The following is a 57671-nucleotide window of genomic DNA, read 5'->3' as shown; positions in this document are numbered from 1 at the left end:
GAAAAAGTTAAATTTGTCTATTTAATTTAAAGAAAAATATTCTAGATAGGTTGTATATTTTGAAAAAATGATGAGATTATATTTATTTATTTTATGGAGAGTTTGTATTAGGCATATGAGTCTAACAATAATACAAGCTTTGAATAAGATAATAAAAAGGAGTTGATTAGTAATGGGTTATATTGTAGATATTTCGAAATGGAATGGAAATATTAATTGGGATATTGCAGCGTCTCAGCTAGATTTAGTTATTGCTAGAGTTCAAGATGGTTCGAATACGGTCGATTTTATGTATCAAGGTTATGTGAAAGAAATGAAGAAACGTAGTATCCCATTTGGGAATTATGCATTTTGCCGTTTTATATCTATTTCAGATGCAAAAAAAGAAGCGCAAGATTTTTGGAATCGTGGCGATAAAAACGCTAAATTTTGGGTGGCAGATGTAGAAGTTCAAACAATGGTAGATATGCAAGGCGGGACTCAAGCATTTATTGATGAATTACGCCGATTAGGTGCAAAAAAAATTGGTTTATATGTAGGACATCACACGTATGTATCATTTGGAGCTCGTAATATTGATGCTGATTTTATTTGGATTCCTCGTTATGGAGGGAATAAACCAGCATATCCTTGTGATATTTGGCAATATACTGATTCAGGAAATGTTCCTGGTATTGGAAAATGTGATTTGAATCAATTAATTGGGAATAAAAATCTTTCTTGGTTTATAGGTTCAAATCAAACAAATCAATCTAGTATTGGAGATAGTAAGCAACAAAATGGAATTGGTATTGCAGTTTCAAAATATGATGATGGATACGGCATTAATTTATATGAAAATCCTGCGAATCCGCAGTTTACAGGAAGACTTACGAAAAAAATCCCATATTTAATCTATAAAGGTTATTGGGGAGGTGGCGAAAAAGATATGATTTGTTTAGGTGGTGAACAACAGTGGGCTAAGTTAGAACATTTTAATGTACAATGGTTTTATGCATATTCAAAGTACACACCTGGATATGAAATTAGAACGTACGATGGGCCAAACGGGAATGATACAGGTGCGGTCGATGGGAAGGTCCCTTATCGTATTTGGAATCGTCAAGATGGATATATAGATATAGGTGGGAACAAATGGATCAAAGAAGAACATGTGCAGATTAAATGATGTTAAAAAGTCGGCTTTATGCCGGCTTTTTTATTTAATAAAGCTTGTCTCTGGCATGAAGAGAAATACTTGCGGAAAACACATTAATTTCACAATAGCGCTGTATAGTTCCTAATATACATTTATCAAAGTGAGGTATTTGAATTGAAAAAGAAAAAGCTATTTATGGGAACTATTATTGCATGTGTGGCGCTAACATTGTCTGCGTGTGGTTCCTCAGAAAATGTTGCAACATCAAAAGTAGGAAACGTGACAGAGAAAGAGTTAAGTAAAGAATTAAGGCAAACATATGGAAAAAGTACTTTATCTCAAATGATGTTAAATAAGGCATTGCTAGATAAATATAAAGTTTCAGATGAAGAAGCTAAAAAACAAGTAGAAGCAGCGAAGGAACAAATGGGTGACAAGTTTAAAGTGGCTTTAGAGCAAGTAGGATTAAAGAATGAAGATGAATTAAAAGAGAGAATGAAGCCAGAAATTGCACTTGAGAAAGCGATTAGAGCGACTGTCACAGATAAAGATGTGAAAGATAAACATAAACCTGAAATGAAGGTAAGTCACATTTTAGTGAAAGATGAAAAAACTGCGAAAGAAGTAAAAGAGAAAATAAATAATGGTGAAGATTTTACTGCTTTAGCGAAACAGTATTCGGAAGATACTGGTTCAAAGGAACAGGGCGGAGAAATAGCTGGTTTTGCTCCTGGTCAAACTGTGAAAGAGTTTGAGGAAGCTGCGTATAAATTAGATGCAGGACAAGTAAGTGAGCCAATAAAAACATCTTATGGTTATCATATAATAAAAGTGACGGATAAAAAAGAATTGAAACCATTTGATGAAGTAAAAGATACGATTCGAAAAGATTTAGAACAACAAAGACTGCAAGATGCGACAGGTAAATGGAAACAACAAGTAATCAATGATCTATTGAAAGAAGCAGATATTAAAGTAACAGATAAAGAGTTTAAAGATACATTTAAATTCTTAGATGAGAAATAAGGTTTAGAAGAAAAACAGAGATTTAGCATAATGCTATATTTCTGTTTTTTTATTTTCAATAGAAAAGGGAACTCATATAGAGTTCCCTTTTCGCGTTAGTGTGTGAGTTATAAATAGATAGTAAGACAATACAATATTACATTTAAATATTAAGAATTACAATAGGAAAATTTGGATGTAGATAAAAGGAATAAGCAATTAAATTCGCAAAATGTTGAAATGATAATGTTTTAGTTAATTAATTTTGTTAAATATAAACTAAATATATTTTCTTGGAGAGTGAATTGAGGACATAATTTAAAGAATAGTACATATCATATTTATTGGAGTATAAATTAACTTTATAGGAAGTGACATGTTGAACATTTAGTACAAAAGGATGTTCTTAATGATGATAAGAATTATTTATCCCGCTATTTGTGGGCAGTAAGACTCCCACCTCAAAATTCGGCGAATGCGAGGGAATTAGGTGGGACATCAACTGCTCGTAAAAGCCCGATTGGTGAAGGCTAATAATCAGTGGGTGATGGACAAAACCCCCACTGATTAAAGTTTCACTTTATTAAAATAGGATGAATATTTTTATATTTACTAGATTATTAAATTAATTTGGGGGAGAATATATGAAAGTTATTTTTAAGAGAGAAGGCGGTGGGAAAATTTTTGAATCATCTAATGAAAATGTAAGCGTTCTATTAGCTGTATTAAAAGAAACAAAAGGGATAAAGATTGGGATGGTTGAGTATGAAGTATTAGAATATAAACTGGAATATTATCGGAATCCGAAAAAAACAGAAACAGAGAGAGAATTACATATTATAATGCAACCCAAGCATATTCAATAAAGAAAGTGAAAAATTAATGAGTGTGAATCTTACTGCCTGCAAATAGCAGGATAAATGGTAGTAATTGTCGATATGTATGAAACTTATGAGGGATGAATTGTTTTACATCATAAGTTTCTAAAGCTTTGTGAGTTCGTTCATAATAAAAGTGTATGCTTTTGTTGAAGGATGGTTAATGAGATATAGCTGAAATTTGTATTCCAGAAAGAACGTTAGTTAGGATAGAAAAGTAAAATTAGAAATATAATTAGTTCAATAAAAGCGACTTCACATTAGGTGGAGTCGCTTTTATTGTTGCTACACGTATTCTATGATGCGATAGGAAGTGCAAAGAAATTTGATTAATAAAAGGGAGTAATAAATGAGTATGAATAAACTTCATATATTAAAGTTGCATTTTGTTTGAAAAATTTACATGTTGCACTTCCGGAAGAACGTTAGTTCGTGTATAATTAGAACGAATGTTCTTTTGGAGTGGAGATTTCTACAAATTCATAAATAGTTTTGAATTGGAAAGCTACGCTACATATAAATAAGAGATGGATAAAGTGTATTTAGAAGTGAAATTTCTATTCTTATGAATGGATAGATGTAGAAAATTGAGGAGTAAAGAAAATGAATTATGTAAAGGTACAGGAAAAAGGAAGAGAGTGGGTTCCGTTTACAGTAATGTCGGAGCAATTATTAAGTATGAAAAAAATTATTGGAGAGAAATTAAAAGTCCAAAGACCGCTAATAACAAATGAAGCGAAAGACAGCATTTCAGACAAATTATTAACTTCATTATTGTCTGAAGAAGAGATGTTAGTGACATATTTTGAAGAAGGATACGTACTTACGAGTTATATGACAGTGGTTCATATAAATCCAATTCAACAAATTGTAAAATGTACAGATGCATTTTATAAAACATATATATTTTCTGCAATGGACATAATTGATGTAACCTAAAAGAAGCTGAATTTTGAAGTTTAGCTTCTTTAATTTATCCAGCTATTTGCGGACAATTAGATTTACACCTCAAAATTCGGCTGTGAGTCAGGCTATCTGTAAAAACCTAATTTTTTGAAGAGGTGAAGAACTAAATGAAAAAGCAGCTAGATGCAAGCTAGCTGCTTAGTCCCAGGGAAAGGGAGAAAAAGATTGGCACTCAAAAAATCGACGATAGCTGTGTATCAGCCTGAGTATAGTATAGACAAATTTTAAAATGTTATACAAAAATGATTACAGAGCTGTTTAGGCCGTACCAACTTGGTTTTGATCTGCTAGATCAGAATCAAATGTATTAGTCGCGCTAACCCCACTAAAAGTGTTCACTACGAAACCAACGTTAGATGCGCCAGAGCCGTTATAAGCTTTCGTATTCTCTTTTGGGGAAACATTGTAGAAATCACCTAAGTTGAAAGATCCGTTACTATTTTGTACAACTAAATTCCCAACAACTGAGGGCATAATTTTCACCTACTTTATAAGTAATTGTTTGCATTACTATATGAAGGTACAGTCTAATTGGTTCATTTGACAAATATTCCGGAATAGAAAAATGTTTGAAGCTTTGTTTAATCAATCGAGCAAAAAGTATGTTAAAATTAATGAAGAGCTGAATTTTAAAAAGAACAAATTTGAATAATTAATATATACGGAATTAAAGGAAGCAAAATGTAATGGATAATGTTATAAAAACAGTGGATTTAACAGATGCAGAATCAAGTAAACTTGTTGCTTTTATTTATAGTAATGATGTCACATTGATCGAAAAAGCATTTTGTCCTAATGAAATAAAATTACATTTTAATGAAATAGCAATTTTATCGGCAATTAAAACCGCATATATTACGAAAGTATCTATAAGGAAAGAACTTGAAGCAATTTTTCACGATACAGGCGTTTTATTAGTAAAGCAAAATGTTGAAAGGAATAGTATTCAATCTATAACAATGCATTTTGAGCAATTTAAAAAGTTGCAAAATGAGATTGAGAATTTAAATAAAAGTATGTTATAAGACTAGGTGGAAATTTATTGATAGAGGTGGGCTCTGTTAAGTTGAAAAAGTGGATTGAAAAGTATTTGGATAAATCGAACCGTAAACATAAATATACTTTCATTAAGGTGTAACCTATATTTATCGATGTGAGAAATGTAGGGAATAGAAGATACAATTTAAAAATAATAGCGATACAAACAAAAAGAGTAACTATGATGGTTACTCTTTTTGTTTGTAATATATAATATTAAAAATACTTCTAAAGTATGAAATGAATTGATACTTAAGTGAGAAGTTGAATAAGAATAAAAAGAGTAATATTAATGGAAAGGAGGAGATGAAGTTGGAGCGAAACGACATTGGGAAACTTGTAATTATTACTGGAGTAACGCAAGGGTTAGGACGTGCAATGGTTGATAGGTTTCATGAATTGGGGTGGAACATAGTAGGGTGTGGACGCTCAAAAAATAAAATTGAAGAGCTTAATAAATATTACGGTGCTTCACATGATTTTCAAATAATTGATGTTTCAAATCATCACCAAGTTAGTAAATGGGCAAGTCGTATTCTTAATAAGTATAGGGCTCCGGATATGTTAATAAATAATGCATCGATTGTTAATCAAAATGCACCTCTATGGAAAGTTACTGCACAAGAATTTGAAAGTGTAATGAGTGTAAATGTGAACGGGGTAGTAAATGTCATTAGGGCGTTCGTCCCGGCGATGATAGCTAGGAAAGAAGGAATTATTATTAACATGAGCTCTAGTTGGGGAAGAGAAGGCGAGGCTGAACTTGCGCCATATTGTGCCTCGAAGTTTGCTGTTGAAGGTATCACGCAGTCAATGGCAATGGAACTACCAAATGGTATGGCAGTAGTTGCTTTAGATCCAGGTGGCAGTATTAGCACTCCAATGCTTGACTTATGTGCACCTCAATATGTAAAAGAATCTCCTACACCTGAAATGTGGTCACATAAAGCAATTCATTATATATTAAATATATCAATAGATAAAAACGGCGAGTCATTGACATGTCCGGCATACATTCATTGAGAAACTCCTTGTCAAAAAGAGCGCCTGAAAGGTGCTCTTTTGTATTATTAGTACATTATGTGATGCACAAAATTACATATGAAAAATAGAATAATGAATTAAAGGTGATATTTGTTTGTTTTGAATGTACTAGAAAATTTGAATATAGGTGATGGGAAATGAACCTACGCGATTTAGAATTGACAGGTGCCTGGTTTCAAGTAGGAGGAAATCTTATTGCAGCAATTGGAACAACTAGAGGGTTTGCAGGGGAAGAAAAGATTGAGTCGGATCTTGTTATTGTAGGGAGTTCATTACAAGCTCTCGGATATATATTACAAATTATAGCAACTAATGATGCGAAAGATGAAGATAAATGTGAGAAGCAAGAGGTAACTATAGATAATAAAAATAAAGCGCTAGCGAAAACGGGGATTGAGTTATTAGCTTTAGGTAATATTTCAAATGTAATAGGAACGTATTTTAATCTCAATGAACAAATGAAAGAAAATGATTTCCTTATAATTACTGGAAATAGTTTGCAATCAATTGGCGCTTTTTTAGGAGTAGAAGTAGCATTGAATGAGATAAATGGAATACAGTGGATTATCGTATTAGGGAATTCAATGCAAAGTTTAGGTGCGGGATTACAAGCATATGAAGGTATTAAAAATATATCAAAAGAAGAAAAGGGAAAAGAAGACAGTAATATAGATAAAGAAGATCAACGTATACTAGGGCTAATAGGTATTTGGATACAGGCAATAGGTACTGTAATTTCAGCAATTGGATTAACCGAAATAGTAGAGGAACAACGATTGGAATCTAAGAAAAGGTGATGAAATACTCATTTCAATGAAGTTTGGAGTATTTCAATTTTAGAAGTAGGACAAGATGGATGTGTTAATTGTTTTTGTAGGCTTTTTCATATAGGCGTAGAATATACATATAAACGAACAGGTGAAAATAGCTTGTTAACGTTAGTGAGAGGTTCCTCATTTAGTTATACTATTATATGTGATTTTTGTAATGATGAGTTCTTATATACGCTTTTAGAAATAACATGATTTCATAGGTTTGATAGTGTAGGAGATGGATGGGGAAGAATCGGAAAATAAACATTAAGGAGTTTTTCAGACATGATGTACTTATTAGCAATTCTACTTCCGCCGGTAGCTGTTTTATTTTGCGGAAAGCCGTTTCAAGCGATTATTAATTTCATTTTAACCTTAATTTTTTGGGTTCCAGGAGCGATACACGCAGTTCTTGTCGTACATGATAAAAAAGCCGACAGGCGACTTAAAAAACAAGTTCAGGCGTATGATGAAATTAATAAAAGAAATAGAAGGTAAATTGCGATTGGCATACAAAAAAGAAAGGGGATTTGATTCGCCTTTCTTTTTTGTATGCCAATCAAGTTTAAATTTTAGTATAGCGGTAAGAATTTTTAATATAAGTATTATGATAATAACTTTTAGAGTGTGCGTTTAATAAACCGGTGTAAATGCTTTCTGGCACATTAAAGAAATCATACATACCATTCATTAGTTGAATACGTAAAATCATAGAAAAAGGATTATAGCCAACAGCAACTAATTTTTTTGAAATAACGGGAGATAGCTTCATCATTACGCAACTCCTTATTTTTCATTTTAGATGGTTTCTTGTAGAGAAGGGGATTGTCGTGTTGAAATCCTAATAATTAAAGGAGTATTATACTTATATGCAATATATTAAATGTTTGTTATACGTAATTATAAGGAAGTTCACACGAAGTACATATCGTTGTGCTATTTTTATTTCACCTTTGATTTATAAATAAGAAAATATTGACCATTTGAAAAAAAGGTATATTATTTATACGAGGTATTAAAAATCCACTTCTTACATTCTATGCTTTAAGGGGCAGTATTATTAGAAAAAATAGAAGTGAAAATAGTTTGTATAAGAAGTATTCTAAAATGTATAATCTGTGAATTGGGAAAATATTGAATGCTCCAGGTCAATATACTTTCTTGATTAAATGTATTTGGGAAAGTGACCTCAATATTTTCAAGTAAATCAACGGGAGAATTGAAAGGCAGGAGAAAGTAACATGTCAGAAAATTATYGTTCTCGAGAGGAGCGACGACAAGTTCAAAAGAAAAAACAGCCAGCTTCTAAAAAAACAAAACCAAAAGGTAAAACATCGTTTTTTCGTAAATTTTTAATCAGTTGTTTACTACTTGGTATTGTAGGTTTAGTGGCAGGGGTTGCTACCTTTTTCGTAATGATTAAGGATGCACCAAAACTTGAGAAAGCAAAACTTGTTAATCCGTTATCCTCAAAAATTTATGATAAAGACGGGAATTTGGTATATGAATATGGGAAAGAAAAGCGGACGAATGTTACGTATGATCAAATCCCAAAATTAGTAGAAAATGCATTTTTAGCAACAGAAGATTCGCGTTTTTATGAGCATAGCGGAGTAGATTTTAAAGGTACTGCTCGTGCAGTTTTAGTTAGTCTTAAGGGAGATTATGGCTCTCAAGGTGGTAGTACGATAACGCAGCAAGTTATTAAAAACTACTTCTTATCGATGGAAAAAACGTCAAAACGTAAGGTTCAGGAAATATATTTAGCGTATAAGCTAGAACAACAATATTCAAAACATGAAATATTAGAGATGTATTTAAATAAAATTAATTTAGGAAACCGTTCATATGGAATCGCAACAGCAGCACAAAACTACTACGGTAAAGAATTGAAAGATTTAACATTACCAGAAGTTGCGATGCTAGCTGGCTTACCAAAAGCACCGAATAACTATGACCCAACGAAAAAAGAAAATGTTCAAAGGGCAACAGAAAGAAGAAATACTGTACTAAACTTAATGAATAGACATGGTTATATTACAAAGGCAGAAATGGAAGAAGCATCGAAAGTACCAGTGGATAAAAATATTAAGAGTGCAGCTGAACTACAAGCGATGCCATATACTGCATTTATGGATGCAGTAGTGAAAGAAGTAGAAAAGGAAATACCAGATGTTAATATTGGATCTGATGGTTTAGAAATTTATACAACATTGGATCCAAAAGCACAGAAATTAGCTGATAATATTTTGAATACAAATATTATTAATTATCCAAATGATAAATTCCAAGGTGCTTTCACATTTATGGATACGAAAACTGGAGAAGTTCGCGCTATAGGTAGTGGGCGCGGTGAAAATAAAGCAGTATTTAAAGGGCATAATATGGCGATTGAATTAGATCGTGCAGCTGGTTCAACGATGAAACCAATTTTTGATTACGCTCCTGCAATTGAATATTTAAAATGGGCTACTTATCATCAAATTGATGACTCTCCATTTAAGTATTCAACTGGCCAAGAAGTTAGAAATGCAGATAGAAGTCATTTAGGGCCAATCTCAATGCGTGAAGCACTAACAAAGTCACGTAATATCCCAGCTATTAAAACAGCTAAAGAGGTAGGTATTAGTAAATCGAAAGAGTTCTCTGAGAAATTAGGTATTACATTTAATGTAGCACCGACAGAATCAACAGCGATCGGTACAAATGAAGCGTCACCAACTGAAATTGCAGGTGCTTATGCGGCATTTGGGAATGACGGTAAGTATACGAAGCCGCATTTTGTTAAGAAAGTAGTTTATCCAGACGGCAAGTCACAAAGTTTTGGACAAAAACCAAAATCAGTTATGGCGGATTCTACAGCATATATGATTACTGATATGCTTCGTTCTGTAGTTACATCAGGTACTGGTACATCGGCAAATGTGGCCTCTTTAGATGTAGCTGGTAAAACAGGTACAACTAACTATTCTTCAAAACAACTAGCACAATATGGAATTCCAGAAAGTGCAACTCGTGATAGTTGGTTTGCAGGATATACACCGCAATATACGATGGCAGTATGGACTGGATATACGAAAGATGGTAAAGACGAGTATATTAGTAGTAAAAATACGAAAATTGCACAGTTGATCTTTAAAGAAATGATGAGCGAGATGGCTACAGATAAATCACGCTTTAAAATGCCAAGTAGTGTTATTCAAGAAGGTAGTGAATTGCGTATAAAAGGTGAAAAACGTGATTCATCTCCAAATACTAGCGTACCGGATACAACGGAACAACCAAAACAAGATCAACAGCAAAAAACTGAAGAAGAGAAAAATCAAGAGGAATTAAAGAAACAGGAAGAACTTAAGAAACAAGAAGAGCAAAAGAAACAAGATGAACTTAAGAAGCAAGAAGAGCAAAAGAAACAAGATGAATTAAATAAGCAAAATGAACAAAACAATGGAAATGGTCAAGGAACTCCAAATCCACCAACTAATGGAGGTGGCCAAGGAACTCCAAATCCACCAACCACTGGAGGTGGCCAAGGAACTCCAAATCCACCAACCACTGGAGGTGGTCAAGGAACTCCAAATCCGCCAACCACTGGAGGTGACCAAGGAACTCCAAATCCACCAACCACTGGAGGTGGCCAAGGAACTCCAAATCCACCAACCACTGGAGGTGGCCAAGAAACTCCAACCCCACCAACTACGGGCGGGAACACAGGAGAGGCTCCTTCCAATAATGGACAATAAATAATGCATTTTAAAAGCACCGAAGGTACCGGGAAAAACGGTTTCTTTGGTGCTTTTTGTATTATAAAGAGTAATATTATTTTTAAATATTAAAAGTACCATAGAAATTTTGAAAGTAAATTGATGGGAAATGATAAAAAATTTGAGTTGGCGGTATTGGATAACTAGGGCCATAAAAAGTAGTACTACTCGGGTGTGTACCATGATGCCAAAATGAAGGGGTGACTTGGTCAGTCGATTGATATTGTTGCCAAGCGGCAGGAAGTTCGATACCAACATCAGAACTAGCTGTATGAACGGTAGGAACATGTATTGAGGGAGCTGCTGGGACAACGGCGGTTATTCTTGGGGATACCCACATGAAAACGATCACTCCTAAGTTTCAATGATAAAGTAGTATATTCTTTTAATGCTTATAAAGGTACACATAGATAGGATTTTCGGTTAAAACATACGTACAAAGTCGTAAGACCAATGTGAATTGATGGTGGACCATTTATTACGAAAAGATACGCCTATTAGCGGAGGGAAAAGGAATATGAAACATATACAATGGATGTGTTAATCGTAATATTTTACGTGTTTATGGAGGGATTTTAATGGAACGATTATGGACGAAATCATTTATTCAAATGACTATCGCGATGTTATTTTTATTTACAGGGTTTTATTTGCTTGTTCCAACGCTCCCGCTCTTTATTAAAGAGATTGGTGGAAATGAATCACAAGTTGGGCTGATGATGGGAATGTTTACGATAGCCGCAGTTGTAATACGACCGATTATTGGAGGTATGTTAGATCAATATGGTAGAAGATCTTTTATTATTTTCGGACTCATCTTTTTTGGAATAACGATGTATTCGTATAATTTAGCATCAACTATTGTCCTTTTAGCTGTTTTACGCGTTATTCACGGAGTGACGTGGGCTGTTTCTACAACAGCAGTTGGAACAGCGATAACTGATATTATTCCAGATTCACGTCGTGGTGAAGGGATGGGCTGGTATGGCATGGCGATGACAATCGCGATGGCAATTGGCCCGATGATTGGATTATGGGTTGTACAAAATTATTCATTTCATGGTCTATTCTTGTTAGCAACTCTTTTATCCTTTATGGCAGTCGTATTATCGTTAATAACGAAAATGCCATTCACGCCACAAAAAGAAAAAGGGAAAATTCAGCTGTTTGAAAAATCCGTTTTATCAATAACGGTTGTTGTTTTCTTTTTATCATTTGCATATGGAGGAATAACAACATTTTTACCGTTATTCGCGTCATCAATTGATGTGAATCCTGGGACATTCTTTCTTGTATATGCAATTGCTTTAACAATTGTACGACTTATTTCAGGAAAACTATTAGATAAGTATGGAGAAGTTTTTATCATACTTCCGGCACTATGTATTACTATTTTAGCGATAGTTGTACTAACGATTTCAAATGGTTTGATAGGTGTAATGATTGCAGCGGCATTATATGGTGTTGGATTCGGTTCAGCACAGCCCGCTTTACAAGCAGCGATGCTGACAATTGTTGATCCTAGTAAAAGAGGAGTTGCTAACGCTTCATTCTTTACCGCTTTTGATTTAGGGATTGGATTAGGTGCGATTTTACTTGGAGTTGTTTCACAAATGTTTGGTTACCGTATTTTATTCGCAGGTAGTGCAATTTCAGGATTAATAGCTTTAATTATATTTGTCATTTTTGTAAAACAACGATTAGGCAAAAAAGATTTTGTGTATAAAGCATGATGAATCTATTTGATGTATTGTAAGGTACGGAGGAAATAGCTCAATTCAGCCCGGATATTCTTTAGGGATTGTTTCTGAGAAACCAGTTCGGGAAATAGTGCCAGTTGAGAAAGACGGTAGTTTATTTTTATAGATTTTGATGATCTTTCGTACTTTCAAAACTATGAATTAGTTGTAAGCTATCGTAAAGAAACGGAAGAAATTTAATTTAATTATGTAAAATAATAATTTTATTAAAAATAAATAAATTTTATATGAGAATTATATTTATGGGAATATGAAATAAATATTATAAAAAACCGAGCTGTGCATGAGTGCAGCTCGGTTTTTTATGTTTGTTGAAGAAAAAGGGATTAAAGGTATATTTAGTGGGATTATATGGATAATTGTTATATTTCGTTTTAAAAAATTGTAAAAGGATGTCTGTCCTTTCTTTATAAAAGATGAAAGTTATTTTTGAAAAATTGTATTATTACATCGGTAAAAGTATAGGAAACTTATCATTGTAAAATAAATTGAAATCTTCTAAAAACTCTGATACATTGAAATAGAAATGTAGTTTCATATTATTGTAAAGGCTTACAGTTATGTGCACGAAGATCTATTAGGATTGGAGGAAATAATGATGAAAGCTGAAGAAAAATTTTCCCCGGGATTAGATGGTGTAGTAGCAGCGGAAACGAAAATTTCGTTTCTTGACACAGTAAAAGGTGAAATTGTAATTCAAGGGTATGATTTAATCGAACTCTCAAAAGCAAAAGAGTATTTAGACATTGTGCACCTTTTATTAGAAGAACGTTTACCGAATGAGGATGAGAAAGCAACAATTGAAAAGAAATTAAAAGAAGAATATGCAGTGCCAGAAGGTGTATTCAATGTTCTAAAGGCATTGCCTAAGGAAACGCATCCTATGGATGGGCTACGTACAGGCGTGTCTGCATTAGCTGGTTACGATAGTGATATCGAAAACCGCTCGTTAGAAGTGAATAAAAGTCGAGGATACAAGCTTTTAAGTAAAGTGCCAAATATTGTAGCGAATAGCTACCATATTTTAAATAATGAGGAACCAATTGAGCCTCTTCAAGAATTGTCATATAGTGCGAATTTCTTCTATATGTTAACTGGAAAGAAACCAACTGAACTTGAAGAGAAAATCTTTGATCGTTCCCTTGTTTTATATAGTGAACATGAAATGCCAAACTCTACATTTACAGCACGCGTTATTGCATCAACGCAATCCGACTTATACGGCGCTTTAACAGGAGCAGTTGCATCCTTAAAAGGAAGTCTTCATGGCGGTGCGAATGAAGCGGTTATGTACATGCTTTTAGAAGCTGGTAATGTTGAGAAATTTGAAGAGTTATTACAGAAGAAACTATATAACAAAGAAAAAATTATGGGCTTTGGACACCGTGTTTATATGAAAAAGATGGATCCAAGAGCACTTATGATGAAGGAAGCATTAAAGCAGTTATGTGATGTGAAAGGCGATTATACACTATATGAAATGTGTGAAGCTGGAGAAAAAATTATGGAGAAGGAAAAAGGAATTTATCCGAATCTTGATTATTATGCTGCTCCAGTATATTGGATGCTTGGTATTCCAATTCAACTTTACACACCAATCTTCTTTAGTTCTAGAACAGTAGGGCTATGTGCACACGTAATTGAGCAACATGCGAACAATCGTTTGTTCCGTCCACGTGTAAATTATATTGGCGAGCGACATGCATTTAGTAAATAAAAACAACTGGGGAGTTGTTAGCACCGCCCGCCAGATGGGTGTTTGACCGACACCCATCATTAATAATAACGAATTTTCGACAGAAAGGGAAGAATAGCATGATTAAAACAAATGAAATTAAACAAAAAGATGCATTATTAGAAGAAATTACGGACTATGTATTAAATAAAGAGGTTACAAGTGCAGAGGCATTCAGTACGGCTCGCTACGTATTAGTTGATACACTTGGATGTGGAATTTTAGCACTACAATACCCAGAGTGTACGAAATTATTAGGACCAGTTGTACCAGGAACAATCGTGCCAAATGGTACACGTGTACCAGGAACATCTTATGTGCTAGATCCAGTAAAAGGTGCATTTAATATCGGATGTATGATCCGTTGGTTAGACTATAACGATACTTGGCTTGCAGCAGAGTGGGGACATCCATCTGATAACTTAGGCGGAATTTTAGCAGTTGCAGATTATATTAGCCGCGTTCGTATTTCAGAAGGAAAAGAACCATTAAAAGTACGTGAAGTACTAGAAATGATGATTAAAGCACATGAAATTCAAGGTGTACTTGCTTTAGAAAACAGCTTAAACCGTGTTGGTCTTGACCATGTATTATACGTAAAAGTAGCAACAACTGCAGTAGTTGCGAAAATGCTTGGCGGAACGCGTGAAGAAATCTTTAATGCATTATCACATGCTTGGATTGATAATTCTAGTCTTCGTACATATCGTCATGCTCCAAATACTGGCTCACGTAAATCATGGGCAGCAGGAGATGCGACGAGCCGCGGTGTTCATCTTGCAATGACTGCTCTAAAAGGTGAAATGGGTTACCCAACAGCATTATCTGCGCCAGGATGGGGATTCCAAGATGTATTATTTAATAAACAGGAATTAAAATTAGCAAGACCGCTAGAATCTTATGTAATGGAAAATGTATTATTCAAAGTGTCATTCCCAGCAGAATTCCATGCACAAACAGCTGCAGAATGTGCTGTGAAATTACATCCGGAACTTAAAGAAAGATTAGATGAAATTGATCGTATTACAATTACAACTCATGAGTCAGCAATTCGTATTATCGATAAAGAAGGTCCATTAAATAACCCAGCTGATCGCGATCATTGCTTACAATACATTACTGCAATAGGTTTATTAAAAGGAGATATCGTTGCGGATGATTATGAGGATGTAGTAGCGAATGATCCACGTGTAGATGAATTACGTAATAAGATGGTTGTTGTTGAAAACAAACAGTACAGTTTAGATTACCTTGACCCGAACAAGCGCTCAATCGCCAACGCTGTTCAAGTTCATTTTAAAGATGGTACTGTAACAGAAAATGTGGAATGTGAATACCCACTTGGCCACCGTTTCCGTAGAGACGAAGCAATTCCAAAAGTTGTTCGGAAATTCACTGCAAATATGGCAGGTCATTATTCTAGTAAGCAACAAGAAAAAATCCATGAAGCTTGTCTAAATGAAGAAAAACTAGAAAATATGAATGTAAACGAATTTGTAGATCTATTCTTAATTTAATAATAGGGGGAATTTATAATGGCTTGGGTTGTGAATAAACAGTCAACACAAGAGGAGCTTGCGAATCGCTTCCGAGCTTTAGTAGAAGCAAATGAAATTTTGCAAATTCCAGGTGCTCATGATGCAATGGCGGCTCTTGTTGCGAAAAATACAGGTTTTTCAGCTCTATACTTATCGGGAGCTGCTTACACTGCAAGTAAAGGTCTACCAGATTTAGGTATCGTGACATCTACTGAAGTAGCTGAAAGAGCAAGAGATCTAATTAGAGCTACAGATTTACCAGTTCTTGTTGATATTGATACAGGATTTGGTGGAGTACTAAACGTAGCGAGAACAGCTGTAGAAATGGTAGAAGCGAAAGTAGCGGCTGTTCAAATTGAAGATCAACAATTACCAAAGAAATGTGGACATTTAAACGGTAAGAAACTTGTTACTACAGAAGAATTAGTTCAAAAAATTAAAGCGATTAAAGAAGTTGCGCCAAGTTTATATATTGTAGCACGCACAGATGCTCGCGGCGTGGAAGGATTAGATGCAGCGATTGAAAGAGCGAATGCATATGTAAAAGCAGGGGCAGATGCAATATTCCCAGAAGCGCTTCAATCGGAAGAAGAATTCCGTTTATTTACTAGCAAAGTGAATGCACCTTTACTAGCAAATATGACTGAGTTCGGAAAAACACCATATTATAGTGCAGAGGAATTTGCGAATATGGGCTTCCAAATGGTAATTTATCCTGTAACTTCACTTCGTGTTGCTGCAAAAGCATATGAGAATGTGTTTACGCTAATTAAGGAAACAGGTTCTCAAAAAGATGCACTTTCTAATATGCAAACGAGAAGTGAATTATATGAAACAATTTCATATCATGACTTTGAAGAGTTAGATACTGGAATTGCAAAAACAGTATTATCTGAAGATCAATAGGTAGAAGGATTTAGGCGATGAAAATACATCTTTGGCAAAACGAACTGCTTGATGTGAAAAATCATCGCCTTCTGTTTTCAATAATAAGATATTCCACTCATCGTAGACGAGCATATGCAAAGAGCAACGAAGGCCGAAATGATAGGGGGATTCAGATGGAGAAAACGAAGTTACCATGGGATGAATTTTTTTCACTCAATAAAGATGTGAATAATACTTTCTTTACACCAGAAGATTTTTCAGGGGATGAAGATTTAATTGCAAAAACGACAGAACAATTCGTTAAACAAGAAATTGTCCCGCAAATTGAGAATATTGAACAACATAACTATAAAGTTTCTCGTCAATTATTTGAGAAAGCTGGGGAACTTGGATTATTAGGCATTGAGGTACCAGAAGATTATGGCGGATTCGAGTTAGGAAAGGCTGTCTCAGGTCTTGTAGCAGAGAAAATGGGTTACGCTGGTGCATTTAGCGTTTCTTTTAATATACATGCCGGTGTAGGTACATTGCCTTACATATATTATGGAACGAAAGAACAGAAAGAAAAATATTTACCGAAAATCGCATCGGGAGAATGGATTGGGGCTTATGCTTTAACTGAGCCAAATGCTGGTTCTGATGCATTAAGTGCAAAAACGAGTGCAGTATTGAATGAAGAGGGTACTGCTTGGAAGTTGAATGGTGAGAAGCAGTGGATTACAAATGCTCATATGGCAGATGTATACGTTGTTTTTGCGAAGACAAATAAAGGAATGACAGCGTTTATTGTCGAAAGAACATGTGAAGGTGTATCAATAGGATTAGAAGAAAAGAAGATGGGGATTAAAGGTTCTTCAACAGCGACGCTTATTTTAGAAGATGTTGTCATCCCCGCTGAAAATATTTTAGGGGAAGTTGGGAAAGGGCATCACGTAGCTCTTAATATCCTTAACTTCGCTAGACTAAAACTTGCTTTTGGAAATATTGGAACAGCAAAACAAGCAATCGGTTTATCAGTTCAATATGGAAAAGAGCGAAAACAGTTCCAAACGGAATTAGTAGATTTTACGATGATTCAAGAGAAAATTGCCAATATGATTATTTCTACATATGGAGCAGAAAGTGCAGCTTACCGTACAGCGGGTGTAATTGATGAAGCAATTCATGAGAGTGATGAAGATCTTATGAAAAAAATGTCCCAATTTGCAATTGAATGTGCACTGAATAAAGTAAACGCTTCTGAAACGCTTGCCTATATCGTAGATGAAGCTGTACAAATTCATGGTGGTTACGGTTATATGCAAGAATACGAAGTAGAACGATTATATCGTGATGCTAGAATTAGTCGTATTTTTGAAGGAACGAATGAAATTAATAGATTAACAGTTGCAAAAATGTTAATGAAGCAAATCGAGAAAATAGAAGATGCTGAAGTAGAAATTGATGTAGCAAATGTAGAAAGAAACCATCGTTACATTTTATTAGCGAAAAAATTGTTGAAACAATCTTTGAAAACGCTCTCTAAAACTCCAGGAATAAAAATTGAGCAAGAGCAAGAATATTCACGCGTATTATCAAATATGTTGACGGACGTGTACGTCATGGGATCAGCATTTTTACGTACGAGGAAAGCAGTTAGTAAAAATGGTGAGGAAAAAGAGCGTACGAAACAAATGATAACAGATGTTATTTGTGAAGAAGGATATCGTAAAGTAGAAGAATCCGCGATTTCCATTCTTTCAGCAGCTGTCACAGAAGAACAAAATAGACAAGAAATATTAGCTGAAATCCGTCAATTATTAGTGCCTTTATACTCAAACTTATTTACGAAAAAGAGAGATATTGCGAAAGTTATTATAAATCGCGGGAAATATATTGTGTAAATAGGAGGAAAGCGATATGAAAAAGATTGGTTTTATCGGTTTAGGTAACATGGGTCTTCCAATGTCTAAAAATTTAGTTAAATCTAGCTACACAGTATATGGAGTGGACTTGAATAAAGAGGCGGAAGCTTCCTTTGAAAAAGAAGGAGGAATTATCGGCCTATCAATCTCAAAACTAGCAGAGACATGCGATGTGATTTTTACAAGTTTGCCTTCACCGCGTGCTGTGGAAGCGGTATATTTTGGGGAAGAAGGATTATTTGAAAATAGCCACTCGAATGTAGCTTTAATTGATACAAGTACAGTATCTCCACAATTAAACAAACAATTAGAGGAATCGGCGAAGGAAAAGAAAGTAGACTTTTTAGCAGCACCTGTTAGCGGTGGGGTAATTGGTGCAGAAAACCGTACATTAACGTTTATGGTTGGTGGATCGAAAGAAGTATATGAGAAAACTGAATCTGTCATGGAAGTGCTTGGAGCGAATGTTTTCCATGTTAGTGAGCAGATTGATAGTGGTACAACTGTTAAATTAATTAACAATCTATTAATTGGTTTTTATACAGCTGGTGTGAGTGAAGCTTTAACATTAGCGAAAAAGAACAATATGGATTTAGATAAAATGTTTGATATTTTAAATGTAAGTTACGGTCAAAGTAGAATTTATGAGCGTAATTATAAAAGTTTCATTGCATCAGAAAATTATGAGCCAGGCTTTACTGTAAATTTATTAAAGAAAGATTTAGGATTTGCAGTAGATTTAGCTAAAGAAAGTGAACTTCACTTACCAGTAAGTGAGATGCTATTAAACGTATATGAAGAAGCGAGTGAGGCAGGATATGGTGAAAACGATATGGCTGCTTTATATAAGAAAGTTAGCGAACAATTAATTTCTAATCAAAAATAGTGCACTTATAAAAACCATGATAAAAAAGGAGAGAATATAATGATTACAACTGAAATTAAACGAGTGAAAAATCATATTAATGGCGAATGGGTAGAATCTACTGGTACGGAAGTAGAAGCGGTTCCGAATCCGGCAACCGGAAAAATCATCGCTTATGTTCCACTTTCTCCAAAAGAAGATGTTGAAAAAGCTGTTGAAGCGGCAAAAGCGGCATACAAAACATGGTCTAAAGTGCCAGTTCCAAATCGTTCAAGACAACTATACAAATATCTACAACTGTTACAAGAAAATAAAGAAGAGCTTGCAAAAATCATTACGCTAGAAAACGGTAAAACGCTAACGGATGCAACTGGTGAAGTACAGCGTGGTATTGAAGCGGTAGAACTTGCAACATCAGCACCAAATTTAATGATGGGACAAGCTCTTCCGAATATTGCTAGTGGAATTGATGGATCGATTTGGCGCTACCCAATCGGAGTTGTTGCTGGTATTACACCGTTTAACTTCCCGATGATGATTCCATTATGGATGTTCCCACTTGCAATTGCTTGCGGTAATACATTTGTATTAAAAACATCTGAAAGAACGCCACTTTTAGCTGAGCGACTTGTAGAGTTATTCTATGAAGCTGGTTTTCCAAAAGGGGTATTAAATTTAGTACAAGGCGGAAAAGATGTTGTAAATAGTATTTTAGAAAATAAAGATATTCAAGCAGTTTCGTTTGTTGGCTCTGAGCCAGTGGCACGCTACGTATATGAAACTGGTACAAAAAATGGTAAACGTGTACAAGCGTTAGCAGGTGCGAAAAACCATGCGATTGTAATGCCAGATTGCAACCTTGAGAAAACAGTACAAGGTGTAATTGGGTCTGCGTTTGCAAGTAGTGGAGAGCGCTGCATGGCATGTTCAGTAGTAGCAGTAGTTGATGAAATTGCTGATGAATTCATTGATGTATTAGTAGCGGAAACGAAGAAGTTAAAAGTAGGTGAYGGTTTCAACGAAGATAATTATGTTGGACCATTAATCCGTGAATCTCATAAAGAACGTGTTTTAGGCTATATTAATAGTGGTGTAGCAGATGGAGCAACTTTACTAGTAGATGGCCGTAAAATCAATGAAGAAGTTGGAGAAGGTTACTTTGTTGGTGCAACAATCTTTGATGGTGTAAATCAAGAAATGAAAATTTGGCAAGATGAAATTTTCGCTCCGGTATTAAGTATTGTAAGAGTAAAAGATTTAGAAGAAGGTATTAAGCTGACAAATCAATCGAAATTTGCGAATGGTGCTGTTATTTATACATCAAATGGAAAACATGCACAAACATTCCGAGACAATATTGATGCTGGTATGATTGGTGTAAACGTTAATGTTCCAGCACCAATGGCATTCTTCGCATTTGCAGGAAACAAAGCTTCATTCTTTGGAGATCTTGGTACAAATGGTACGGATGGCGTTCAATTTTATACACGTAAAAAAGTTGTAACTGAGCGCTGGTTTTAATAAAGTGAAATGATAATGAGTGGGGTGCATTCCCACTCATTATCAAAATAATACAAACGAAAATACACTACTCATAATGAAGTAGTGTATTTTCGTTTGTATTGTGTTAACTATTTCTTTCAAAGGCTAATTTAATACCAAACCCAATTAAGACGATTCCTGTAATCCCTTGAATATAACGCTGTGTCTTCGGTTTTTTCATAAAAGCACTAATTTTATCAATTAAAAATATATAAAAAGCAAACCAAATGACTGTTAAAATGAGATAAGTAAGTCCCATAACGAGAAGTTGTATAAATGTATTATGATTTGGATTTAAAAACTGTGGTAAAAAAGTTAAAAAGAAGACTGCAACCTTAGGGTTTAGTAAATTTGTAAGAAACCCTTGGCGAAAGCAAGAAGTATGTTTATTATCATTATTTATTGGAATGTCATCTGTATTTAAGTCTTCTGTGTTTCTTACTGCTAAAAGGGCTTTAATACCAATATAGACTAAATATACAGCACCAACATATTTAAAAATAGAAAATAAAAGAGCAGACTTTACAATAAGTGCTGAAAGACCAATTACAGCAGCTAAAGTGTGAATTAAAAGCGCAACACAAGTACCAAAAACAGTTTTTACGCCGCCGATTTTGCCGGCAATCAATGTGTTTTTCGTAGCCATTGCTGTATCAGGACCGGGTAGAATAATAAGACATATAGACATAATAATAAACAGAAAAAAATTTTCCATAATGTTATCCGCCTTCCTTTGTTGTTTTTAGAAAATTCGATTAACGTTAGTTTAACATACATTTTAGTTAAATAAAATTAAATTATATTTAAAATTATTTAACTGAAAAGAAGAGGCCATATAGAGTAGCTGAGAGTGTGCTACAATATATGGCCTCTTTGTTTAAGCGTTAAGTAAGTTAAAGAATCGATTTACATCTTCTTCTGAAACATCACTTAATTGTTTATATTTATAATTTGGATTTTGGTCTTTATCAACTACAACGGAGCGTACTCCTTCAAAGAAATCTTCATGTCGCATGAAGTTTTTAGCGAGTATAAGATCTGTCGCGAAACATTCTTCAACTGACTTTTCTTGGCCATCAATAAACTGTTTTAATGTTACCTTTAATGAAACAGGGGATTTGGATAATAGCTTTTCTTTCGTTGTTTGGGCAAATGGACTTTGATCTTTCTCTAACGATTGAATGATTCCCTCAATTGTATCGAATGCAAAATGCGAATTAATTTCTTCTACTGAAGAAGAAAGATTGCCATCTAAGTTTGGAGCAGTTGCAAATGTACGAATAACTTCTTTTAAATGAGTATGTACATCTTCTTTTTTCCAATTTACATTTTCAAGTGCGGTAAGGAAATTTGGTAATGAATCTGATGTCATAAAGTAATCAGCAGCGTTAATATATAATACATCAGGAGCTTTTAAAATAGATGCCGTTAAAGCAACATATCGACCAGTATATCCAGGCGCTTTATTTAAGAAATAAGCAGCACCGACATCAGGGAAGAAACCGATGTTCATTTCAGGCATTGCCCACTTCGTACGCTCTGTTACAATTCGATACGTCGCTCCATTTGTCAGACCGACACCACCGCCCATTACAATTCCATCTAAACAAGCGATAATTGGTTTTTTGTATTGATAAATAAATGTATCAATTTCATATTCTTCTTCAAAAAACTGCTCTGCATGTTGTAATGCAACTTCGTTAGAACGTGCTTCGTATAGCGTTTTAATATCACCACCTGCACAAAAACCTTTCGTCCCAGCTCCTTTTAAAACGATGAGTTCAATACACTCATCTTGCTCCCATTCTTTAAGTTTTTGCCCAATTGGTTGTAACATTTCATAGGATAAAGAATTAAGTGCTTTTGGACGGTTTAAAGTAATAGATGCAACGCCGTTTTCGCTAACAGAAAATAAAACGTGTTCAGTCATTATAAATCCTCCCTTACTTATCTTTCTATTCTTATTTCTTGATACATGCTGAAATGTCCTCTATAATTTTTGTCTAAATTAGGTGCTTAGTGTTAGTATTTATTGCATATTTTGACGAGTTATATTTGCAGGATTTCAGAGAATGAAGAGGAATATTACAACATTACTGTAAGTGCTATTATTTGAAAATGTCGTGTTGAAGGCGCTATTATATGTATAACTTATATTGAGTTAGTATACGTGGCGTAAATTAAAGAGTGGATGTAGAAAAAGTTAAAAGGCTGAATTATCTAACTTTTAAAGAGCGCGGGGTTTGTATATAATTAGAAATAGAGAAAGGAGAGATCGGAATGCCAGGACCTTTACTATTGTCGGTTATTATTTTGTCATCTCTTATGGTAGGAATTACACAGTATTTTCATCATACAGATACGACAGAAGAAGTGAAGGCTAAGGTACGTCTCGTGTTTCCGATTTTTATAATATCTATTTCCATATGCTTTTTATTAAATAAAGATGGGTATGTTGTGGCCGTATTTGCGTTTTTTGTAGCGATTGTCTTAATAACTGTATTGTACTACGTTATGAAAGAGTACTTACAAAAATAAGGATGCCTAAAAGGGCATTTTTATTTTTGTAGATTAATAATTTCACATACCGTATTTCATATAAAAAACATAAAATATTTATAATTAAAAAAGTATGTACATCGCGGTGTATTTACTTGTCAATCTTGCATGACCACTATACTATTAAAATGTAGAGATTAGAAAAAAGGGGTTGTATCTAGCATGAAATTTGAGATGCATACAAAAATTATTTCAAATGAAAAAGAAGTAAGATTACATATAGAAGATAATTTATTTCAATTAATTTTAGATGGTTATCATCTATTTACTATTCAAGAAATATTGCCTTTATATAAATCAAACGAAGAAAGAATCGGTAGTGCAATTGTCCAAAAGTTAGAATGGGAGAACGGAAAAACTACACTAAACTATCAGCTTGTTTCACTACAATCAGTAAACTAAAAGGAGAAGGGTAATATGAAGTTTTTTCATACAGCGGATTGGCATTTAGGTAAGCTTGTTCATGGTGTATATATGACTGAAGATCAAAAAATTGTGTTAGATCAGTTTGTACAAGCTGTTGAAGAGGAAAAACCGGATGCTGTAATTATTGCAGGAGATTTATATGACCGAGCAATTCCACCTACAGAAGCAGTAGACTTATTAAATGATGTATTACAAAAGATAGTTATTGATTTACAAACACCAATAATCGCAGTTGCAGGAAACCACGATAGTCCGGACCGCATACATTTTGGTAGTAATTTAATGAAAAAACAAGGATTACATATTGTTGGACAATTCCAGTTTCCATACAATCCTGTTGTTTTAAATGATGAATACGGAGAGGTTCATTTCCATCTCGTTCCGTATGCAGATCCAAGTATTGTTAGACATATATTGAAAAATGAAGATGTTCGTTCTCATGATGATGCGATGCGTATTTTTATGAACGAACTCTCTGAAACGATGGATAAAGAAGCGAGACACATATTTGTAGGACATGCATTTGTAACTTCTTCAGGAGAGGCAGAGGAAAATACGAGTGATGCGGAACGACCACTTTCAATTGGTGGTGCTGAATATGTAAATAGCCATTATTTTGATAAGTTTCATTACACGGCGCTTGGCCATTTACATCAAGCGCATTTTGTACGTAATGAGACAATTCGTTATTCAGGTTCACCACTTGCATATTCTATTTCTGAAGAAAAGCATAAAAAAGGATATTATATTGTGGAACTGGATGAAAAAGGTGAAACAACAATTGAAAAACGTTTACTTACACCACGTCGTAAAATGCGTACAGTAGAAGCGAAAATAGACGATTTATTGCTTCATCCAGTGAGTGAAGATTATGTATTTGTGAAATTATTAGATGAAAATCCTGTCTTGCAGCCAATGGAAAAAATACGGTCTGTATACCCAAATGCAATGCATGTTGAAAGATCTATTCAAAGACGAGAGTTCACAGATGAAAATGAAGTAACTGTTTCAAGACATAAAACGGATGATTTATCTCTTTTAAAAGCATTTTATAAAGAAATGAAAGGGCTAGATTTATCAGAAGAGAAAGAACGTCTATTTTTAGATGTTTTGCAAACAGTGCAAGAACGGGAAGGTGAGCGTGGATGAGACCGATTCAGCTTATAATGACCGCGTTTGGTCCATATAAACAGAAAGAAATAATCGATTTTAAAGATCTTGGTGAGCATCGTATTTTCGCTATTTCTGGAAATACAGGAGCTGGAAAGACAACGATTTTTGATGCAATTTGTTATGTATTATATGGAGAAGCTAGTGGAGAAGAGCGCAGTGATACTAACATGCTTCGTAGCCAATTTGCTGATGATGATGTTTATACAAGTGTGGAATTAACTTTTCAATTAAAAGGAAAAAGTTATGAAATTAAACGACAACTAGGCCATAAAAAACAAGGAAATAAAACAATTACAGGACATGCAGTCGAATTATATGAAGTAATTGATGAGGAAAAAGTTCCATGTGTCGATCGTTTTCATGTAACGGATGTAAATAAAAAAGTTGAAGATTTAATTGGGTTAAGTAAACATCAATTTAGCCAAATTGTCATGTTACCGCAAGGAGAGTTCCGAAAATTATTAACATCTGAAACGGAAAATAAAGAAGAAATACTACGCCGTATTTTTAAAACAGATCGTTATAAATTAATGCGTGAGATATTAGATCAAAAGCGTAAACAATGGAAAGACGTCTTACAAGAAAAACAAAAAGAACGTGAGCTATATTTCCGTAATGTATTTAAATTACCAATACGTGATGGAGCATTATTAGAGGCATTAGTGGAGCAAGAGCATGTAAATACACATCAAGTAGTAGAGGCATTAGAACAAGAAACAATTTGGTACAATGCAGAGGTTGAGCAATTACACTTAGAACAAAATGACAAAACGAAACAATTAAAAGAAGCAGAGGAACGTTTTCATGCAGCAAAAGCTGTAAATGAGAAATTCAAAGATTTAGAACAAAAGAATGAGAAGTACAGTATTTTACAAGAAAACCGTGCCGTAATCGAAATGAAAGAAAAATCTTTTAAACATGCGGAACAGGCGAAGCGATTATTACCATTTGAGCAATGGTATGAGGAAGCGATGCAATATGAACAGCAGTCTGAAAGTTTGTTAAAACAGATAATCGCAAAAAAAGAGCATATAATGAACAGTTTTGCACTTGCTCAGGAGAAATATGAAGCATTAAAGAATAAGGCATCCGAGCGAGAAAATGCTAAAAAACAAGTTCAAAGACTAGAAGAGTTACAGCCAATTATTGCATCATTAGCTGAGAAAAAGTTAAATTTGCAAAATGCTGAAATTCAAATAGGAAAATTAAAAGAAGGTATGCAAAAGTTAGATGAACAACTAGAAGCGCATAAAAATGAAAAACAAAGAATGTCTGGCGAATTACAGCAATTAGAAGCAGCGCTTGAACAATATGTAGCTAAAGTAGAAGAACTAACGAATATGCGAGAAGATGCAAAAGTATTAAAGCAGGCATATGATGTATGGCAAGAAAAACAAAAATACGAGCTAGAAAAAGAAAGTGCGTTTCATAAGATGCAACAGGCAGTTAGTACATATGAAAATATGGAACGCCGCTGGTTAAGTGAACAAGCTGGTATATTAGCTCTTCATTTACATGATGGTGAATCTTGTCCAGTATGTGGTAGTATGGACCACCCGAAAAAAGCTACAGAGCAAAGTAATGCAATTGATGAAAAAGAGTTAAATGAGCTAAGAGAAAAGAAAAATATTGCGGAAAAATTACATGTTCAATTAGAAGAAAAGTGGAATTTCTATCGAGTTCAATATGAACAAGTGATAGAAGAAGTGCTAAAGCGAGGCTATCGCTCAGAAGAATTAGTAGAAACATATAGTGCGCTCGTTCAAAAAGGAAAGCAATTAGCAGCAGAAGTTAATGCGTTAAAAGCAAGTGAAGAAACGCGTAAGCAAATTGCTGTGAATATAAAAAGCGTAGAAGAAAAAGTAGAAGAACTCCAGAAACAAAAGCGTGAAGTAGAAACTGTGCAGCACCGTACTGAAATGGAGTGTATGCAGCTTCGTACGTCATATGAACATGATAAGCAAAATATTCCGGAAAGCTTGCAAACGGTACAAGCTTGGAAAGTACAGTTTGACCAAGCTCTGCAAGAACTTAGGTTAATGGAAGATGAATGGGAGAAAGTACAAGAGGCGTATCAACATTGGCAAAATGAAAATATACGTATTCAAGCAGAACATGATAATGCTTCTAATCAATTTAATAGTGCAAAAGAGAAGAAAGAAGAGACGTTCACACGCTTTATGAAAGAGCTAGAACAAAGCGGATTTACAGATCAATTAACATATAAAGAATCCAAATTAAATGATGCTGAGATGGATAAGTTACAACAAGAAATTCAAAGTTATTACTCATCTCTAGAAGTACTTACAAAACAAATTGAAGAATTAAAAGCAGACTTAAAAGATAAAGAGTATATGGACATTTCTTCATTAGATGAGCAAGTGAAAGAATTGGAAATTAACCTTGATATTATTAAAGAAAAACGACAACGTGCTCAAAACGCCGTATCATATATTACGGATTTACATGAAAATATTAAACGAATTGATGAACAAATTCATGAGGAAGAAAAAGCATTCCAAGAACTTGTTGATTTATATGAAGTAATGAAAGGGGATAACGATAGTCGAATATCCTTTGAACGTTACATCTTAATTGAGTATTTAGAACAAATTGTTCAAATTGCGAACGAACGACTACGTAAATTATCAAATGGACAATTTTATTTAAAACGAAGCGAACGAGTTGAAAAGAGGAATCGACAAAGTGGATTAGGATTAGATGTATATGATGCATATACAGGTCAAACCCGAGATGTAAAAACATTATCTGGCGGTGAAAAATTTAACGCATCACTTTGCTTAGCGCTTGGAATGGCAGATGTAATTCAAGCGTATGAGGGTGGTATTTCCATCGAAACGATGTTTATCGATGAAGGATTCGGCTCATTAGATGAAGAGTCATTAACGAAAGCAGTCGACGCCTTAATTGACTTACAAAAATCAGGCCGATTTATCGGTGTAATTTCACACGTTCAAGAACTGAAAAACGCAATGCCAGCTGTATTAGAAGTAACGAAGCAGAAGGATGGGTGTAGTCAGACGAGATTTGTGGTGAAGTAAGTTCAATTATAATTCATGCTCAAAGTATTGTTTGCAATTTTCTAGTATAGAACTTATGAAAAAACAAATGCCGCCTCATTATAGAGATGGCATTTGTTTTTTATTCAAAACTACATAATTCACCTACGAGTTATCTGTAGAAGGCGGTGTATTTTCTAAGCGATTATACGTTTTAAAGGCCGAAATTGCTGATATAACACCACCTACTAGAAATAAAGCTGATCCGCCGACCAATATGATACGACTGACATATGTTTCGCGCGCTTCTTCAACTTCTTCTTGTAACATTGTTGGCATTTGAATTCCCCCTAAACAACATTTCTTTTGTAGATAGTATATACAAATGCCTAAAATATGTTAAAATCACTGGATAGTATTATGAGGAAGTATATAGTTAGATGTGAATTGTTTGAAAAATCTTCATTATAAATTTATGCTAACTTCACATAGAGCACAAATTGAAATTGTATTATGTATATGTACCAAATAGATGAAATTGTATAGTATTGCTGTTTTTAAATAATCAAAATCCTATTATTTTTATATAAGGGTCTTAATTGTATATTAGAGATAATATTTTATTTAGAAGCAGATTTTAATAAAAAGGAATTCAAATAAAAGGGGAATGTCTTATGACAACATATACGAGCGAGATAAAAAAAAGTTTAGTAACTGAAGAAGATGTGGATATTTTAAAAATAATGGCACATCCAATACGATTACAAATTGTAAATGAATTAAGTGCACGCAAAACTTGTAATGTAACACAATTAACAGAAATATTAAATATTCCTCAATCGACTGTTTCGCAGCATTTATCAAAAATGAAAGGTAAAGTGCTAAGAGCTGAGAGAAGAGGGTTAGAAATTTATTATTATATTAATAATTTAAAAGCAAGCAAGATTGTTAGTGTTTTAGGATATATAAATTAATGAATTGTTATTATACAAAATAGCCTCCGCTGTTAAGCAGGGGCTATTTTGTATTGTTTTATTTATTTGCATTTAAAATTTTATAGTTTTTATGATTTACAATTGTTCGGTCAAATTCAAAAGTACCACCGCTTACATCTGTAACTTCAACTAAGACTGATTCAGTGTATAGTTTTAGTACAGATGCTGTGATCTTTAAGTTATTTCGTTGAAATAGTATAGTATCGCCTACGTTTGCTTTCATAGTACCTCCTTATAAAAGTCAGAAATGTTTGTTTATTATATATATTAAACCACGTATAGATATATTAGTGAATGTTTAGTTTTATTTATCAATAAAATATTTGTTGTTTAATAAAAATTAAAGTGCAACATTATGTAAATGAATTATATATTTTCTGTTTTTATGTAGAAAATTGTAAAAAAACGTTGTAATTTTGTATGTTCCGTTAGAAAAACAAGATATACGGAAGTGGAAGTGGTGGGATTTTTGATTACAAGCATTGTAACGAGAAGCCAGATTACAAGACTATTAAATGATTTGTATTAAGAAATATAGACGCAACATGTTATAAAGCTGGAGAGTTAAAAAGAATATGGTGTTTTTTTGTTTGTATAGGATAATCAAAATTTTGAAGTCCAGCCATGGTGTAACAGGGCGCATAACTTTGTATAAAAGAGGATATGAAAACACACATAAGTCGTATTGATGTAAAACATTATAAAAACTACTACGTATTTAACAAGTAGTTTTTTGTATTTCACCCTTCGTTTTCTGTAACTGATTCCATATTTTTGACGCTTCGTCTTGTAAGTGCTTACATGAGCGAAAACATCCTATACAATGAAGTTGTTAAGTCGAATGAGGTGGCGAAAATAAAAATAAAAAAAGCATATTTAGCGAATAGCATTGAAATAGAAAGAGGAGGCGGAATGATATGAAAAAATCAAATGTTAATCCATGGCTTGTTGTCCTTGGCACAGTCATAGTACAAATGGGACTTGGGACGATATATACATGGAGTTTATTCAATCAGCCTTTAGTTAGTAAATATGGTTGGAGTCTAAACGCTGTTGCTATAACTTTCTCAATTACTAGTCTTTCCTTAGCGTTTTCAACTTTATTTGCGAGTAAATTGCAAGAAAAGTGGGGACTTCGAAAACTTATTATGATAGCTGGACTAGCATTAGGACTAGGATTAATACTTAGTTCACAAGCTTCCTCATTAATATTGCTTTATGTACTAGCAGGGGTTGTTGTAGGTTATGCAGATGGTACAGCATATATCACTTCATTATCCAATTTAATAAAGTGGTTTCCAAAGCGTAAAGGTTTAATTGCTGGTATTTCTGTCTCTGCATATGGTTCGGGTAGCTTAATTTTTAAATATATTAACGCACAGTTAATTGAATCAGTTGGTGTATCACAAGCGTTTATATACTGGGGGTTAATTGTTACAGCTATGATTGTCCTTGGCGCTTGTTTAATCCATCAAGCTGCAGATCAAGGAGCAGTTCATGAAACAAAAACTCAGGAATATACAACGAAAGAAATGTTAGGCACAAAACAAGTATACTTATTATTTATTATGTTATTTACATCATGTATGAGTGGCTTATACTTAATTGGTATGGTAAAAGACATTGGTGTTCAACTTGTAGGGCTTAGCGCAGCGACAGCAGCTAATGCGGTGGCTATGGTTGCAATCTTCAATACATTAGGTCGTATTATTTTAGGACCGTTATCAGATAAAATCGGCCGTTTAAAAATCGTTACTGGTACATTTGTTGCTATGGCAGCTTCAGTCTTGGTTTTAAGTTTCGTAGATTTAAATTATGGTATCTACTTCGTATGTGTAGCAAGTGTAGCGTTTTGCTTTGGTGGAAATATCACTATTTTCCCAGCTATCGTTGGTGATTTCTACGGTATGAAAAACCATAGTAAAAACTACGGAATTGTGTATCAAGGATTTGGATTTGGAGCGCTCGCTGGTTCCTTTATCGGTGCAGTTCTAGGTGGATTCAAACCAACTTTCATGGTGATCGGCGTATTATGTGTCGTATCATTTATTATCGCACTTTTAATCCAAGTGCCTAAGCAGAAAAAAGAAAAAGAAGAAGAGTATCGCAGTGTAGCGTAAGTATATAAATCTTCTTTAACACTATGTTTACTAAAAAGCACCCTATTTAATAGGGTGCTTTTTTATGAATTACAACATGTGGAATTTTCTAGAGGCAAAAAAATGAGTAAAGTATCCGTTTGGATTATATTGGAATATCATAAATTGATATATTACATTCGAAATACTTATTAAATCTTAAATTATAAACACGACATGCATCGGTAATTGCAAGATATACTTTCTCGATATTTTCAGAAAAATGTTGAGAAAATATATACTTGAGTTTTTGGTAAGGCTTTGTAAATGAAGGTATCTACAGTTTATCTTCTTCAATTTTAAAAAGAGGAGTACGAATTAAATTTTTTAATGTAAGTACTTATTAATGCTTTTAGATGTAATTGTATTGAGAAGTACTAAAATATTTTATCTGAAAAATAAAAATAGGTTGACAAGTTTATTGAGAAAGATTATCATTTCGATGTAAGAATATTAAATGAAAAACATTATCAATTAATAATATTTTGATGAAAAGTACACTTGACCAATTAGTTTAGTAAGTGTATTATTTTTTACATTGATATTGATAATCGTTATCATAATAGCTATTTGTTTAATTAGATTAATTTTCAAATGAAAGGATAGAGGAAATGAACTTAGGGGAATTTGATGGAAAAACGGTTTTAGTAACAGGTGCAGCTCAAGGTATAGGCAGTGTTGTTGCCAAAATGTTTTTAGAAAGAGGAGCTACAGTTATTGCGGTTGATCAAAATGAAGATGGGTTAAACGTACTCTTAAATGAAAATGAATTAAATGAAACACGTATGAAAACATTTCATTTAGATGTGAGTGATAGTACCGCTGTTGAAGATATGGTAAACGGTATTGAAAATGATATAGCACCAATAGATATATTAATAAATGTTGCAGGGGTATTACGTATGGGACCAATTCACTCTTTAAGTGATGAAGATTGGAATAAAACCTTCTCTGTAAATTCTACAGGAGTTTTCTATATGTCTCGAGCAGTAAGTAAACATATGATGCAAAGAAGGTCAGGGGCAATTGTTACAGTTGGTTCAAATGCGGCAAATACTCCGAGAATGGAAATGGCTGCGTACGCTGCATCAAAAGCCGCAACGATAATGTTTATGAAGTGTTTAGGATTAGAGCTTGCAGCATACAATATTCGCTGCAACTTAGTTTCTCCTGGTTCTACTGAAACTGAAATGCAAAGATTACTATGGGCTGATGAGAATGGAGCTGAAAATATAATTGCTGGTTCTCAAAATACATATAGACTCGGTATTCCGTTACAAAAAATTGCACAACCTTCAGAAATTGCTGAAGCAGTATTGTTTTTAGCTTCTGATAAAGCAAGTCATATTACAATGCACAATTTATGTGTCGATGGTGGAGCTACATTAGGAGTTTAATAAAAAATTCAGGAGGTTATTATACTATGAATGAACTTACAGCCGTAAAGGAACTGTCAGAAAAACTTTTAGAAGATTATAAGACAGAATCTTCATTCTTTTTCGCTTCACCAACTCGAACAATATTAGCAGAAGGAGAGTTTACTACAGTAAAACATCGTGAAATTGAAAGCTTTCCAGAACTTGTACAAGCGGTATTAAGTAATGCAAAACAAGCCGGAAATCCGAATCCTATCGTTGTTGGTGCTTTGCCTTTTGATCGTAGAAAAGAAGTTCAACTTATCGTACCAGAACATAGTAGAATTACTGAGCGTTTACAGTTAGAGACAACAAATGAGATAAAACGAAATGAGAAACTGACATTTGAAATGACACCGATTCCAGCTCCTGAAGTTTATATGGATGGTGTGAAGCAAGGAATAGCAAAAATTCAGGACGGAGATTTAAGGAAAATCGTTCTATCTAGATCGTTGGATGTTAAGTCTTCCGAGAAAATTGATCAACAAAAACTACTTCGTGAATTAGCGGAACATAATAAGCACGGCTACACATTTGCTGTGAATTTACCGAAAGATGAAAACGAGAACAATAAGACGTTAATTGGAGCAAGCCCTGAATTGCTTGTTTCACGTAGTGGTATGCAAGTAATTTCAAATCCGTTGGCTGGCTCAAGACCACGAAGTGAGGATCCAGTAGAAGATAAAAGAAGAGCAGAAGAATTACTTTCTTCTCCAAAAGATTTACATGAACATGCGGTAGTAGTTGAAGCGGTTGCTGCTGCGCTTCGTCCGTACTGTCATACATTGCATGTGCCAGAAAAACCATCAGTTATTCATAGTGAAGCAATGTGGCATTTGTCTACAGAAGTGAAAGGTGAACTTAAGGATCCAAATACTTCTTCTTTACAATTAGCAATTGCTCTTCATCCTACGCCAGCAGTTTGCGGAACTCCAATGGAAGAAGCGAGAGAGGCTATTCAAAAAATTGAGCCATTTGACCGTGAATTCTTTACAGGAATGTTAGGGTGGAGCGATTTAAATGGAGATGGCGAATGGATTGTTACAATTCGATGTGCTGAAGTGCAAGAGAATACACTTCGCTTATTTGCAGGTGCTGGAGTTGTTGCTGAATCAAAGCCAGAAGATGAGTTAGCAGAAACATCAGCTAAGTTCCAAACAATGTTGAAGGCTTTAGGGTTAAGAGATAATTCGCTGAATGAAAAATAGGGGGAAGAAAGAATGTTAATAGGTTATACGGAATGGCCAAAAGAATTTGCCAATCGCTATCGAGAAGAAGGGTGTTGGCTTGGAGAAACATTTGGTTCGATGTTAAAAGAACGCGCTGAAAAACATGGAGATCAAATTGCGATTGTAAGTGGTAATTCACAAATAACATATAGTGAACTTGATAAACAGGTAGATCGCTTAGCTTCAGGTTTACTGAATTTAGGAATAAAGAAAGAGGATCGAGTTGTAATCCAGTTACCTAATATTATAGAGTTTTTCGAAATATGCTTTGCACTATTTCGAATTGGAGCGCTTCCTGTTTTTGCACTACCTTCACATCGAAGCAGTGAAATTAGTTATTTTTGTGAGTTTGGTGAGGCGAGTGCTTACGTTATTTCAGACAAGGCTCTCGGCTTTGATTACCGAAAACTAGCAAGAGAAGTAAAAGAAAAAGTGCCTACTTTACAACATGTAATCGTAGTAGGGGAAGAGGAAGAGTTTGTGAGTATAAATGAACTTTACATGAATCCAGTTCCGTTACCAGAAGTTCAGCCAAGTGATGTTGCGTTTCTCCAATTATCAGGAGGGACGACAGGACTTTCTAAATTAATTCCTAGAACACATGATGACTATATTTATAGTTTACGTATTAGCGCTGACATTTGTAATTTAAATGCAGAAAGCGTCTATATGGCAGTTCTTCCAGTAGCACACAATTACCCGATGAGTTCTCCAGGAACATTTGGAACTTTCTATGCGGCTGGAAAAGTAGTATTGGCAACTGGAGGTAGTCCAGATGAGTCATTTGCTCTTATAGAAAAAGAAAAAGTTACGATTACAGCGCTCGTTCCACCATTAGCAATGATTTGGCTTGATGCGGTATCTTCCCGTAACGACGATTTATCGAGCTTGCAAGTTATTCAAGTAGGCGGTGCGAAATTTAGTGCCGAAGTTGCGAAGTGTATACGCCCTACATTTGGATGTACGTTACAGCAAGTGTTCGGTATGGCAGAAGGGTTAGTAAATTACACAAGATTAAATGATCCTGAAGAAATCATTATTCATACACAAGGTAGACCGATGTCTACATTCGATGAAGTAAGGGTTGTTGATGAAAATGATAACGATGTAAAGCCCGGTGAAGTAGGAAGTTTATTAACAAGAGGGCCATATACAATTCGTGGCTATTATAAAGCGGAAGAGCATAATGCAAGATCATTTACAAAGGATGGATTTTATCGTACAGGAGATCTTGTGAAAGTAAATGAACAAGGTTACATCATTGTAGAAGGCAGAGATAAAGATCAAATTAATCGTGGCGGTGAGAAGGTTGCTGCGGAAGAGGTTGAAAATCATTTATTAGCGCATGATGCAGTACATGATGTAGCAATTGTATCTATGCCTGACGATTATTTAGGAGAACGTACTTGCGCTTTTGTTATAGCTCGCGGACAATCTCCAACTGTAAGTGAATTAAAAACGTTTTTAAGAGCACGTGGTATAGCGGCTTATAAGATTCCAGATCGAATTGAATTTATTGAATCATTCCCGCAAACAGGTGTTGGAAAAGTAAGCAAAAAAGAATTACGTAAAGCCATTGCTGAAAAACTTATTACAGTAAAACGATAAAAAACTATTAAAATTTGGAAGGAAGTGATTAGATGGCTATCCCATCTATTTCAGTATATAAAATGCCAATTGAATCAGAACTACCAAAAAATAAAGTGAATTGGACGCCAAATCCGAAACGTGCGGTTCTTCTAATCCATGACATGCAAGAATACTTTCTTGATGCATATAGCGATACAGAATCGCCAAAAGTAGAACTAATTTCAAATATTAAGGTGATAAGAGAAAGATGTAAGGAACTAGGTATACCAGTTGTTTATACAGCACAACCTGGTGGACAAACGTTGGAACAACGAGGGTTATTACAAGACTTTTGGGGTGACGGTATTCCTGCTGGACCAGATAAAAAGAAAATTGTCGATGAACTTACTCCAGATGAGGATGATATATTCCTAACAAAATGGAGATATAGTGCATTTAAAAAGACGAATCTATTAGAAATTTTAAATGAACAGGGAAGAGATCAACTTATTATTTGCGGTATTTATGCGCATATTGGCTGCCTTTTAACAGCTTGTGAAGCCTTTATGGATGGTATCCAGCCATTTTTTGTAGCAGATGCAGTTGCTGATTTTTCACTAGAGCATCATAAACAAGCATTGGAGTATGCATCTAATAGATGTGCAGTAACGACATCAACAAACTTACTATTAAAAGATTTACAAAGTGTAAAAGGCGATGACAGTGAAGGAATCACTTTACAGGAAGTACATGAACTAGTTGCACAACTACTCCGTGAGCCAGTAGAGAGTATTGAAGTTGATGAAGACTTATTAAATAGAGGACTTGATTCGGTCAGAATTATGAGTTTAGTAGAGAAATGGCGTCGCGAAGGGAAAGAAATCACTTTTGCAGATTTAGCAGAACGTCCAACTGTTGATGATTGGTACCGTTTACTATCTTCACAAGCAGCACAAGTGCTGTAACAAATAGACTACATAATAAAGGGGTAGTAAAGAATGCCTAACAGTCAAAAGATTCGTCATTCGTTATCATCTGCGCAGTTTGGTATGTGGTTTGCGCAGCAATTAGATCCGCTTAATCCGATTTATAATACTGGGGAATATATAGAAATAAACGGAAATATTAATCAAGAAATTTTCGAGTTAGCTGTACGTAAAGTGGTAAAAGAAGCAGAAGCACTTCATGTTCGTTTCGAAGAGGATGAAATTGGCCCATGGCAAGTTATTGAGGAATCGTCAAAGTTTCATATGCATTTTATTGACGTTCGTAAAGAGGAAAATCCTGAAGAAGCTGCTAAAGTATGGATGAAAAATGATTTATCTATGCCCGTGGATTTAACAGAGGATAAATTATTTACTGAAGTACTTATTCAAGTTGAAAATAATCGTTTCTTTTGGTATCAGCGCATCCATCACATTCTGATGGATGGCTATGGATTTTCACTTCTTAGCCAAAAGGTAGCGAATGAGTATACATCACTTATAGAAGAAACAAACAAGAATGAAAAGCCATTTGGTTCTCTTGCAAAAATTGTACAAGAAGATAATGAGTATCGTGAATCTAAACAATTTCAGGAAGATCGTACTTTTTGGCTAGAAAAGTTTGCAGATGAACCGGAAGTTATAAGTTTAGCAGAACGAGCGCCGAGAACATCAAATGGATTTTTACGAGAAACTGCTTATCTATCAAATGCTAGTACGAAAACTTTACTAGAAGATATTAATATTTCGTTAACGAGTTGGCCCGAATTTGTTGTAGCCGTAACAAGTATTTACATGCATAAATTAACAGGCGCAAATGATATTGTTTTAGGTTTACCGATGATGGGGCGTCTTGGTTCTGTATCTATTCATACACCAAGCATGGTAATGAATTTAGTTCCACTTCGTCTCACTGTAACTCCAAATATAACTCTTGCGGAATTAATACAGCAAGTTTCTAAAGAAATTCGAGACGTACGTCGTCATCATAAATACCGTCATGAGGAATTAAGAAGAGACTTAAAGCTACTAGGTGAAAATCAAAGGTTGTTTGGGCCGTTAGTGAATGTTATGCCTTTTGATTATGGGCTTAACTTTGCTGGAAATCGTGGTATTACACATAATTTATCAGCAGGACCTGTTGATGATTTATCGATAAATGTATATAAACGTTTCGATGAAAATGAGTTAATGATTCATTTTGATGCGAATCCGGAAGTATATAACGGCGCGGAACTAGCATTGCATAAAGAAAGATTTATGAGTCTATTAGAATTAGTGATAAATAATTATCACAAAGACGAGCCGATTGGAAAAATAAACATTACTCTTCCCGAAGAAAATCATAAAGTTTTATTGGAATGGAATGAAACGAAGAAAGCTGAAGAGCTAATTAATTTACCTATATTATTTGAAAAACAAGTACAAAAAAATCCAAATAAAATAGCAGTTACTTGTAACGGGATAAAACTTACGTATAAAGAGCTAAATGAACGAGCGAATGAACTAGCACACTATTTATTAGAAGAAGGAATACGACCAAATCAGTTTGTTGCCTTAGCATTTCCAAGATCAATAGAAATGGTAGTTAGTATGTTAGCAGTTCTAAAGACGGGTGCAGCGTATTTGCCGATAGATCCAGAATACCCAGTTGAACGTATTAGTTATATAGTAAATGATGCAAAACCGGTGTATATCATAACACATTCATCTGTTTCATCCTCTTTAGTTATAGAAAATAATATTAAAAAAATCATATTAGATAGCGAAGAAACGAAAATAGTGTTAAAAACATATTCTCATATGAATATACCATTTAAAAATGATGAATCACTTTTAAACCCAGCGTATACAATTTATACTTCAGGATCCACTGGAAATCCAAAAGGTGTAATTGTTCCTATGAAAGGTTTAAGTAACTTCTTATTAGCCATGCAACATACGTTTTCATTAAATGAAAACGATCATTTATTAGCAGTTACAACGTTTGCGTTTGATATTTCTGCTCTAGAAATTTATTTACCTCTTATTAGTGGTGCAAGTATAACAATTGCACAAAAAGAGGTAATCCAAGAGCCTTCTGCGTTAACGACATTGTTACAAGAAGAAAGAGCGACAATTATGCAAGCTACACCGACGCTCTGGCAGGCGTTAATAACTGAATATCCAGAGAGGTTACAAAGGCTAAACGTACTCGTTGGCGGTGAAGCTCTTCCGGCACATTTAGCAAATAAATTAAAAGAATTAGGTTGCTCTATAACTAACTTATATGGACCAACTGAAACGACTATTTGGTCTACTTTCATGAACATTGATGACAGTGAAAATGGTATACCTCCTATTGGAAGACCAATTTGGAATACAGAGGTGTACGTTTTGGATGCAGGGTTACAGCCTGTTCCACCTGGAGTTATCGGTGAATTATATATTGCAGGAGAAGGACTTGCGAACGGATATTTAGGAAAACCAGCGTTAACGGCTGAACGGTTTGTTGCAAATCCTTATGGAGAACCAGGAGCACGTATGTATCGCACCGGTGATTTTGTGAAATGGCGTAACGATGGTGTGCTAGAGTACATTAGTCGTGCAGATCATCAAATTAAAATTCGTGGTTTCCGGATTGAATTAGCTGAAATTGAAACGGTTTTACAACAACATGAAAATATACAACAAGCAGTGGTAATGGTACGAGAAGATCGTCCAAATGATAAACGAATCATTGCGTATATCGTTGCCGAAGAGAAGGAAACGATTCATCTTTCAGAAATTCGCTCTTATGTTTCAGAAAGTTTAGCGAATTATATGGTACCATCAGCATTTGTTGTGCTAGAAGAATTACCATTAACACCAAATGGTAAGGTTGATAGAAAGAAATTACCTGCTCCTGATTTTAATGGAATGAACAATGAGAGAGTTGCTAGAAATCCGAAAGAAGAAATACTATGTGATTTATTTGCAGAAGTACTTGGTGTTTCGCGAATTAGTATAGATGATAATTTCTTTGAAATGGGTGGCCATTCGCTTCTTGCATCTCGTTTAATGGCAAGAATTCGTGAAACGTTAAGTGTAGAATTAGGGATCGGAAAGCTATTTGAATCACCAACTGTTGCTGAATTAGCGAAACAATTAGATCGTGCAAAAAGCGCAAGACCAGCTATTAAGAAAGTAAGTAGACCAAATGAAGTTCCACTTTCATTTGCACAGCGCAGGTTATGGTTCTTAAATTGTTTAGAAGGTCCAAGTCCTACTTATAATATTCCGTTAGTCATTCGTATGTCTGGAAAATTGAATGAGGAAGCACTGCAAGGTGCCTTTTATGATGTAGTTGAGAAACACGAAACACTTAGAACGATTTTCCCGAATTCACTTGGCAGTTCATATCAAAGAATTCTAGAAATGGATAAATTGAATTTAAAAATGATTATAGCAAATACATGTAAGGATGAATTAGAAAGTACACTGTCTGAAGCTGTAAGATATAGCTTTAATCTTGATATTGAACCAGCAATTCGTTTGCAACTTTTTAAAGTGAGTGAAAATGAGCATGTATTACTAATTCTTTTACATCATATTGTAGGAGATGGCTGGTCATTACAACCGTTAACGAAAGACTTTACAGTAGCTTATAAAGCACGATGTCAAGGTGATAGTGTTCAATTAGAAACCCTTCCAGTTCAATACGCAGATTATTCACTTTGGCAACAGCAATTACTAGGTGATGAAAAGACACCAGAAAGTCTTATTTCAACACAATTAGATTTTTGGAAAGAGGAATTAAAAGGTTTACCAGATCAAATGGAGTTGCCTATAGATTATCAGCGTCCAATTGAAACAAGTTATCGCGGAGAGACAATTCATTTTCATATAGATAAAGGTATGCATAGTAGGTTAGTAGAGCTTGGTCGTAAAAATGGAGTTAGTTTGTTTATGGTGTTGCAAGCGGGACTTAGTGCACTATTTACAAGATTAGGTGCTGGAACTGATATACCATTAGGTAGCCCGATTGCTGGAAGAAACGACGATGTACTCTCGGATATAGTCGGTTTATTTGTAAATACATTAGTGTTACGTACAAATACATCAGGAGATCCAAGCTTTAAAGAATTATTGGATAGAGTGAAGCAGGTAAACCTTGCAGCTTATGAAAATCAAGATGTTCCATTTGAACGACTTGTTGAAGTGTTAAACCCAGTACGAACTCGAAATAGTCATCCGCTGTTTCAAGTTATGTTAGCTTTCCAAAATACGCCAGAAGCAACGTTTGATGTACCGGATTTAGAAGCGAGCCTTGAAATTCAAGGTGTTGGTTCTGCAAAATTTGATTTAACATTTGAGATTAGTGAAAGTAATGGAGCTGATGGTACGCCAAATGGCTTACACGGATTGTTAGAGTTTAGTACCGATTTATATAAACGTGAAACGGTTCAAAAACTAATAGAACGATTCATTCTATTATTAGATGATGCAGAGAAACATCCGGATCAATCAATTGGTAGATTAGAAATATTAACTTTAGCAGAGCGAAATACAGTTTTAGAAAAGTGGAATGGTGGTTTTCAAATTGTACCTGAAATGACATTGCCACAATTATTTGAAAAGCAGGCTCATGTAAATCAAAATTCTATTGCTGTCGTCTTTGAAGATGAAAAGCTAACTTATGAAGAGTTAAATAGAAAAGCGAATAAAATAGCTCGTTTGTTAATAGCGAAAGGAATCGGTCCTGATCAACTCGTTGCTTTAGCGATGCCGAGATCTTTAAACATGGTTGTAAGCTTACTAGCTGTTCTTAAAGCTGGTGCGGGATACCTTCCGTTAGATCCGGATTATCCGTCAGATCGTATCTCATTTATGCTACACGATGCGAAACCATCGTGTGTTTTAACAAATTCAGATGTGGAAGTTGAATGTGGTGAGGCACTAAAGATTTTAGTTGATGATGTGAAAGTAATAGAAGAAATTGGGAAATATAGTGAAGATAATATTGATGAAATGGAGCGCATTAAGCCGTTATCTCCTTCACATATTGCTTATGTTATTTATACGTCAGGATCAACAGGTAGACCGAAAGGCGTTATGATACCTCATCAAAATGTAGTAAGACTTTTAGGAGCAACTGATCATTGGTTCCAATTTGACGCAGACGATGTGTGGACGATGTTCCATTCATACGCTTTTGATTTCTCAGTTTGGGAAATTTGGGGACCTTTATTATATGGAGGGCGTCTAGTTGTAGTACCACATACTGTAAGTCGCTCGCCGAAAGAATTTTTACAACTGCTTGTTAAGGAAAAGGTGACTGTTTTAAACCAAACTCCATCAGCGTTCTATCAATTGATGCAAGCCGATCGTGAAAATGAAGAGATTGGTCAAAAATTATCTTTACGATATGTTGTTTTTGGAGGAGAAGCACTTGAACTAAGTCGATTAGAAGATTGGTATAGTCGTCATCCTCATAATTCACCGAAGCTTATTAATATGTACGGTATAACGGAGACGACGGTACATGTTAGTTATATTGAATTAGATGAGAGCATCGTCTCTTTACGAGCAAATAGTTTAATCGGGTGCAGTATACCGGATCTTAAAGTATACGTATTAGATAACTATTTACAACCGATGCCACCTGGAGTAGTTGGAGAAATGTATGTTGCAGGTGCAGGACTGGCTCGTGGATATTTAGGAAGAGCAGGATTAACTGCTGAACGTTTTATCGCAGATCCATTTGGGAAGCCAGGTACAAGAATGTATCGTACAGGGGACCTAGCGCGCTGGCGTCAAGATGGGACGTTAGATTATATAGGACGTGCAGATCATCAAATTAAAATTCGTGGATTCCGAATTGAATTAGGGGAAATAGAAGCGGTCATAATGAAACATCCTAAAGTTGAACAAGTAGCAGTTATTGTACGGGAAGATCAACCAGGGGATAAACGATTAGTTTCTTATATCGTCGCATCAAATAATGAAACGATTGATACGAATGAAATGCGTCAGCATGCAGGAGGTAGTTTACCAGATTACATGGTTCCGTACGCTTTTGTAGTAGTAAATGAGTTACCTTTAACTCCAAACGGTAAATTAGATAGAAAGGCATTGCCAGCTCCAGAATTTATTGCATCATCTTCTAGCCGCGGACCAAGAACGCCGCAAGAAGAAATGCTATGCGACTTGTTTACAGAAGTTTTAAGTGTGTCTCAAATTGGAATTGATGATGGATTCTTTGATCTTGGTGGTCATTCACTTCTTGCGGTGCAGCTGATGAGCCGTATTAAAGAGGCACTTGGGGTTGAACTGAATATCGGAACTTTATTTGCAGCACCTACTGTTGCAGGTCTTGCTGAAAGACTTGAAATGGAGAATGGTCAAAGTGCACTTGATGTGTTGCTTCCATTACGAGCAAGCGGAGATCAATTACCACTATTTTGTGTACATCCAGCAGGTGGATTAAGTTGGTGTTATGCAGGACTTATGAAATCTTTAGGAACAGATTATCCAATCTATGGTGTACAAGCACGTGGTATCGCTGAAAATGAAGAACTTCCAAAAAGCTTAGAGGAGATGGCAGCGGATTATTTAAAACACGTTCGTGAAATACAGCCTCACGGACCGTATCGTTTACTCGGATGGTCGCTTGGAGGAAATGTTGTTCATGCTATGGCGGCGCAACTTCAAAATGAAGGGGAAGAAGTAGAATTACTCGTTATGCTGGATTCGTATCCTGGTCACTTCTTACCGAATACGGAAGCACCTACTGAAGAAGAAGCGTTAATCGCATTACTTGCTTTAGGTGGATATGATCCAGATAACATGGATGGTAAACCACTTACTATGGAAAGTGCGGTTGCAATACTTCGCAAAGATGGAAGTGCATTAGCAAGTCTTGAGGAAGAGACTATTTTAAACTTGAAAGAGACATATGTGAATTCAGTAGGGTTGTTAGGGAAATACGTGCCAAAAGTTTATAACGGGGATATTTTATTCTTTAGATCTACTGTTATACCAGACTGGTTTGACCCTATTTCTCCAAATACGTGGCTAAATTATTTAGACGGGGAAATCGTGCAGCATGATATTGATTGTAGACATAAAGATTTATGTCAGCCAGGTCCACTTACAGAAATTGGACAAGTGCTAGCGAAATATTTGCAGAATAAGAAAGGGGTAAGTAAAGTATGACGAATCCATTTGAAAATGATAATTACACATATAAAGTATTAATGAATGAGGAGGGCCAGTATTCTCTCTGGCCTGCCTTTCTTGATGTACCAATTGGATGGAATGTCGTACATGAAGAAGCTAGCAGACAAGTTTGCTTAGACTACGTTGAAGTTAACTGGAATGATTTAGAGCCGAAAAAAAATCAAATTAGCGAAAAAATATTAGTAGGAAAACAATAATGAAAGTAAAAATAAATCCAAAAGTAGTTGTAAGCATCGTTTATATAACAGCGATGTTTATGGCTGCGATGGATGCAACGATTGTGAATGTAGCACTGCAAACGATAAGTAAAGAACTACAAGTGCCCCCATCTGCAATGGGGACAGTAAATGTTGGGTATTTAGTTAGCTTAGCTGTTTTTCTTCCGATTTCTGGTTGGTTAGGCGATCGTTTTGGTACGAAAAAAGTATTTTTAACTGCCCTTTTCGTTTTTACAATTGCATCTGCATTATGTGGAATTGCGAATGATATTACTTCATTAAACATTTTTCGTATCATTCAAGGTGCTGGCGGCGGGCTTTTAACACCAGTCGGGATGGCGATGTTATTCCGAACATTTTCACCAGAGGAAAGACCAAAAATTTCTCGATTTATTGTACTTCCAATTGCTGTAGCACCAGCGATCGGACCAATTATTGGTGGTTTCTTTGTAGATCAAATGTCTTGGCGCTGGGCATTTTATATTAATCTGCCGTTTGGTATCATTGCGTTGCTCTTTGGACTTCTATTTTTAGCAGAGCATATTGAAAAATCGGCTGGTCGTTTTGATTCTCTCGGTTTTGTTCTTTCAGCACCAGGTTTTGCGATGCTCATCTATGCACTCAGTCAAGGCCCGTCAAAAGGTTGGGTTTCTCCAGAAATAATAAGTACTGGGATAGCTGGGATTGTGTTCATTACATTGTTTATTATTGTAGAACTGAAAATGCAGCAACCGATGTTAGATTTACGCTTATTAAAAGAACCGGTCTTTAGAAAAATGAGTCTTATTTCGTTGTTTTCATCAGCTGGTTTACTAGGAATGTTATTTATTTTTCCGCTTATGTATCAAAATGTAATAGGAGTTTCCGCGCTGGAATCAGGTCTTACGACATTCCCAGAGGCGATTGGATTAATGATTTCTTCACAGATTGTGCCATGGTCATATAAGAAATTAGGAGCTCGAAAGGTAATCTCTATTGGATTAGTAAGTACGGCGGTTATCTTTATTTTATTAAGTTTTGTAAATCATGATACGAATCCATGGCAAATTCGGGCACTATTGTTTGGCATTGGTATTTTCTTAGGTCAATCTGTCGGTGCGGTTCAATTTTCTGCTTTTAACAATATTGCACCACCTTCTATGGGGAGAGCAACTACTATATTCAATGTGCAAAACCGATTAGGATCTGCAATAGGAGTTGCTATTTTAGCTAGTATACTATCTGGTTTTGGAAGTAATAGCGTACAGAATAATGCACAGTCAGATTTCTTACCATATCAAGCTGCATTAATTGGATCAGCAATATTTTTACTCATAGCATTACTATTTTCTTTACGTATTTCCGATAAAGAGGTAATGTCAAAGAAGAATAAAAAGCCGTTATCTGTATTACAAAAAGAGAAAGAAGTTGTAAATGAATGAGTTGTAGCATGCTAATACTCTTTTAAAATAAAGTGATATTGGCATTTAAAAGGAGAGAGTTTACATGATAGAGAGTAAAGTTGTAGATTCTGTACCAACTCTTAATGAGAATAGTTGTCAAATATGGTGGGCAAGAATTTCAGATTTACAATCATCGCATTACAATTTACTAAATGATGTAGAGCGAGAGAAAGCAAATTCATATCATCATTCGGCAGACCGTGCGCGTTTTATAATAGGTTGCGTAATTAGTAGATTAGTACTTGGAAAGGTACTTTCTATGTCGCCAGTTCAAGTGCCAATTGATCGAATGTGCCCAGTATGTAAATTACAACATGGCAGACCACAGTTACCAGAAGGTATGCCGCAAATATCAGTCTCACATTCGGGTGAGTGGGTTGTTGTTGCATTTACTAAATCTGCACCTGTGGGTGTTGATGTTGAGCAAATGAATCCAAATGTAGATGTTATGAAAATGGCAGAGGGCGTATTAACAGACATTGAAATAGCACAAGTTATGAAGTTACCTGATGAGCAGCGACTAGAAGGATTTTTAACATATTGGACTCGAAAAGAAGCAGTGCTGAAAGCGACAGGTGAAGGACTATTGATTCCACCGGTAGAAATTACAGTATCAGCTCCAAATGACCCTCCAAAATTGTTGATTTTTAAAGATAGACAAGAGTTAGCAGAAAATACAATGATGGAAGATGTAAGGCCAAGTGTGGGTTATATGGCTGCAATTGCAATATTCAGTAAAGAAGTGATTGAAATCACGCAGTTAGACGCGGGATTGCTATTAAATCATCGTTAATTTTTAATAAAATTTCTTATAGAAGAGGTGTTCCTCATGTTAGTAGCGGAAAATAGAAAAACTGAATTAACTTATAATGTACAGGCAATTAAAGATATGTTGTTTTCTAGAAATACGTCATCTATTCTAGCTTTAGAAAAACTTGTAAAAGATACAGTTCAGTTTGATGTACTTGAACAGGAAGCGCTTAATAGACAATACATTCCGAAAGAAGCAAAGAATTTCTTTGATAAAAACGGAACATTTCTTTATCGCGTATCTAATGTTAGTTATAAAGGTAAGGTGTTATCTGAAAATCTAATTTTTGCAGACACTTCGTTTTTACCGGATACAATAAAGAGTGAATTAGAGAGTGGAAATATTCCTGTTGAAAACCTTATAGAAAAGATGGAAGTAAGAAGAAACGTATTATATGAAGGATATCAGCCATCTGGAAATATTATCGAATTGTTTGATGGATGTTCTGTTGCGGCGAATGTTTATCCAACTAGAAAATATCAAATTGTAAGTAACTGCAAATGTGTATTTTATATTTGTGAAGTGTATCATGCAGAGAATATAAAGGAACTGCTTAAATAAACAATAAACAATAAACAAGAAACCAGCCTATAAAATGGCTGGTTTCTTGTTTATTTAACAGCTTCTTTTAATTCTTTTCCTGCTTTAAATGCTGGAACTTTACCAGCAGCAATCTGAATTTCTTCTCCAGTTTGCGGATTACGCCCTGTACGAGCAGATCTTTCACGCACTTCAAAAGTTCCAAAGCCGATTAGTTGCACTTTATCGCCAGATTGTAATGCATTAGCAATTGTGTCAAATACGGATTGTACAGCTGCAGAAGCATCCTTTTGAGAAATATCAGCTGATTGTGCTACATTTTTAACTAATTCTGTTTTGTTCATGTTTTCACCTCATAAAAAAATTTTTAGAATGAATGTTTTAGTATAATGGTTAGTAAAGATAAAGCTAACTTTGTGATTAGAAAGAATGCTGTATATTTATGTTAATTTCGTTGAAAGAAACTGAATCCCTGCTAATAATTAGGGATTAATTAAGAATTGATGCATACAACAAGCTGTAATATGAGGATGAGGGGGAATATACGGATGATTTTTCGTGAAAAGAATGAGAAAGAAAGTATATTAATTCGTCAACATGATCATGGTTTTTTAGCTGGTGAAATTGCAAGACATATAATAGAAGATTTTTTTGAAGATAAAATATACTTAAAAGAGACAATTGATGCTATATATGAGCATGATAGAGGATGGATAGAGCTTGATAAAGTACCAATTTTGAATGATACTAAAAATATTCCATATACATTTATGGATTGTCCAAGTTCATTACGCTTTGTTTTTTATACGATTGGTTTGAATGCAATTGAAGAGTCAAATCCATACGGGGCGCTACTTTGTAGTAAGCACTTTTTATCATTTTCATTAAATGAGGAAGATGAAGAGATGATGTCTTTTTATAAACATGAATTGGAACGACAAAAAAGAATTTTGAAAACGCTAACAAAAGAACAATATGCGATGTTTGATAAACATTATAGATTATTAAAGTTTTGTGATGAACTTTCTTTATATGTATGTATGAATAAACCTGGTGTAAAAAAGAAAGATGAAATTGATTTATTTAAAGAGGGTTTTGAAGGAACAGAAATGTTTAATAGTAAGGGGGAGAAGCCTATTCAAGCTGAATGGGTGGATGAAGAAACAATTCAAATAACATCGTTTCCATTTAAAACGGAATTTCATACGTATGTAAAATATAAAACTATAAATAAATATGAAATGAATGAAAAAGGGATTGTAAAAGCTGATAGAGAATCGGAAATGAAGAAGCAAAACATTCGTTTCATACAATAAGGAGGCGATTTAGATTGAAAGATTACATGTTAAAACAGTTTGATTACCATGCTTGGGCTAATACACGATTATTCAACCGACTAAAAGAGTTACCAAACTATGAGACAATTTTTAATGAACAGATACAGAGTGTATTCCCATCAATTAAGGATACTTTTGTACATATTTATGTTACAGATCAAGTGTGGTTACACATATTGCGTGGTAAAAGTATGAGTGAAGTAATACAAGACCGAGAAAAATTACGAAAACAAATCGAAACTAAATCGTTACATGAATTAGAAAAAATGTTTGAAAACATGGCAAATCAATATAAAGAATTTTTAAGTAGAATACAAGACGTAAATACTGTATTTGTTATTGAGAACCCATATGCAGGTGCATTAGACACTTCCATTTTAGAGTTAGTGCAACATGTCGTAAATCATGGTACATATCATAGAGGGAATATAACAGCAATGATCCGTCAACTTGGTTATTCATCTACAATGATGGATTTTGTACTTTATTTACATATGGTTCAGGAGGGAAAGGAATTGAAATAGAGAAAAAAGGAATGGCTTATTATAAATGAGCCATTCCTTTTTTTAGTGATTAACTTGCCTGTTTTTTATGACTTTCTTTCAATTTCTCTGCTTGTAAAAAGCGATTCGTTTCAGCGACAACTACACCACTTAATCCAATTAGACCAATTAAGTTTGGAATCGCCATAAGTCCATTCGCAATATCGGCAAATGTCCATACGACACCTAGCTTTAAATTAGCACCTATTGCAATCATAACGATAAAGATTGCTTTATAATATCGTACAGCACCTTGCCCGAATAAATAAGCAACACACTTCTCTCCGTAATACGACCAACCTAAAATAGTAGAGTAGGCGAATAATATAATGGCGATACCAAGAATCATACTACCAGCAGTACCGAATACGGATTGGAATGCTAATGTTGTAGCTTCAACACCAGTTTTACCTGATTTCCATGCGCCTGTAGTAATTAATACTAGCCCCGTAATTGTACATACAATAAATGTATCTAGAAAAGTACCAGTCATAGAAACTAAAGCTTGTTTTGCAGGTGAATCTGTTTTGGCAGCAGCCGCAGCAATAGGAGCACTTCCTAAACCAGCCTCGTTAGCAAATACACCACGTGCCATTCCGATTTGAATTGCAGATGCAACTGTTGCTCCGATAAAACCACCAGCAGCTGCAGTACCTTGAAATGCACCAGAAAAAATAAGTGAAAATGCTTCTGGAATTTGATCAAAGTGATAGAAAATAATAATAAGGCCAGTGATTATATAAAAGAATGCTTTAATAGGAACGATATATCCAGTAACTCTACCAATCTTTTTTACACCGCCCAAAATAACGATGGCGATTAAGAATGACATGAGTATACCAGTTAATGCAGGAGGGAAAGCAAAATTGATTCGCATTGCCTCTGCAACTGAATTAGATTGAACCATATTACCGATACCGAAAGAAGCAGCTGTGCCGAATATAGCGAATAAAACAGCCAGCCATTTTTTCCCTAAACCACGTTCTAAATAATACATTGGTCCACCGGAGTATTCACCATTTTCATTACTAACACGGTATTTCACCGCAAGGATTGCTTCGGCATACTTTGTTGCCATTCCAAATAAAGCAGTAATCCACATCCAAAAGATTGCGCCGGGTCCACCGATTGTCACAGCAGTTGCGACACCTGCTATATTTCCCATACCAATCGTTGCAGCCATAGCTGTCATCAGTGCTTGGAAGTGACTAATATCTCCAGAAGATGATGTATCCTCTGATTTTTTAAAAGCTAGTTTGTGAGCGTATATTAGTTTACTAAACTGTAAACCTTTTAAGCGCACTGTGAGAATTATACCAGTTCCAACGAGTAGCAACAAAGTTGGTAACCCCCACACATACTGATTAATTTGTTCTAATACTTTACTTACTGTCTCCATCTGTATTCTCCTTTTTTAGAAAAAATAAAAACCACTTCAAGGAAATGAAATGGTCTCTGGAGAAACAAGGGATAGAAAAATAAACCGATACAAATCGGCATTTTCTTTCGCTTGTCTCTGTCCTTTTACCTGAGAGATTATCCGCTAGATTAGCGGATTTGCTCCTTCGGTGCTCGTTTTCCTCCGCGCTATATTAAGCGAGAGGGAGTCTCTCCAGAGATTCGTCCCCATGCAGTTCTACTTGTAAACAAGACCTGAGAGTTTCAAAGTTGGTTCAGCAACTTTTTGCCCCGTCGGTAGATCAATAGACCTTCTCCTGAATGGTTCATCCGAATTATAAAATTAAAAACTTAAACGCATTGATTGTGTATAGAATCAATAAAAACATTATAGAGATACAATTAGTGAAATGCAATCATTTTTTATTTTGAAATAGTAAATGAGTTAAGAGTGAGATGTAATCTGTATAGGATTATACCCCCTTTAAATTCCGAATTATTTGAAATAAAATCAATTTGGTGGTTTGATAGATTTAGAGTGACTAAAAATGGTTATTTGTGTATGGAGTATAACAGCAGATATAATTTGTTCACATAATTTTATTATGTAAACAAATTATTACAAGAGGGAAATGGGTCTTATCATAAGGGGGAGTAGAAATGCTATTAAAAACAATATTTTGTAAGGTGGAAGAAGAGAAAAGGGAATTGTTTTCTGATGCGCAAGAAAAATGGCGTGATTTACAGTATTTAGACGGATTCTATGGACAATTTGGTGGGTGGAATGAAGCTGAAGCCTGTGTGTATACTTTATGGGAAGATCGAAATGCATATCAATCGTTTATGAATGAGGCTCACGATACAATTTATTTAAATAGTAATCAAAAAGATACGTTTCTTTCATGTGAAATTGAACTATTTCAAACGTTGTATGATATAACAGAAACTCCTTTGAAAGACGTAATTGCACAAGGGTCATTTGTAAGAGTTGCAATTTGCGATGTGAAAGAAGGAAAAGAAAAGAATTTTTTACATACGCAAGAAACAATTTGGAATAAAGGAATGGAAAATGCAAAAGGGATATTAGGTGGAGTTGTAGGGAAGTCTTTAAAGAATGAAAATCGTTACATAGTATTAACTTATTGGCAAGATGAAATAGTACATGGACGTTATATGAAAGAAATTTTCCCAGAGTTATATCAGTTGGCAAATGTAAATGAGTATGTTGAAAATATAAATGGAAAGAAAGTTATTCGGAAGGAAGAATGGTCTGTTGCCGCTTCTAAATAAAGTTAGAACTTATTAAAGTAGCTAGTTTCGAAAAAAATGATACAGAACATTAGTTCTTGTATAATTACTTTGTACAAGAATAAGAGGGGAGATATTTAAATGAGTAGAGTTTTAAGATTTGAATTGCAAGTCCCAAACCCTCAAGAAGCTATTCAATTTTATACAAATAGTTTTGGATGGAAGTTTGAAAAAATGCCTGGGCCACATGAATATTGGTTCATAATTACAGGTGAGAGTGATAGACCCGGTATCGATGGTGGATTAATGAAATCCCCTGATGGTGCTACTAGGACGACTAATTCTATTGAAGTATCTTCAGTTGATGAGTACATAAATAAAGTTATTGAAAATGGTGGACAAGTAGTTGTACCTAAAACTGCTATTCCTAATATGGGCTACTTTGCTTATTGTATAGATAATCAAGGGCTTCTTTTTGGAGTATGTGAAGAAAATATTGAAGCGTAAAAAATTAGGGAGTTCGAGATTATTTTGTTTGTTGAACGATGTTTTCTATCAAAGATTATAATTATTGAACACTTTTGTATAAAAACTAGTATTATTTTAGCTGAAGAAGGATCCATTTTGAATATTTTCAAAAGGATTCTTTTTGCTTTTCACATATTGTGAGTTATTTAGGCATTATTAATCAAACTTATATCGGTATATTATCTATGAAAAAAGTAAATAAATGATGTTATATTCAAGGGTTAATCTATTGACTGCTAAACAGTTTGAGGTGAAAAGGAAAAGAGGACCACTTATTTTCTTGTAAACATGTAATTAAGTGAAGACGTCATATACCCTTTCATGTTAATATATTTAAGTTATAATAGGAGGCTTACCCTTTTGTATTGTACGGTAGAAGCAGTGTGAGCTTGAAATTTTTTATGAAAAGGATGTGCCTAACTTGCGTATCAATAAATTTATTAGTGAAGCTGGAAAAGCGTCTCGACGTGGAGCAGATAAGTTAATTAACGAGAGAAAAGTAATTATTAACGGTAAGGTTGCAAAAATTGGTGACCAAGTAAATCCAGGTGATGACGTACGAGTAAATGGAGAGCAACTTCGTATTGCTCGAGACCATGTGTATATCGCTTTAAATAAACCAGTAGGTATTACATGTACAAGTGAAAAAGCCGTAAAAGGTAACATTATCGATTTAGTGAATCATCCTTTACGAATTAATCACATCGGACGTCTCGACAAAGACTCAGACGGTTTAATTTTGTTAACGAATGATGGCGATATCGTTAATGAGATTTTACGCGCTGAAAACAAACATGAGAAAGAATATATCGTTTCAGTAGATAAGCCGATTACACCGGAGTTTTTAGAAAAAATGGCAGCAGGTGTTAAAATTTTAGATACAAAAACACTTCCTTGTGAAGTAACACAGTTATCAAAATATGAGTTTGAGATTATTTTAACACAGGGGCTAAATCGTCAAATTCGTCGTATGTGTGAAGCTCTAGGTTATCAAGTATATACGTTAAAACGTACGAGAATTATGAATATTGAATTGAATAATTTACCGGTTGGACAGTGGAGAGATTTATCGAAAAAAGAGAAAAAACGCCTATTTTCAGACTTAAATTACGAACCACAAGATTGGTAAAAAAGAGAAGGGGAAACCAAAAATGTTTTTGGTTTCTTTTTTTTGAATAAAAAATATATTTTTAACACTTGTAAAAATAAAATGAATAGGATATATTAAATAACAATAAATGGATTTTTTACAAAAGCAAAGAAAAGGACACGAGTTATTTTAAACGGTTATACAGAGAAGGAAGAAAAGCTGAGAACTTCCTAACGCAGAAAAATAACTTACCACCTTAGAGCTGCACTGGGGAAATCAAGTATCTAGTGCCGTGTAAGCGACGTTACCCGCAAAAGAAGCCATTATGTTTTTTGTGATGGGAATCTGGGTGGAACCACGAATATAAGCATATTCGTCCCTATTTACTAGGGATGAATATGCTTTTTTATATTTAATTTCATAATAAGCGAAGAAAAGGACACGAGTTATTTTAAACGGTTATACAGAGAAGGAAGAAAAGCTGAGAACTTCCTAACGCAGAAAAATAACTTACCACCTTAGAGCTGCACTGGGGAAATCAAGTATCTAGTGCCGTGTAAACGACGTTACCGTAAAAGAAGCCATTGCATGTTTGCGATGGGAATCTGGGTGGAACCACGGGTAAAAGCACACTCGTCCCTATTTTAGGGATGAGTGTGCTTTTTATTATGAAATGGAGAGATGAAAAATGAAAGAACAGATGATTGAAATTAAATTTCCAGATGGTAGCGTTAAAGAATTTGTGAAAGGTATTACTTTGGAAGAAATTGCTGGTTTGATTAGTAGTAGTTTAAAAAAGAAAGCAGTCGCAGGAAAAGTTAATGAGCAGTCTTTTGATTTACGACGAAACATTGAAGAAAGTGCGAAAGTAGAAATCATTACTATGGATTCAGATGAAGGGGTAAAAATTGCAAGACACTCTGCGGCACATATATTAGCGCAAGCTGTGAAAAGAATTTATGGTGATGTGAAGCTTGGAGTAGGGCCAGTTATTGAAAATGGATTTTATTATGATATGGATCTTGCAAGTAGTGTAAATGTTGAAGATTTACCGGAAATCGAAAAAGAAATGAAAAATATTATAAATGAAAATGTAAAGATAGAACGAGTTGAAATCTCTCGAGAAGAAGCAAAAAAACTGTTTCAAGAAATGAATGATAGTTTGAAATTAGAGCTTTTAGAAGCAATTCCTAATGATGAGAGTGTAACACTTTATAAACAAGGTGAATTTGTAGATTTATGTAGAGGACCACATTTGCCATCTACTGGTTATTTGAAAGCATTTCAATTAACTCATGTTTCTGGTGCATATTGGCGAGGCGATAGTAACAATCAAGTGCTTCAGCGTATATATGGCGTTGCATTTGCTTCACAAAAAGAATTAGAAAATTATTTGCATTTTGTTGAAGAGGCTGCGAAGAGAAATCATCGGAAATTAGGTAGTGAACTTGAATTGTTTATGTTTTCGGAAGAGGCTCCGGGAATGCCCTTTTACTTGCCAAAAGGACAGATTATTCGCAATGAATTAGAAGCATTTTTAAGAGAAATTCAAAATGAGTACAATTATCAAGAAGTGCGTACTCCATTTATGATGAATCAAGAATTATGGGAGAAATCAGGACACTGGGGACATTATAAAGACAATATGTATTTCTCAGAAGTAGATCATAAAAGTTTTGCGTTAAAACCGATGAATTGCCCAGGCCATATGCTTATGTTTAAAAATAAATTACATTCTTATCGTGAGTTACCGATTCGTATGTGTGAGTTCGGTCAAGTGCATCGACATGAATTTAGTGGCGCTTTAAACGGATTATTAAGAGTTCGTACTTTCTGCCAAGATGATGCTCATTTATTTGTAACTCCAGAACAAATTGAAGATGAAATTAAATCAGTAATGGCGCAAATTGATTACGTATATAAAACTTTTGGATTCCAGTATGAAGTAGAGCTTTCTACTCGTCCAGAAGATTCAATGGGTGATGATAAATTGTGGGAGCAAGCAGAAGCGGCATTAGAAAATGTATTACATTCATTGAATTATAAATATAGACTAAATGAAGGTGACGGCGCATTTTATGGACCGAAAATTGATTTCCATATTAAAGATGCTTTAAATAGAAGTCATCAGTGCGGAACAATCCAGCTCGATTTCCAAATGCCAGAGAAATTCGATTTAAATTATATAGATGAGAAGAATGAAAAGAGAAGACCAGTTGTCATTCACAGGGCAGTTTTAGGCTCGTTAGACCGATTCTTAGCGATATTAATTGAGCACTTTGGAGGCGCGTTCCCGGCATGGGTAGCACCAGTTCAAGTGAAAGTAATTCCAGTTTCAAATGCAGTGCATGTACAATATGCAGATGAGGTTGCAGACAAATTGGCACAAGCTGGAATTCGGGTTGAACGAGATATGCGAGATGAAAAGTTAGGATATAAAATAAGAGAAGCGCAAATGCAAAAAGTACCGTATGTTCTTGTTGTTGGTGATAAGGAAATGGAAAGCGAATCTATAAATGTACGAAAATATGGGGAAGAGAAGTCGGAAGTTGTTTCGCTGGATATATTTGTGGCAAGTATTGAAGAGGAAATAAAGGATAGAAAATAATAATTGACTAGAAAATACACCATTTTAATGAAGTGAACCCGAATAGTGGTACATGAAAAAAACACCTCCTGAATTCGCATACTAAGTATGTCAATTCAACGGCGGTGTTTTTCATTTGAAGGGAAGAGTACATTACCAGGAAGAAGCAAAGTGGAAAGTGATTGATTTGATATTGAAAGGCCCCCAACATTTTAGACATATCTAAAATGTTGGGGACCGATTTGTTTTCTTGTTAATCACTTATTAAAAGTAAAGCTGTTAACTTGCCTTACAAATTTTCTTCAAAAAGTTTCGGTAAAAATTTGTTGAACTGACTCATTTCTTCTACATTGTGTTTATATAAACCACTTAGGTTAATAAATGGTGATAATCCTTTCGGGAAAATGAATGTAGAAGTTATTACTGTACTATTCTCAGATTTTTGGATTTGTTGTTATTTGTTGCTTATTTGTTTTTTATTTGTTGTTTATTTGTCTTGTGTTTATTGTTTATTTGTTGTTTTTATCTATGGAGAAATATGTAATGATGCATATCTAAATAAAGGGGATCGATATGCAGAGTGTGATTAAATTATATTAAACAAAATTCAAATTATATTAACTATTTTATATATATTAAAAATGACTCCTTTTAACTAAGTATATCAAGTTGTAACTGCTATAATTACTTAAATGAAATTAAAAAATCATTTTATAAGTATAACATTTTCATTTGTATTAATACTTAATAGTTAAATTATCGAATATAATCGACAAAATTCTACTAGTTACGTATTAAAAATTTAATGTTTTAATAAAGGTGTAAATGGTATGACCACTCAAGGGGAGAGAAGATTGCACTAATAAATGTGCAGTAAAGTTGCAAGTAACATTATGTTAAAGTTAATTTTCTTAATGTTGCGTCACTTCTAAAAAGATCTATAATCTCGAAAGTATAACATTTGAAAAAAAGTGTTTTAAGTTTCTACATAGCAAAAATGATTTTATTCCATAATAAAAGTATAAGCAATGTACAGTATAAATTCATCTTTTGTAATCTTGTAGGACCCTGTCGACAAAACTAGGAGAGATATTATGAAATTATTATCAAAAAGGTCATGGCAGGGGTAGCAGTAGAAGCAATGAGTCTATCTATCTGGACTCCTGTAAATCCAGCAGCAACTCAAGAGAAACATAAATATTTTACTTTTCATTGGGCAGTTAATTCAAATATAGGTGATGAAATTTTATTATTAAATCCCAAAAACTTAATATTAAAATTACCAGAAAGCAACATCCTTACTTTCTATGAGAAGTAAATAATAACGAGGTTTAACACTCTATCCGAAAGATTTCTCCTTCCTAGAGCATGTGACAAAAAGAGCCTAGCGTTAGGTCGTTCAAGATGTATGTATAAGATTGTAAATAGACAATAGTAAAGGGGCGTACGGAATGAAAAATAAAATAATTTCAGGATTTTTTATAACATCAATTGTAACTGGGGCGACTATTCCTATCAATACTCTCGCAATACCAATCGTTCATGCAGAAACTCAACAGGAAAGTATGGATATTTCCTCATCATTACGAAAATTAGGTGCACAATCTAAATTAATCCAAACATATATTGATCAAGGTTTAATGAGCCCTAATGTACAGCTGGCAGAAGTCCCAGCTTTAAATACAAATCAATCCCTAATCAAGCAAGATATGAAGGAATGGTCATCAGAACTTTATCCACATTTAATTCTAGTAAATTCAAAAAGTAAAGGGTTTGTAACTAAATTTAATAACTATTACCCAGCATTAAAAGAGTTTGTAGACAATAAAGAAGATAAAGAAGGGTTTTTGGATAGACTTGAGGTTCTTCAAGATATGACTATGACGAACCAAGAAAACGTACAAAGACAGATTAATGAATTAACAGATCTTAAATTACAGCTGGATAAAAAACTTCAAGATCTCGATATGGATGTTACAAAAGCACAGGGTGTACTAAGTTCAGATGGAACAGGGAAAATAGATCAGCTAAAAAATGAATTACAAAATACCCAAAAATCAATTCAAAATGATTTACAACAAATAGCATTATTACCAGGAGCTTTAAATGAACAAGGGTTTGTTATATTCAAAGAAGTCTATAACCTTTCAAAAGATATCATTGAACCTGCTGCTCAAACAGCAGTAGCAGCGTATAACAAAGGAAAAGAAATAAACAATGCTATTGTAGAAGCAGAGAAGAAAGCAGAGCAAGAAGCAACAGAAAAAGGAAAATCAGCTATAGAAATTGAAGCTGCCAAAAAAGAAGTACGTGAAGCGATAGAGAAAAGTAAAAAAGGTGAAATTG

48 protein-coding genes, 2 pseudogenes, 1 riboswitch and 2 other annotated features are annotated in these 57671 nt (G+C 34.5%); of the genes and pseudogenes, 40 read left to right on the top strand and 10 right to left on the bottom strand.

Features of this window, described 5'->3' with window-relative positions:
• The first annotated feature begins 172 nt into the window (after nucleotides 1-172).
• The 4 genes from AC1DKZ_RS18275 (at nucleotide 173) to AC1DKZ_RS18260 (ending at nucleotide 3960) form a co-directional block, all read left to right on the top strand.
• Nucleotides 173-1168 carry a glycoside hydrolase family 25 protein gene (locus AC1DKZ_RS18275; RefSeq protein ID WP_476996795.1) on the top strand — a complete coding sequence of 332 codons (996 nt, stop codon included), beginning with the start codon at nucleotides 173-175 and terminating at the stop codon, nucleotides 1166-1168.
• A 144-nt stretch (nucleotides 1169-1312) separates the two neighbouring features.
• Nucleotides 1313-2164 (top strand): peptidylprolyl isomerase PrsA, encoded by an 852-nt coding sequence (locus AC1DKZ_RS18270; protein ID WP_476996794.1) that lies wholly within the window; start codon nucleotides 1313-1315, stop codon nucleotides 2162-2164.
• Between the two features lie 623 nt (nucleotides 2165-2787).
• Nucleotides 2788-3009, top strand: coding sequence for a hypothetical protein (locus AC1DKZ_RS18265; RefSeq protein ID WP_219302199.1), 222 nt, complete (start codon nucleotides 2788-2790; stop codon nucleotides 3007-3009).
• 615 nt (nucleotides 3010-3624) lie between these two features.
• Nucleotides 3625-3960, top strand: coding sequence for a YolD-like family protein (locus AC1DKZ_RS18260; protein ID WP_476996793.1), 336 nt, complete (start codon nucleotides 3625-3627; stop codon nucleotides 3958-3960).
• A gap of 285 nt (nucleotides 3961-4245) precedes the next feature.
• Here the strand turns inward: AC1DKZ_RS18260 and gerPF are convergent, their stop codons facing one another.
• Entirely contained in the window at nucleotides 4246-4461 is a 216-nt protein-coding gene (gene gerPF / locus AC1DKZ_RS18255) for a spore germination protein GerPF (RefSeq protein WP_001141569.1), read from the bottom strand.
• Nucleotides 4462-4673: 212 nt separating this feature from the next.
• Between gerPF and AC1DKZ_RS18250 the strand changes: the two genes are divergently transcribed.
• The 4 genes from AC1DKZ_RS18250 (at nucleotide 4674) to AC1DKZ_RS18235 (ending at nucleotide 7379) form a co-directional block, all read left to right on the top strand.
• Complete coding sequence (locus AC1DKZ_RS18250; RefSeq protein WP_113937815.1) at nucleotides 4674-5012, top strand: hypothetical protein; 339 nt, start codon at nucleotides 4674-4676, stop codon at nucleotides 5010-5012.
• A 325-nt stretch (nucleotides 5013-5337) separates the two neighbouring features.
• Nucleotides 5338-6048, top strand: a complete 711-nt coding sequence (locus AC1DKZ_RS18245) for an SDR family oxidoreductase (protein ID WP_113937816.1) — start codon at nucleotides 5338-5340, stop codon at nucleotides 6046-6048.
• A 158-nt stretch (nucleotides 6049-6206) separates the two neighbouring features.
• Entirely contained in the window at nucleotides 6207-6866 is a 660-nt protein-coding gene (locus tag AC1DKZ_RS18240) for a DUF6944 family repetitive protein (protein ID WP_219302202.1), read from the top strand.
• 300 nt (nucleotides 6867-7166) lie between these two features.
• Nucleotides 7167-7379: a YqaE/Pmp3 family membrane protein gene (locus AC1DKZ_RS18235; protein WP_002085763.1), complete on the top strand. Its 213-nt coding sequence runs from the start codon at nucleotides 7167-7169 to the stop codon at nucleotides 7377-7379.
• A gap of 67 nt (nucleotides 7380-7446) precedes the next feature.
• On the opposite strand, the gene AC1DKZ_RS18230 is transcribed toward AC1DKZ_RS18235, so the two are convergent.
• Nucleotides 7447-7656, bottom strand: a complete 210-nt coding sequence (locus tag AC1DKZ_RS18230) for a KTSC domain-containing protein (RefSeq protein WP_476996792.1) — start codon at nucleotides 7654-7656, stop codon at nucleotides 7447-7449.
• A 466-nt stretch (nucleotides 7657-8122) separates the two neighbouring features.
• On the opposite strand from AC1DKZ_RS18230, the gene AC1DKZ_RS18225 reads away from it, so the two are divergent.
• Complete coding sequence (locus tag AC1DKZ_RS18225; protein WP_476996791.1) at nucleotides 8123-10624, top strand: PBP1A family penicillin-binding protein; 2502 nt, start codon at nucleotides 8123-8125, stop codon at nucleotides 10622-10624.
• 82 nt (nucleotides 10625-10706) lie between these two features.
• Here AC1DKZ_RS18225 and AC1DKZ_RS18220 read toward each other — a convergent pair whose 3' ends face one another.
• Nucleotides 10707-10985, bottom strand: a complete 279-nt coding sequence (locus AC1DKZ_RS18220) for a hypothetical protein (RefSeq protein ID WP_404442884.1) — start codon at nucleotides 10983-10985, stop codon at nucleotides 10707-10709.
• 238 nt (nucleotides 10986-11223) lie between these two features.
• On the opposite strand from AC1DKZ_RS18220, the gene AC1DKZ_RS18215 reads away from it, so the two are divergent.
• From AC1DKZ_RS18215 to AC1DKZ_RS18180, 8 genes and pseudogenes are all read left to right on the top strand, one after another.
• Nucleotides 11224-12378 (top strand): MFS transporter, encoded by a 1155-nt coding sequence (locus tag AC1DKZ_RS18215; protein WP_476996790.1) that lies wholly within the window; start codon nucleotides 11224-11226, stop codon nucleotides 12376-12378.
• Nucleotides 12359-12585, top strand: a pseudogene (locus AC1DKZ_RS18210) (HesB/YadR/YfhF family protein). The gene AC1DKZ_RS18215 and the pseudogene AC1DKZ_RS18210 overlap by 20 nt, the downstream one beginning before the upstream one ends.
• Nucleotides 12586-13000: 415 nt before the next feature.
• Nucleotides 13001-14122 carry a citrate synthase gene (gene mmgD, locus AC1DKZ_RS18205; RefSeq protein ID WP_476996789.1) on the top strand — a complete coding sequence of 374 codons (1122 nt, stop codon included), beginning with the start codon at nucleotides 13001-13003 and terminating at the stop codon, nucleotides 14120-14122.
• A gap of 98 nt (nucleotides 14123-14220) precedes the next feature.
• On the top strand, nucleotides 14221-15657 hold the full coding sequence (gene prpD, locus AC1DKZ_RS18200) for a 2-methylcitrate dehydratase (protein WP_476996788.1): 1437 nt from the start codon (nucleotides 14221-14223) through the stop codon (nucleotides 15655-15657).
• Between the two features lie 18 nt (nucleotides 15658-15675).
• Nucleotides 15676-16584: a methylisocitrate lyase gene (gene prpB, locus AC1DKZ_RS18195; RefSeq protein WP_002136186.1), complete on the top strand. Its 909-nt coding sequence runs from the start codon at nucleotides 15676-15678 to the stop codon at nucleotides 16582-16584.
• 155 nt (nucleotides 16585-16739) lie between these two features.
• Entirely contained in the window at nucleotides 16740-18449 is a 1710-nt protein-coding gene (locus AC1DKZ_RS18190) for an acyl-CoA dehydrogenase family protein (RefSeq protein WP_476996787.1), read from the top strand.
• 16 nt (nucleotides 18450-18465) lie between these two features.
• Entirely contained in the window at nucleotides 18466-19356 is an 891-nt protein-coding gene (locus AC1DKZ_RS18185) for an NAD(P)-dependent oxidoreductase (protein WP_002031851.1), read from the top strand.
• Nucleotides 19357-19395: 39 nt separating this feature from the next.
• Complete coding sequence (locus AC1DKZ_RS18180) at nucleotides 19396-20856, top strand: CoA-acylating methylmalonate-semialdehyde dehydrogenase (RefSeq protein ID WP_113937822.1); 1461 nt, start codon at nucleotides 19396-19398, stop codon at nucleotides 20854-20856.
• Between the two features lie 106 nt (nucleotides 20857-20962).
• Here AC1DKZ_RS18180 and AC1DKZ_RS18175 read toward each other — a convergent pair whose 3' ends face one another.
• Nucleotides 20963-21595, bottom strand: a complete 633-nt coding sequence (locus tag AC1DKZ_RS18175; RefSeq protein ID WP_404443325.1) for a LysE family translocator — start codon at nucleotides 21593-21595, stop codon at nucleotides 20963-20965.
• Nucleotides 21596-21754: 159 nt separating this feature from the next.
• Nucleotides 21755-22807, bottom strand: coding sequence for an enoyl-CoA hydratase/isomerase family protein (locus tag AC1DKZ_RS18170; RefSeq protein WP_476996786.1), 1053 nt, complete (start codon nucleotides 22805-22807; stop codon nucleotides 21755-21757).
• Between the two features lie 350 nt (nucleotides 22808-23157).
• On the opposite strand from AC1DKZ_RS18170, the gene AC1DKZ_RS18165 reads away from it, so the two are divergent.
• The 4 genes from AC1DKZ_RS18165 (at nucleotide 23158) to AC1DKZ_RS18150 (ending at nucleotide 28097) form a co-directional block, all read left to right on the top strand.
• Nucleotides 23158-23415: a hypothetical protein gene (locus tag AC1DKZ_RS18165; RefSeq protein WP_002012747.1), complete on the top strand. Its 258-nt coding sequence runs from the start codon at nucleotides 23158-23160 to the stop codon at nucleotides 23413-23415.
• A 183-nt stretch (nucleotides 23416-23598) separates the two neighbouring features.
• Nucleotides 23599-23838 (top strand): DUF2584 family protein, encoded by a 240-nt coding sequence (locus AC1DKZ_RS18160; RefSeq protein WP_002085739.1) that lies wholly within the window; start codon nucleotides 23599-23601, stop codon nucleotides 23836-23838.
• A 15-nt stretch (nucleotides 23839-23853) separates the two neighbouring features.
• On the top strand, nucleotides 23854-25011 hold the full coding sequence (locus AC1DKZ_RS18155; RefSeq protein WP_002012752.1) for an exonuclease SbcCD subunit D: 1158 nt from the start codon (nucleotides 23854-23856) through the stop codon (nucleotides 25009-25011).
• Nucleotides 25008-28097 carry an AAA family ATPase gene (locus tag AC1DKZ_RS18150; protein ID WP_476996785.1) on the top strand — a complete coding sequence of 1030 codons (3090 nt, stop codon included), beginning with the start codon at nucleotides 25008-25010 and terminating at the stop codon, nucleotides 28095-28097. Before AC1DKZ_RS18155 ends, AC1DKZ_RS18150 begins: the two co-directional genes overlap by 4 nt.
• A 123-nt stretch (nucleotides 28098-28220) precedes the next feature.
• Here AC1DKZ_RS18150 and AC1DKZ_RS18145 read toward each other — a convergent pair whose 3' ends face one another.
• Nucleotides 28221-28394, bottom strand: a complete 174-nt coding sequence (locus AC1DKZ_RS18145; RefSeq protein WP_001142748.1) for a hypothetical protein — start codon at nucleotides 28392-28394, stop codon at nucleotides 28221-28223.
• A 335-nt stretch (nucleotides 28395-28729) separates the two neighbouring features.
• Between AC1DKZ_RS18145 and AC1DKZ_RS18140 the strand changes: the two genes are divergently transcribed.
• Nucleotides 28730-29029 carry an ArsR/SmtB family transcription factor gene (locus tag AC1DKZ_RS18140; RefSeq protein ID WP_097832019.1) on the top strand — a complete coding sequence of 100 codons (300 nt, stop codon included), beginning with the start codon at nucleotides 28730-28732 and terminating at the stop codon, nucleotides 29027-29029.
• Between the two features lie 58 nt (nucleotides 29030-29087).
• Here the strand turns inward: AC1DKZ_RS18140 and AC1DKZ_RS18135 are convergent, their stop codons facing one another.
• Nucleotides 29088-29273 carry a YkvS family protein gene (locus AC1DKZ_RS18135; protein ID WP_002012762.1) on the bottom strand — a complete coding sequence of 62 codons (186 nt, stop codon included), beginning with the start codon at nucleotides 29271-29273 and terminating at the stop codon, nucleotides 29088-29090.
• A gap of 694 nt (nucleotides 29274-29967) precedes the next feature.
• Here AC1DKZ_RS18135 and AC1DKZ_RS18130 point away from each other — a divergent pair.
• The 10 genes from AC1DKZ_RS18130 to AC1DKZ_RS18085 all read left to right on the top strand — a co-directional run bounded on the left by AC1DKZ_RS18130 (nucleotide 29968) and on the right by AC1DKZ_RS18085 (nucleotide 46616).
• Nucleotides 29968-31170 carry an L-lactate MFS transporter gene (locus AC1DKZ_RS18130; protein ID WP_113937825.1) on the top strand — a complete coding sequence of 401 codons (1203 nt, stop codon included), beginning with the start codon at nucleotides 29968-29970 and terminating at the stop codon, nucleotides 31168-31170.
• A 629-nt stretch (nucleotides 31171-31799) separates the two neighbouring features.
• Nucleotides 31800-32585 carry a 2,3-dihydro-2,3-dihydroxybenzoate dehydrogenase gene (dhbA, locus tag AC1DKZ_RS18125; protein WP_476996784.1) on the top strand — a complete coding sequence of 262 codons (786 nt, stop codon included), beginning with the start codon at nucleotides 31800-31802 and terminating at the stop codon, nucleotides 32583-32585.
• Nucleotides 32586-32611: 26 nt separating this feature from the next.
• Nucleotides 32612-33811 (top strand): isochorismate synthase DhbC, encoded by a 1200-nt coding sequence (gene dhbC, locus AC1DKZ_RS18120; protein ID WP_476996783.1) that lies wholly within the window; start codon nucleotides 32612-32614, stop codon nucleotides 33809-33811.
• A gap of 12 nt (nucleotides 33812-33823) precedes the next feature.
• Nucleotides 33824-35440, top strand: coding sequence for a (2,3-dihydroxybenzoyl)adenylate synthase (locus tag AC1DKZ_RS18115; protein WP_476996782.1), 1617 nt, complete (start codon nucleotides 33824-33826; stop codon nucleotides 35438-35440).
• A gap of 32 nt (nucleotides 35441-35472) precedes the next feature.
• Nucleotides 35473-36366 carry an isochorismatase family protein gene (locus tag AC1DKZ_RS18110; protein WP_002136203.1) on the top strand — a complete coding sequence of 298 codons (894 nt, stop codon included), beginning with the start codon at nucleotides 35473-35475 and terminating at the stop codon, nucleotides 36364-36366.
• Between the two features lie 33 nt (nucleotides 36367-36399).
• Nucleotides 36400-43560: an amino acid adenylation domain-containing protein gene (locus AC1DKZ_RS18105; protein ID WP_476996781.1), complete on the top strand. Its 7161-nt coding sequence runs from the start codon at nucleotides 36400-36402 to the stop codon at nucleotides 43558-43560.
• Nucleotides 43557-43781 carry an MbtH family protein gene (locus AC1DKZ_RS18100; protein ID WP_002136206.1) on the top strand — a complete coding sequence of 75 codons (225 nt, stop codon included), beginning with the start codon at nucleotides 43557-43559 and terminating at the stop codon, nucleotides 43779-43781. Before AC1DKZ_RS18105 ends, AC1DKZ_RS18100 begins: the two co-directional genes overlap by 4 nt.
• Nucleotides 43781-45223 (top strand): MDR family MFS transporter, encoded by a 1443-nt coding sequence (locus tag AC1DKZ_RS18095; protein ID WP_476996780.1) that lies wholly within the window; start codon nucleotides 43781-43783, stop codon nucleotides 45221-45223. The genes AC1DKZ_RS18100 and AC1DKZ_RS18095 overlap by 1 nt, the downstream gene beginning before the upstream one ends.
• 64 nt (nucleotides 45224-45287) lie before the next feature.
• Complete coding sequence (gene sfp, locus AC1DKZ_RS18090) at nucleotides 45288-46037, top strand: 4'-phosphopantetheinyl transferase Sfp (protein ID WP_476996779.1); 750 nt, start codon at nucleotides 45288-45290, stop codon at nucleotides 46035-46037.
• A gap of 36 nt (nucleotides 46038-46073) precedes the next feature.
• Nucleotides 46074-46616 carry a cold-shock protein gene (locus tag AC1DKZ_RS18085; protein ID WP_113937833.1) on the top strand — a complete coding sequence of 181 codons (543 nt, stop codon included), beginning with the start codon at nucleotides 46074-46076 and terminating at the stop codon, nucleotides 46614-46616.
• A gap of 50 nt (nucleotides 46617-46666) precedes the next feature.
• Here AC1DKZ_RS18085 and AC1DKZ_RS18080 read toward each other — a convergent pair whose 3' ends face one another.
• Nucleotides 46667-46939, bottom strand: a complete 273-nt coding sequence (locus AC1DKZ_RS18080) for an HU family DNA-binding protein (RefSeq protein ID WP_002012780.1) — start codon at nucleotides 46937-46939, stop codon at nucleotides 46667-46669.
• Nucleotides 46940-47143: 204 nt separating this feature from the next.
• Between AC1DKZ_RS18080 and AC1DKZ_RS18075 the strand changes: the two genes are divergently transcribed.
• Complete coding sequence (locus tag AC1DKZ_RS18075) at nucleotides 47144-47911, top strand: DUF3891 family protein (RefSeq protein WP_476996778.1); 768 nt, start codon at nucleotides 47144-47146, stop codon at nucleotides 47909-47911.
• Between the two features lie 14 nt (nucleotides 47912-47925).
• Nucleotides 47926-48456 carry a DinB family protein gene (locus AC1DKZ_RS18070; protein WP_476996777.1) on the top strand — a complete coding sequence of 177 codons (531 nt, stop codon included), beginning with the start codon at nucleotides 47926-47928 and terminating at the stop codon, nucleotides 48454-48456.
• A gap of 49 nt (nucleotides 48457-48505) precedes the next feature.
• Here AC1DKZ_RS18070 and AC1DKZ_RS18065 read toward each other — a convergent pair whose 3' ends face one another.
• Nucleotides 48506-49873, bottom strand: coding sequence for an alanine/glycine:cation symporter family protein (locus AC1DKZ_RS18065; RefSeq protein ID WP_242308336.1), 1368 nt, complete (start codon nucleotides 49871-49873; stop codon nucleotides 48506-48508).
• A 107-nt stretch (nucleotides 49874-49980) separates the two neighbouring features.
• Nucleotides 49981-50100: riboswitch (glycine riboswitch) on the bottom strand.
• Nucleotides 50101-50532: 432 nt separating this feature from the next.
• Here AC1DKZ_RS18065 and AC1DKZ_RS18060 point away from each other — a divergent pair.
• The 4 genes from AC1DKZ_RS18060 to thrS all read left to right on the top strand — a co-directional run bounded on the left by AC1DKZ_RS18060 (nucleotide 50533) and on the right by thrS (nucleotide 55346).
• Nucleotides 50533-51162 carry a DUF4937 domain-containing protein gene (locus AC1DKZ_RS18060; protein ID WP_431182187.1) on the top strand — a complete coding sequence of 210 codons (630 nt, stop codon included), beginning with the start codon at nucleotides 50533-50535 and terminating at the stop codon, nucleotides 51160-51162.
• 99 nt (nucleotides 51163-51261) lie between these two features.
• Nucleotides 51262-51627, top strand: a complete 366-nt coding sequence (locus AC1DKZ_RS18055; protein ID WP_219302219.1) for a VOC family protein — start codon at nucleotides 51262-51264, stop codon at nucleotides 51625-51627.
• Nucleotides 51628-52069: 442 nt separating this feature from the next.
• A complete protein-coding gene (locus tag AC1DKZ_RS18050; RefSeq protein ID WP_002141694.1) occupies nucleotides 52070-52777 on the top strand; it encodes a pseudouridine synthase in 708 nt (235 codons plus the stop codon).
• Nucleotides 52778-52897: 120 nt separating this feature from the next.
• Nucleotides 52898-53122 (top strand) — a binding site (T-box leader).
• A gap of 37 nt (nucleotides 53123-53159) precedes the next feature.
• Nucleotides 53160-53382 (top strand) — a binding site (T-box leader).
• A 44-nt stretch (nucleotides 53383-53426) separates the two neighbouring features.
• Nucleotides 53427-55346, top strand: a complete 1920-nt coding sequence (gene thrS, locus AC1DKZ_RS18045) for a threonine--tRNA ligase (RefSeq protein WP_431183024.1) — start codon at nucleotides 53427-53429, stop codon at nucleotides 55344-55346.
• A gap of 268 nt (nucleotides 55347-55614) precedes the next feature.
• On the opposite strand, the pseudogene AC1DKZ_RS18040 reads toward thrS, so the two are convergent.
• Nucleotides 55615-55776 (bottom strand): annotated as a pseudogene (locus tag AC1DKZ_RS18040) (DAPG hydrolase family protein); the annotation flags it as partial.
• 666 nt (nucleotides 55777-56442) lie between these two features.
• On the opposite strand from AC1DKZ_RS18040, the gene AC1DKZ_RS18035 reads away from it, so the two are divergent.
• Together AC1DKZ_RS18035 and AC1DKZ_RS18030 are read left to right on the top strand one after the other, a co-directional pair.
• On the top strand, nucleotides 56443-56643 hold the full coding sequence (locus AC1DKZ_RS18035) for a hypothetical protein (protein WP_476996776.1): 201 nt from the start codon (nucleotides 56443-56445) through the stop codon (nucleotides 56641-56643).
• Between the two features lie 133 nt (nucleotides 56644-56776).
• Nucleotides 56777-57671: alpha-helical pore-forming toxin family protein (locus tag AC1DKZ_RS18030; RefSeq protein ID WP_476996775.1), on the top strand; the 895-nt coding region annotated here is incomplete at its 3' end.

The organism is Bacillus sp. 05T21, from assembly GCF_056396785.1.
This window is presented reverse-complemented; position numbering and strand designations above follow the sequence as displayed.

Bases quoted from the DNA above. Each gene is read 5' to 3' on its own strand.
- AC1DKZ_RS18085 (WP_113937833.1), top strand. From the start codon at position 46,074: ATGTTAGTAGCGGAAAATAGAAAAACTGAATTAACTTATAATGTACAG.
- AC1DKZ_RS18260 (WP_476996793.1), top strand. From the start codon at position 3,625: ATGAATTATGTAAAGGTACAGGAAAAAGGAAGAGAGTGGGTTCCGTTT.
- AC1DKZ_RS18185 (WP_002031851.1), top strand. From the start codon at position 18,466: ATGAAAAAGATTGGTTTTATCGGTTTAGGTAACATGGGTCTTCCAATG.
- prpD (WP_476996788.1), top strand. From the start codon at position 14,221: ATGATTAAAACAAATGAAATTAAACAAAAAGATGCATTATTAGAAGAA.
- AC1DKZ_RS18075 (WP_476996778.1), top strand. From the start codon at position 47,144: ATGATTTTTCGTGAAAAGAATGAGAAAGAAAGTATATTAATTCGTCAA.
- AC1DKZ_RS18190 (WP_476996787.1), top strand. From the start codon at position 16,740: ATGGAGAAAACGAAGTTACCATGGGATGAATTTTTTTCACTCAATAAA.
- AC1DKZ_RS18055 (WP_219302219.1), top strand. From the start codon at position 51,262: ATGAGTAGAGTTTTAAGATTTGAATTGCAAGTCCCAAACCCTCAAGAA.
- AC1DKZ_RS18140 (WP_097832019.1), top strand. From the start codon at position 28,730: ATGACAACATATACGAGCGAGATAAAAAAAAGTTTAGTAACTGAAGAA.
- AC1DKZ_RS18130 (WP_113937825.1), top strand. From the start codon at position 29,968: ATGAAAAAATCAAATGTTAATCCATGGCTTGTTGTCCTTGGCACAGTC.
- AC1DKZ_RS18145 (WP_001142748.1), bottom strand. From the start codon at position 28,394: ATGCCAACAATGTTACAAGAAGAAGTTGAAGAAGCGCGCGAAACATAT.
- dhbC (WP_476996783.1), top strand. From the start codon at position 32,612: ATGAATGAACTTACAGCCGTAAAGGAACTGTCAGAAAAACTTTTAGAA.
- AC1DKZ_RS18060 (WP_431182187.1), top strand. From the start codon at position 50,533: ATGCTATTAAAAACAATATTTTGTAAGGTGGAAGAAGAGAAAAGGGAA.
- AC1DKZ_RS18165 (WP_002012747.1), top strand. From the start codon at position 23,158: ATGCCAGGACCTTTACTATTGTCGGTTATTATTTTGTCATCTCTTATG.
- AC1DKZ_RS18135 (WP_002012762.1), bottom strand. From the start codon at position 29,273: ATGAAAGCAAACGTAGGCGATACTATACTATTTCAACGAAATAACTTA.
- AC1DKZ_RS18215 (WP_476996790.1), top strand. From the start codon at position 11,224: ATGGAACGATTATGGACGAAATCATTTATTCAAATGACTATCGCGATG.
- AC1DKZ_RS18265 (WP_219302199.1), top strand. From the start codon at position 2,788: ATGAAAGTTATTTTTAAGAGAGAAGGCGGTGGGAAAATTTTTGAATCA.
- AC1DKZ_RS18235 (WP_002085763.1), top strand. From the start codon at position 7,167: ATGATGTACTTATTAGCAATTCTACTTCCGCCGGTAGCTGTTTTATTT.
- AC1DKZ_RS18275 (WP_476996795.1), top strand. From the start codon at position 173: ATGGGTTATATTGTAGATATTTCGAAATGGAATGGAAATATTAATTGG.
- thrS (WP_431183024.1), top strand. From the start codon at position 53,427: ATGAAAGAACAGATGATTGAAATTAAATTTCCAGATGGTAGCGTTAAA.
- AC1DKZ_RS18150 (WP_476996785.1), top strand. From the start codon at position 25,008: ATGAGACCGATTCAGCTTATAATGACCGCGTTTGGTCCATATAAACAG.
- AC1DKZ_RS18115 (WP_476996782.1), top strand. From the start codon at position 33,824: ATGTTAATAGGTTATACGGAATGGCCAAAAGAATTTGCCAATCGCTAT.
- AC1DKZ_RS18065 (WP_242308336.1), bottom strand. From the start codon at position 49,873: ATGGAGACAGTAAGTAAAGTATTAGAACAAATTAATCAGTATGTGTGG.
- sfp (WP_476996779.1), top strand. From the start codon at position 45,288: ATGATAGAGAGTAAAGTTGTAGATTCTGTACCAACTCTTAATGAGAAT.
- gerPF (WP_001141569.1), bottom strand. From the start codon at position 4,461: ATGCCCTCAGTTGTTGGGAATTTAGTTGTACAAAATAGTAACGGATCT.
- AC1DKZ_RS18160 (WP_002085739.1), top strand. From the start codon at position 23,599: ATGAAATTTGAGATGCATACAAAAATTATTTCAAATGAAAAAGAAGTA.
- AC1DKZ_RS18080 (WP_002012780.1), bottom strand. From the start codon at position 46,939: ATGAACAAAACAGAATTAGTTAAAAATGTAGCACAATCAGCTGATATT.
- AC1DKZ_RS18155 (WP_002012752.1), top strand. From the start codon at position 23,854: ATGAAGTTTTTTCATACAGCGGATTGGCATTTAGGTAAGCTTGTTCAT.
- AC1DKZ_RS18250 (WP_113937815.1), top strand. From the start codon at position 4,674: ATGGATAATGTTATAAAAACAGTGGATTTAACAGATGCAGAATCAAGT.
- dhbA (WP_476996784.1), top strand. From the start codon at position 31,800: ATGAACTTAGGGGAATTTGATGGAAAAACGGTTTTAGTAACAGGTGCA.
- AC1DKZ_RS18170 (WP_476996786.1), bottom strand. From the start codon at position 22,807: ATGACTGAACACGTTTTATTTTCTGTTAGCGAAAACGGCGTTGCATCT.
- AC1DKZ_RS18100 (WP_002136206.1), top strand. From the start codon at position 43,557: ATGACGAATCCATTTGAAAATGATAATTACACATATAAAGTATTAATG.
- AC1DKZ_RS18095 (WP_476996780.1), top strand. From the start codon at position 43,781: ATGAAAGTAAAAATAAATCCAAAAGTAGTTGTAAGCATCGTTTATATA.
- AC1DKZ_RS18230 (WP_476996792.1), bottom strand. From the start codon at position 7,656: ATGATGAAGCTATCTCCCGTTATTTCAAAAAAATTAGTTGCTGTTGGC.
- AC1DKZ_RS18220 (WP_404442884.1), bottom strand. From the start codon at position 10,985: ATGTGGGTATCCCCAAGAATAACCGCCGTTGTCCCAGCAGCTCCCTCA.
- mmgD (WP_476996789.1), top strand. From the start codon at position 13,001: ATGATGAAAGCTGAAGAAAAATTTTCCCCGGGATTAGATGGTGTAGTA.
- AC1DKZ_RS18240 (WP_219302202.1), top strand. From the start codon at position 6,207: ATGAACCTACGCGATTTAGAATTGACAGGTGCCTGGTTTCAAGTAGGA.
- AC1DKZ_RS18035 (WP_476996776.1), top strand. From the start codon at position 56,443: ATGGCAGGGGTAGCAGTAGAAGCAATGAGTCTATCTATCTGGACTCCT.
- AC1DKZ_RS18105 (WP_476996781.1), top strand. From the start codon at position 36,400: ATGCCTAACAGTCAAAAGATTCGTCATTCGTTATCATCTGCGCAGTTT.
- AC1DKZ_RS18110 (WP_002136203.1), top strand. From the start codon at position 35,473: ATGGCTATCCCATCTATTTCAGTATATAAAATGCCAATTGAATCAGAA.
- prpB (WP_002136186.1), top strand. From the start codon at position 15,676: ATGGCTTGGGTTGTGAATAAACAGTCAACACAAGAGGAGCTTGCGAAT.